This window comes from Kitasatospora griseola, assembly GCF_044999035.1.
Taxonomy (GTDB): domain Bacteria; phylum Actinomycetota; class Actinomycetes; order Streptomycetales; family Streptomycetaceae; genus Kitasatospora; species Kitasatospora griseola.
Map to the genome: position 1 here is coordinate 1341830 of NZ_CP173360.1, position 54847 is coordinate 1396676.

Consider the following 54847-nt stretch of genomic DNA (forward strand, 5'->3'; position numbering starts at 1 on the left):
GCGGGCTCCATGCTCGCCGCCCTCCTCCTGCCCCGCCTCCTGGCCCGGGTCAGCGACCGCGCCGTCATGCTGCCCGCCGCCCTCGCCCTGCCCGCGATCCTCGCCGCCACCGCCGCGATCACCGCCGCCGCACCCGGCACCGCGACCTGGGTCGCCCTCCTGGCCGCCTGGGCCCTGATCGGCGCCGCCGGTGCCGCCGTCCTCACCCCCGGCGGCCGCGTCGTCCGCCGCTCCGCCACCGACGCCGACCTCCCCGCCGCGTTCGCCGCCCAGTTCTCCCTCTCCCACTCCTGCTGGCTGCTCACCTACCCCCTCGCCGGCTGGCTCGCCGCCGGCGCCGGACTCCCCGCCACCGCCCTCACCCTCGGCGCGATCTCCCTCACCGCCGCCCTCGCAGCCGGCGCCCTGTGGCCCCGCCACGACCCCGACACCCTCCCCCACACCCACATCGACCTCCCCGCCGACCACCCCCACCTCACCGACGCCCACCCCCTCGACGGCGACACCGGAGCCTGGGGCCACGACCACCACTACGTCATCGACCACAACCACCACCGCTGGCCCCAACACGCCTGACACACTGGGCGCCGGGCCGGACCGGCCTTGATTCCCCGATTGCGGACGGCCGATCGGTCTGAGTGAACGTCAGACTCAGGGTGCTGCGCCGTCCCACCTGTCAGCGGGTGGTGGCGGTGGCGGTGCAGGTGGACGCGCGGGTGGCGGACGGCAGTTCGGACCTTGCGGTGTGCTGGGAGCCGGATTCGGATCTGGAGCGGCTGGGCCTGGTGGGCCGCAGGATCGGTGCGGACCGGTAGTTCGCGCCGTCCGCAGGGGCGGCTTCGGGAGCGGTGCAGGCCCAGCAGGGCGGCGCATCGCGAACGCCGAAGGCGCGGGGTCAGCGTCCGCGCAGGGCCGGGTGGTCGGCGACGACGGTGCAGCTGCCGGGGGCGATCTCGGTGAAGCCGGCGTCGCGGACCACCGGCAGGCGGCCGTCGGTCAGGGCGGGCCAGTCGGTGGCGGAGGCGGTTCTGACGGCCAGTGGGAAACCGCTTTCCGCCCACTCCTTGCGCTGCGCGTCGTCCAGCTCCCACCAGGCGAGCTGGGCGGCGTGGCCGGTCTGCGCCATGGTCTTGCCGGCGCTCATCTCCAGTTCGGGGTTGAGCCACAGCACGGGGACGCCTTCAGGTGCGGGGCCGGGCTCGGCGGGGTCGTCGAGTTCGGTGCCGGAGACCTGGAGCTTGGCGAGCTCCTTGGGCCAGCCGTCCAGCGGGATCGGCGGGAAGACCCGCACCTCGGCGCTCCCGCCGGTGACGGTGATGCCGGGCAGCTCGCCCGCCTTGCGCCACTCGCCGCCGCGGGCCCGCCGCACCACCTTGCGGATCCGGGCGTCCTCCCAGGCCTTGACCCGCTCCGCCCACTCGCCGTCGCCGGCGGTGACCCGCGGGTCGGACAGCAGGGTGAGCACGGCCCGCGCCGAGGTCTCCAGCGCGTCCGTCCGGCCCGGCGGTTCGGCCTTCTCCAGCCGGACCACCAGCGGCAGCACGTACTGCTCGTGGGAGTCCCGATCCTCGGCGTGCCCGCCGACCGCGGGCAGTGCGGCGGAAGCGGGCGAGGGGAGTTCGGGCACGTCGTTGGGTGAGCTCACCCCTCCAGCATGCCAGTTCAGCGCCGGTAGCCCCGTCCGGGGTCGCGTTCCTCGGCGTCCTGGTAGCCGAGGAACCAGCCCTCGGGGTGGGTGGCGGCGAGGAGTTGGTCGATCCGCTGCCCGGCGTCCAGGTCCTCCTCGGTCTCCTCGGGGCCGTAGACGCCGAAGAGTTCGTCGGTGCAGCCGTCCCAGTCGTAGTCGTACAGGTCGGCGGGCAGGTCGCCCATCATGTCGGCCACCGACTCCGGTTGGGAGCCGAGCAGGGAGCGGGCGTCGGCGAGCGCGAGGCGCAGCGCAACGTCCTCCGCGAGGCTGCGGGGCAGCGGCCATTCGCCGAGCGCGATGTCGTCGGCGAGGTCGTCGAAGGCCCGGGCGAAGGCGCGTCGCCAGCCGCGGTGCAGGTTCCAGGTGCGCTGCTGGAGGCGGCCGAAGACGGTCCAGTCGGCTTCGTCGGCGACGGTGACGGGGTCGTTGCCGTGTTCGTCGAGGTCTTCGTAGGCGGCGTCGGAGAGGCTGATCAGCTGGGTGTGCAGCAGGCACGCGGTGCGCGGGGTGAGGGTCCAGTCGCCGGTGTCGCTGTCGTCGTCGAGCGGGAACAGTTCGGCGAAGTCGGGGGCGAAGTCGTCGGTGACGCTGATCTCCAGGGTGCCGCCGAGGGCTTCGATGCCGGGGATGGCGGCGACCAGCCGGTCGGGGTGGAGCAGCGCGCCGAGGGCCGCGTTTGGGTCTTCGGAGACTTCCCGCAGCAGTTGGCCGCGCTGGCCCTCGGGGTCGATCCCGGCGAAGTCGAGGTCTTCGACGGCCGCCTGTGCCGCGGCCCGCAGGGCCGGCCAGTCGGTGATCCGGATGCCCAGCACCACGGTGGCCTCGATCTCCTGCGCGCCGGAGTCCTCCGCCGCGCCAGGCCCGTGTGGATGATCGCTTCGCTCGCCCATGCCCCAAGGTTGACAAACCTGGGGGTCCGGTGTCCATCGGCTCTCCCGATCCGGTGCCGGAGCGGCCGGTCGAGGTGGCTCGGAAAGCGCTTTCCCGGTGTGCCATGCTGGCGTCGGCACCGGAGCGTAGCGGAAGGTGGAGTCATGAGTGAACTGAACGATTTCGGCGGCGGGCAGGACCCGTCCGGCGGCGTGCTGGTGGTCACGACGAACGACGTGCCCGGGTACCGGGTGGAGCGGGTGATCGGCGAGGTGTTCGGCCTCACGGTGCGCTCCCGTCACCTCGGCTCGCAGATCGGCGCGGGTCTGAAGTCGCTGATGGGCGGCGAGTTGAAGGGTCTCACCAAGACGCTCGTGGAGACCCGGAACCAGGCGATGGAGCGGCTGGTCGAGCAGACCAAGGCGCGCGGCGGCAACGCCGTTCTGATGATGCGCTTCGATGTCACGGAGGCTGCCGACGTCGGCACCGAGGTGTGCGCGTACGGCACCGCGGCGGTCATCGTCCCGCTCGGCTGACGAACGGCGACGACCCGACGGCGACCGGCGGCGACCGACGGCGACCGACGACAGCCGACGACGACCGGCTTCGAACACAAAGCAGCCATATTGTCTGACAGTCAGTAATGCGGTTGACACTGCTCACGGGTGCGTAAGAGCCTCGCTGCCGGACCGTCCCGCGCACTGCTTGGAGCACCCGTGAGCACCTCTCCGCACCCCGTCCCGCCCACGCCCGGCCCGCGGGTCGCGTACGCCACCTGCCGGGGCATCGAGGACGTCGAGATGCTCCCCGTGCTGGCCGCGTTCGCCCGCGCCGGGGTGCGCGCGGAGGCGGTGCTCTGGGACGACCCGGCCGTCGACTGGAGCGGCTTCGACCTGGTGCTGATCCGCAGCGTCTGGGACTACATCGTGCAGCGCGACGCCTTCCTCGCCTGGGCCCGCCGGACGGCCGCGCTGACCCGGGTGGCCAACCCGGTGCCGGTGCTGGAGCAGAACACCGACAAGACCTACCTGCGCGACCTGGCCGAGGCCGGAGTCCCGATCGTCCCCACCGCCTGGGTGGCCCCGGGCGAGGAACTCACCGGCGCCGACTGGCCGGAGCTGGTGGTGAAGCCCACCGTCTCCTCCGGCGCCCGGGACACGGTGCGCACCACCGACCGCGCCGAGGCGCTCGCACAGGTCGCCGCACTCACCGCGGCCGGCCGGACCGCGATGGTGCAGCCCTACCTGCCGATGGTCGAGGACGAGGGCGAGACCTCCCTGCTGTACCTGGGCGGCGGGTTCAGCCACGCGGTGCGCCGCGGCCCGATGCTCGGCGGCGGCTTCGCCGACGTCGCCCGCGAGCCCGCCGACGACCAACTCGCCCTCGCCGAGCAGGTGCTGGCGGCCGTCCCGGAGCGCGCGGAGCTGCTCTACGCCCGGGTCGACCTGGTGCGCCTGCCGGACGGCTCGCCGGTGCTGATCGAGCTGGAGCTCACCGAGCCCCGGCTGTTCCTGGACCTGCGCCCGGACGGCCCGGAGGCGCTGGCCGCCGCCGCGCTCCGCCTGCTGCCCGGCGGCGGGAACGGGAACACCCGCCCGCGGGGCGATGTTTCACGGTCGTGACTGTTCAAGGTGCAACGATCGAGCCCGCCGCCGTCGAACCCCGCGAGGTGGACGCGCTGGTGATCGGCGCGGGCCAGGCCGGCCTGTCCGCCGCCTACCACCTGTACCGTCGCGGCTTCGCCCCGCACACCGGCTTCGTGGTGCTGGACGCGGACGACGCGCCGGGCGGGGCCTGGGCGCACCGCTCCCCGTCGCTGACCATGGCCACCGTGCACGGCTTCCACGACCTGCCGGACTTCGAGCTGCCCGCCACCGATCCGGCCACCCCGGCCCGGGTCGCCGTGCCGGGGTACTTCGCCGCGTACGAGGCCCAGCACGCCCTGCCGGTGGTGCGCCCGGTCAAGGTCCTGGCGGTGCGCGACCGGCCGGACGGGCGGCTGCTGGTGGAGACCGACTCCGGCAGTTGGGTCACCCGGGCGCTGCTGAACGCCACCGGCACCTGGACGCGGCCGTTCCTGCCGCGCTACCCGGGGCACTTCGCGGGCCGCCAGCTGCACTACGCGGACTACCGCGGCCCGGCGGAGTTCGCCGGCCGGCGCGTGCTGGTGGTCGGCGGCGGGGCCTCGGCGATCCAGGTGCTGTCCGAGGTGGGCGCCGTCGCGGAGACCGGGTGGGTGACGCGCACCCCGCCGATGGTCCACCAGGGGCCGTTCACCCCGGAGTTCGGCCGCGAGGTGGTCGCCAAGGTGGAGGAGCGGGTGCGGGCCGGCCTGCCGGTGCGCAGCGTGGTCTCGGTCACCGGCCTCGGCCCGAGCGTCGCCTATCGCCGGGCCGAGGAGCTGGGCGTGCTGAACCGCCGCCCGATGTTCGACCGCCTCACCGAGCACGGAGTCGCCTGGGGCGACCAGGAGTTGCCGGTCGACGCGATCATCTGGGCGACGGGCTTCCGCGCCGAGCTGACCCACCTGGCGCCGCTCGCGCTGCGCGGCTCCGGCGGCGGCATCCGGATGACCGGCACGCGCGTCACCGACGACCCGCGCATCCACCTGCTCGGCTACGGGCCTTCGGCGTCCACGGTGGGCGCCAACCGGGCCGGCCGCGCAGCGGTGAACGAGGTCGTCCGCCTGCTGCACGACCGGAGGGCCGCCGAACCCGCTGCCGTCTGACGGACAGTTACCGGTCGTAGTCCACGGTGACCTGGTCGGAGACCGGGCGGGCCTGGCAGGTGAGCACGTAGCCGGCGGCCAGTTCGGACTCCTCCAGCGCGAAGTTGCGGCGCATCTCGACCTTGCCCTCGCAGAGCAGCGCCCGGCAGGTGCCGCAGACGCCGCCCTTGCAGGCGAACGGCAGGTCCGGGCGGGCGCGTTGGGCGCCGTCCAGGATGGAGCGGTCGCGCGGCAGGGCGAGGGTGCTGGAGCGGCCGTCGAGGACGAGGGTGACCTCGCTGGCGGCGGCGTCGGGGACGGGTTCCAGGTGCCGCTCCTCGGCCCGCTCGTCCTCGGCGTGGAACAGCTCCTGGTGCACCCGCCCGGCGGGGACGCCGAGTTCGGCCAACAGGTCCTTGGCGTCCGCCACCAGGCCGAACGGCCCGCACAGCCACCAGTGGTCGACCGCGGGGACGTCCACCAGCGCCTCCAGCAGCGCCTTGACCCGGTCGGCGTCGAGGCGGCCGCTGAGCAGTTCGGCGTCCCGGCTCTCCCGGGACAGCACGTGCACCAGCTGGAAGCGGTCCAGGTGACAGTCCTTCAGGTCGGCCAGCTCGTCGGCGAACATCACCGTGTCGCTGCGCCGGTTGCCGTAGAGCAGGGTGACCCGTGAGTCGGGGTGGCCGGCCAGCACGGAGCCCGCGATGGACAGCATCGGGGTGATGCCGGAGCCCGCCGCGATCAGCACGTGCTCGCCGGGATCGGCCGGGTCGGCGGTGAACGCCCCACTGGGGGGCAGCACTTCGACCGTCTCGCCGACCGCGGCCTCGTCGACCAGCCAGTGCGAGAACAGCCCGCCGGGCACCTCGCGGACGGCGATCCGCAGCGGCCCGCCGACCGGCGAGCACAGCGAGTACGAGCGGCGCTCGTCCACGCCGTCGACGATCCGGCGCAGCGTCAGCACCTGCCCGGGCTTGAAGGTGAACTCCTCGGCCAGCGCGGGCGGTACGTCGAAGGTCACCGCGACGGCGTCCTCGCAGAGCCGTTCCAGGTTGCCGATCGGCAGCGGGTGGAACTGCGGGCGGCGGGCGGCCATCAGATCTCCTTGATCCGGTCGAAGGGTTCGCGGCAACTGCGGCACCGCCACAGCGACTTGCAGGCGGTGGAGCCGAACCGGGACAGTTCCTCGGTGTCGGTGGAGCCGCACTGCGGGCAGGTCACGGCCAGCCGGGTCGGGCCGAGCGTCAGCAGGCCCGCCGCGGGCCGGGCCCCGAGGACCGGCGGGGCGATGCCCGCCTCGGCCAGCTTCCGGCGGCCCTCCGCGCTGATCCGGTCGCTGGACCACGGCGGGTCGATCCGCAGCCGGACCTCGACCTGGTCGAAGCCGGCCGCGCGCAGCCGCCGGGCCACGTCGCCGGCCATCTCGGCGACCGCGGGGCAGCCGGAGTAGGTGGGCGTGATCCAGGCGGTGACGGCGCCGTCGTGCTCCTCGACGTCGGCGAGGATGCCGAGGTCGGCCAGCGTGAGCATGGGCAGTTCGGGGTCGGGCACCGCGGCCGCGACCTCCCGGGCCCGTTCGACGGTGGTCACCATGTCGCCCCCGGGTGCGCCCTGGCCACCACCTGGAGCTCCGCCAGCAGCGGGCCGAGCGCCTCGGTGTGCACGCCGTGCCGCCCGGCCCGGCCGTTCACGTAGGCCCGCGGCGCGGCCTCCGGCAGGCTCAGCGTGGCCTCTTCCAACACCTTCGCCAGGCTTGCCAGTACGGGTTCGCGCAGGTCCAACGGGTCGACGCCGAGCCGCAGTTCGACCTCGTGCGGGGTGAACAGCTCGTCCAGCCAGGGCCACAGCGCGTCCAGCGCGGCCTGCATCCGCTCCCGCGAGTGGGCGGTGCCGTCGCCGAGCCGCAGCGTCCAGGACTGCGCGTACTCCCGGTGGTACGCCAACTCCTTGACGCCGAGCGCCGCGACGGCGGCCAGCACCGGGTCGGCGTGGTCGGCCAGGCGGCGGTACAGCTCCTCGCGGGCGGTGGCGAACAGCAGCAGCCGGGCCACGCACTGCGCGAAGTCGCCGTTCTCCAGCTCCACCAGGCGCACGTTGCGGTACTCGAAGTCCTCGCGCCAGTAGGCGAGTTCGTCCTCGTTGCGGCCGGTGCCGTCGAGCTGGCCGGCCCGGGTGAGCAGCCGACGGGCCTGCCCGAGCAGGTCGAGGCCGAGGTTGGCGAGCGCCACCTCCTCCTCCAACTCCGGTGCCCGGGTGACCCATTGGATCAGCCGCTGGGACAGCACCAGTGCGTCGTCGCCCAGCATCAGGCAGTACGCCGCGAGGTCCGCCGGGTCGATGCCCGGCGGCGGCGCGGCGTCCACGCCCAGCAGCGGATCGGCGAACCCCGTGCCGTAGGCCCAGCGCGCCTCGCCGTCCGGCTCACCCGCGGCGTCGGCCAGTGAGAGGTACACGTGGTCGTCGGTCATGTCGCCTTCCCTGCTCAATGATTGACGGAACGTCAGATGTGCGGGACGTCCTCGGGGATCGGATAGAACGTGGGGTGCCGGTACACCTTGTCCCCACTCGGCGCGAAGAACGGGTCCTGCTCGTCCGGGCTGGACGCGGTGATCGCGTCCGAGCGGACCACCCACAGGCTCACCCCCTCGTTGCGCCGGGTGTACAGGTCCCGCGCCGCGAGCAGCGCCATCCGGTCGTCGGCCGCGTGCAGCGACCCCACGTGCACGTGGTTCAGACCGCGCCGGGGCCGCACGAACACCTCGTACAGCGGCCAGGACGCCCGTTCCCCGCTCATTCCGCACTCCCCTTTCCTCGGCCGTGCTTGGCCGCGTACGCCGACGCCGCCTCGCGCACCCAGGCGCCGTCCTCGTGGGCGGCGCGCCGCCGGTCGACCCGCTGCGCGTTGCACGGGCCCTGGCCCTTGATCACCTGCATCAGCTCCGACCAGTCCGGCTCGCCGAAGTCCCAGCTGCCGCGCTCCTCGTTCCACGCGAGCGCCGGGTCCGGCAGCGTGACCCCGAGGTGCTCGGCCTGCGGGACGGTCATGTCCACAAAACGCTGGCGGAGTTCGTCGTTGCTGTGCCGCTTGATCCGCCACGCCATCGACCGCTCGCTGTTCGGCGAGGCCCCGTCCGGCGGACCGAACATCATCAGCGACGGCCACCACCAGCGGTCCACCGCGTCCTGCACCATCCGGCGCTGCGCGTCCGTGCCGGCCATCAGCGTCATCAGCAGTTCGTAGCCCTGCCGCTGGTGGAACGACTCCTCCTTGCAGATCCGCACCATCGCCCGCGCGTACGGCCCGTAGCTGCACCGGCACAGCGGCACCTGGTTGCAGATCGCGGCGCCGTCCACCAGCCACCCGATCACGCCGACGTCGGCGAACGTCAGCGTCGGATAGTTGAAGATCGACGAGTACTTCTGCCGCCCGTCGATCAGCTTCTCGGTCAGCTCGGCCCGGTCCACCCCGAGGGTCTCCGCCGCCGCATACAGATACAGCCCGTGACCGGCCTCGTCCTGCGCCTTGGCCAGCAGGATCGCCTTCCGCCGCAACGACGGCGCCCGGGTCAGCCAGTTGCCCTCCGGCTGCATCCCGATGATCTCCGAGTGGGCATGCTGCGCGATCTGCCGCACCAGCGTCGCCCGGTACGCCTCGGGCATCCAGTCCCGGGGCTCCACCCGCTGCTCGTTGGCGATCACCGCCTCGAACCGCGACTGCGCTTCCGCGCTCGCCTCCACCACCCACCTCCCGACTGACCGTTCGGTCGGTTCCATTCTGTACACACGGGGGACCCTCTGACAAGCATGGAGGACGGGCGCGAAACCTGGGAGAGCACAACCAAGGACGCGTGGGGGCTAGCCCGACTGCTGGCGCAGATCTCCCCCCGCCCCTGCTCCCGCTCCCTCCAGCGGCAGCCGGACCGTGAACACCGCCCCCGCCCCCGGCGTGCTCGCCGCCTCGACGCCCCCGTCGTGGAGCTCGGCGAGCTTGCGGACGATGGCGAGGCCGAGGCCGCTGCCACCACTGCGCCGACTGCGCGACCTCTCGGCCCGCCAGAAGCGTTCGAACACCAGCGGCAGGTCCGCCGCCGCGATGCCGCTGCCCGTGTCGGCGACGTCGATGAGCACGGAGTGGTTCTCGGCCCGGGCCCGCAGGGTGACGGTGCCGCCGGACGGGGTGTGGCGGACGGCGTTGGAGACCAGGTTCCCGAGGGCCTGCCGGAGCCGCACCGGGTCTGCGAAGACCTCCGGGGCGGTGGCCGGCCCGACGGCCAGCGTCACCCCGGAGGCCTGCGCCTGTGCCCCGTGCGATTTGGCGACCTGCGTCAGCAGCTCGTCGATGTCGACGGGTTCGCGGTACAGCGACAGTTCACCGGCGTCGGCGGCGGCGAGGTCCCGCAGGTCGTCGACGAGGTGCTGGAGCAGCATGGCCTCTTCGAGCAGGGAGCCGGTCAGGGCCCGGTCGGCGGTGGCGACCCCGTCCTCGACGGCCTCCAGCCAGCCGCGGATGTTGCTCAGCGGGGTGCGCAGTTCGTGCGCGATGTCGCCGACCATGGCCTTGCGCAGCTCCTCCAGTTCCCCGCGTCGCTCCGCCATGGCGTTGAAGGCGACGGCCAGCCCGGAGATCTCGTTGCGGCCGGTCACCCGTACCCGCGCCGAGAGGTCCCCGTCGGCCATCCGCCGGGCCGCGTGGGTGAGCGCGTGCAGCGGCCTGGAGAGGCGCAGTCCGACCGCCACCGTGACGGCCACGGTCACCAGCAGCACCGCGGCGGACACTTCGGTGATCCGTCCGGGGTGAGCGGCGGTCAGCACGGGTGTCGGGCCGACGGTGTCGGTGTCGGCCGGGGCGCCGACGAACAGCAGCATCGGCGGCGCCACGTACTGGACGAGCTGCTGCCTGCGGGCGTTGGTGAGGCAGGCGGAGGTCGGCGGGTCCTGGCGGGCGTCGCCGACCGGGACCCCGTCCGGCCCGAGCGACAGGGTGACGGGCCCGCGTTCCTGGCGGGCCAGGCAGGCGTTGACCAGGGCGGTGAGGTCGGCCAGGGCCGCCGTGTCGGTGCGGGTGGGGGCGCTCGCCACCATGGGCGTCGCGCAGCGCCGGCCGAGGACGGCGCCGTCGGCGGTGTGCAGCTGCGGCCGTCCGGCGGGGTCGTCGGTGACGGTCGCCTCGATGCCGAGCACCGAGCGCAGGCAGTCGGCCTGCGCCTCCATTCCGTTCCGCAGGGCCTCGTGCTCCTCCGGGGTGAGCCGGAACGGGCCGACCGCGCGGGCGTCGATCCGGTCGCCGGGGGCGTCGGGCAGCATGGCGAGGTCGACGGACAGCGGGTCGACGGTGGTGGTGGGCGTGCGGGGCAGCGCCGCGCGTTCGGCCCCGGGGCTCCGGGGCGGTGCCGTACCGGGTCCGGCGGGGCCGGGCGCCGGGGCCGCGGAGTCGATGACCGGTTCGAAGCGCGGGGTGGCGAGGACGATGCGCTGCCCGGTGGCGGCCGCGAGCCGCCGCACGGTGTCCTCGGCGTCGTTCCAGTCGGGGTGGGTCGCGGCGTAGCCGAGCAGTTGCCGGTAGATCCGGGCCTGGTCCGCGATGGCCTGGGTCTGCTCCTGTTTGATCGCGCCGGTGGTGGTGCGGGCGGCCAGCCAGGCCGTCGCCGCGATGGAGCAGAGCGACACCAGCGCGGAGAGCGCGAGCAGTCGGGCCGTCAGGCTGCGGCGCAGCGGGGTGTCACGGGGCAACGCGCGGCACCTCCGCGAGCTTGTAGCCGATGCCGTAGACCGTCAGGAGGACGGCGGGGCGGCGCGGGTGGGGTTCGATCTTGCGGCGCAGGTTCATCACGTGGGTGTCGACGGTGCGGGCGGTGGTGTACCGGTCGATGCCGTGCAGGTGTTCCAGCAGTTGGGCCCGGGTGAAGACCCGGCCCGGCTGGGCGGCCAGCACCTCCAGCAGCCGGAACTCGCCGGGCGTGCAGTTGACGGGCTGTCCGTGGGTGGTGACTTCGTGGCGCAGCGAGTCGACGGTCAGCGGCCCGACGCTCAGGGCGCCCGGCGGCGTCGCGGCGTCCCGGGGCGGGGCCGCGGGCGCGCCGCGGCGCAGCAGGGCACGGACCCGGGCGACGAGCTCCCTGGGGCTGTAGGGCTTGGTGAGGTAGTCGTCGGCGCCGAGGTCGAGGCCGAGCAGCAGGTCGTCCTCCGCGCTGCGGGCGGTCAGCATCAGCACCGGCAGGGCGGACTCGGCGCGCAGGGCCCGGCAGACGTCGAGGCCGTCCAGGACGGGCATCATCACGTCCAGGACGAGGAGTCGGGCCCGGCCGAGGCGGGCCTCGCGCAGTGCGGCCCGGCCGTCGTGGACGACGACGACCTGGTGCCCCTCGCGTTCCAGGTACAGGCGGACGAGGTCGGCCTGTTTGGGATCGTCCTCGGCGACGACGACATGTGCACACATGCCGATGATCGTAAAACGCGCCGAAAGCCCCGGCCCCTGACGACCTGTCAATCCCGGTCTCGACCCGGGGTGGTTCGCCACCACATCCCAACCGGTTCCTGACAACTTCCTGACACCGACCGGCCAGTGTGGCGGAGTCCGCCGGGACGCGTCCCAGTACCACTCCGAAAGGCCTCCGCGTGAAGTCCTCCCTCCCCCCGTCGCCCCTCTCCGTCCGGCTGCTCGGCGTGGCCGTGGCCCTGTCCGCGGTCGCCGCGGCCGCACCCGCCGAGGCGGTGCGCGCCACGGCCGCCCCGACCGTCTCGGAGCAGGACGTGATGCCGCACCTGAGCGCCCTGCAGCGGATCGCCGACCGCAACGGCGGCAACCGCGCGCACGGCACCCGGGGGTACACGGATTCGGTGGCGTACGTGCGGAACGCGCTGGACCGGGCCGGCTTCCGCACCCAGCTCCACCGCTTCGAGCACGACGGCCGGGCCGGCTACAACCTGATCGCCGACTGGCCGGGCGGCGACCCGAACCACGTGCTGCTCACCGGCGCCCACCTGGACAGCGTCGAACAGGGCCCGGGCATCAACGACAACGGCTCCGGCTCGGCCGCCGTCCTGACCACCGCGCTCCAGGTCGCCAACGCCCGGCTCAAGCCCGCGCGGCACCTGCGGTTCGCCTGGTGGGGGGCGGAGGAGGCCGGGCTGTTCGGCTCCGCCGGCTACGTCAAGGACCTGTCCGCCGGCGACCGCAAGGCGATCGACCTCTACCTCAACTTCGACCAGGCGGGCAGCAGGAACACCCAGCAGTGGCTGGTGGTCGAGGACGGACCGGGGGCCGACGCGGCCGCCGGGCGCGCCTTCGACTCGTGGTTCGCCGCCCGCGGGCTCGCCACCTTCGACATCGGCGTCGGCGGGTCGGACAACGAGTCGTTCGGCAACGCCGGCATCCCGTCCTCCGGCTTCAGCACCGGTATCTCGGACTGCATCCACGAGGCGTGCGACGACCTCGCCAACGTCGATCCGGCCACGGAGACCACCAGCACCAACGCCCTGATCGGGGTGCTGTGGCAGCTCTCCGCCACCCGCCCCTGACCGACCCGACACCCGAGGAGACCCAGATGCGCACCCGACCGACGACCCGCCGCCGCACCGCCACCACCCTCGCGACCGCCACCGCCATCGGCGTCGCCCTGACCGCGCTGCCCGCCTCGGCGGCGACCGGCGGCATCGACCCGCACTTCCCCGACGACGGCAACTCCGGCTACGACGTGGCACATTACGACGTCCGGATCGCCTACGACCCGGCCCGCACGGACCACCTGGACGGCGACACCACCGTCACCGCCCGGGCCACCCGCCCGCTGGACCGCCTCAGCCTCGACCTGAAGGGCTTCACGGTCGCCTCGGTCACCGTGAACGGCGCACCGGCGCGGTCGTTCTCGCGCTCCGGCGAGCACAAGCTGGACATCGTCCCGGCCCGACGGCTCGCCGGGGGCGCCACCTTCACCGTCCGGGTGAAGTACGCGGGGAAGCCCGACGCCGAGGGCTGGCACACGCTGGCCGACGGCGGCGCGAACGTCGCGGGCGAACCGCACTCCGCGACTTCCTGGTACCCGTCCAACGACCACCCGTCCGACAAGGCCACCTTCGCACTCACCGCGACGGTCCCCGACGGCTGGACCGCGATCGGCAACGGCCGGCCCGGGCCGACCACCACCGCCCGCGGCACCACGACCTTCCGGTGGAACGAGGACCGCCCGATGGCGACGTACCTCAGCACCGTCGCCATCGACCGCTTCACCGTCCACCGCGCCCAACTGCCCGACGGCACACCGGTCATCACGGCCTACAGTCCGGACGCCACGATCGACCCGGCCGCCGAGGCCGAACAGCAGGACATCCTGGCCTTCCTGGCCTCGAAGTTCGGCCCCTACCCGTTCTCCTCCGCGGGCGCGATCGTGGTCGGCATGCCCAAGGACCCCGGCCACGGCCCGGTCGCCCTGGAGACGCAGAGCCGGCCCACCTACAGCGGAGCCATCTTCGACATGTCGGTCGTCCACGAGAACGCCCACCAGTGGTTCGGCGACAGCGTCTCGTTCACCGACTGGCGCGACGGCTGCCTCGCCGAGTGCTTCGCCCAGTACGCCAACCAGCTGTGGGAGGAGCACAAGGGCAGCGACCTCGACACCGGCTTCTACGCCTTCGAACTCGCCGCCAACAAGGACAGCCCCGCCTACTGGTCCACCAAGCTCTACGACCCCGGCGCGGGCAAGGAGCTCGACTCCGCCCTCTACTTCAAGGGCTCCCTGATGCTCCACGCCCTGCGCCGCACCGTCGGCGACGACGCCTTCTTCACCACCCTGCGCCGCTGGACCGCCGACCACGCCTACGGCAACGCCTCCTTCCCGCAGTTCGAGGCCCTGGCCGCACAGGTGTCCGGCCAGAACCTCACGGGCTTCTTCGACGCCTGGGCCCACGGAACGACGATCCCCGCGAACCAGTACCTCTACCCGGGCACCTTGGCCCCGCTGGCCAAGTAAGCACCACCAGGGCGGGGCAGGTGGCGAACCAGGGGCGCGTGGGGCAGGCCGGGAGGTGCCCCACGCGCCCCTGTCTGTGTGCTCGCTCAGCGAAGTCGCGGAAGCGGCACCGCCAGCAACGCCGCCAACAACGCCATCCGCGGCCCCAGTTGGTCGATCCGCAGGTGCTCGTGGCGGGCGTGCGGCCCCGCGCCCACCGCGCCGAGGCCGTCCAGGGTCGGCAGACCCCTCGCGCCGGCCAGGTTCGTGTCCCCCGCTCCGCCGGCGGGTGCGCCGTCGAGGTGGTGGCCGAGGGCGGCGGCGAGTGAGCGGACGTGGCGCAGCAGGGGGTTGGCGGAGCGTTCGGGCCAGGCGGGGCGGGATGAGAGGACTTCGGTGCGGACGTTCGCGCCGGGCCGGTTCGCGGTCAGGTGGGCGAGCGTGTCGAGGGTGCGGCGCTGGGCCTCGGTGGTGACGAAGCGCAGTCCGATCTCGGCTTCGGCGCGGCCGGCGACGACGTTGGCGCGGGTGCCGCCGCCGATGCGTCCGGTGTTGAGTTCGGTGCCGGGCTGCCGGGTGAGGCCACGGACGGCGACGAGTTGGTCGACGAGCTCGTCGATCGCGGAGATGCCGTCGGCGGCGTCGTTGCCGGAGTGCGCCTCGCGTCCGGTGACGGTGAGCCGGACTCTCGCGGTGCCGCGGCGGGCGGTCTTGAGTCGGCCGTCGGGGTGGGCGGGTTCGAGCCCGAGGACGGCGGCCGCGCCGCGCAGGTGCTGCTCGAACAGGCGGCGGCCGTCGGGGCTGCCGACCTCCTCGTCGGAGACCACGATCATCCGCACCGGTCGGTGCGGGCGTTGGCCGAGGTCGGCGAGGAGCGCGAACGCGCCTTCCAACAGGGCGAGTCCGCCCTTCATGTCGAGGATGCCGGGGCCGGTGAGGCGCCCGTCCTGTTCCTCGACGGGCCAGTCGGCGAGGGTCCCGACGGGCCAGACGGTGTCGTGGTGGCCGACCACCAGCAGGTGCGGCAGCTCTTCGTGCCGGCCGGGCCAGTTGAGGACCAGGTGGTCGCCGTGGGCGCAGCTGTCGCGGGTGGCGGTGGCGCCGGTGGCGGTGTAGCCGGCGGCGAGTTCTTCGGCGAGGGTGTTCAGCCGGGGCGCGTCGCCGGACGGGGTTTCGATCCGGGCGAGATCCGCGCAGCGCTTGCGGACGGCGGCGGTGAGGGTGCGGGCCCTGCTGGTCAGGGTGCGGGGCAGGCCCGGCAGTGCGGCGGTGGCCAACGCCGGTGCGGTGGTGGGCGGTTCGTCGGCCGTGGCGGGTGCGGCGGGTGTCGCGGGTGTGGCGGGATGTGGCTCGGGGGCCACGGTATGGCGGCTCACTGTTCACCCCCGGTGGGGCGCGGGGCACTGGGAGGTATGGCCGGGACGGGTGTCGGCGGGATCTGTTGCGGCTTGGGGCTCGGTCGTGGTGTCCGGTGCGATGTGGGGCTGGGCAGCACTGTGTCCTCCTCGCTCGGTCCGTGACCCCGGCTCGGCCCGGGGTCCGGGAAGGTCGGTCTCTGTTCCGCGGTGCGGACGAGCAGCCGTGGCAGGGACCGGGAAGCGAGCCTAGAAGATTCGATCAGTTCCCTGCGAGGTGTCCGCCGTCCGCGTTCTCGCCGCTCGACCCGTCGTCGAGGCCGGGGAGCGGCCACGGACCCTGGCCGGGTGCGGCGAGCGGGGCGCGATCTTTCGAGTGCGCCCGTCTCCCACCTTGAACCCGCGAGGGCGAATCAGCAGCACGAATCGCTCACGATCGAGCGAATCCCGTCCGATGGATGAGACCGGATCACCCTTCGGCACCAGTGGGAAATCGGCTCGACGGGAGGCGGGGCGGGCGGCCAGAATCGGCGGGCCCGCCGTTCCGAGGAGTCGTCATGTTTCCCGTCCCGCCGCCCGCCCTCGACAGCCTGCACGGTCTGGCGCTGGGCGATGCCTTCGGCGACCGGTGGTTCCATCCGCCGGTGGACGAGGCGTCGGCGGAGGTCGCGGGGCGGCTGGTGCGGCCGGGGCCGTGGTACTGGACGGACGACACCGCGATGGCGCTCGTCCTGGCGCGTCACCTGCGGTGCCGGGGCGAGGTCGAACCGGCCGCGCTGGCCCGGGAGTTCGCGGCCGAGTACCTGGCGGTGCCGCACCGCAAGTACGGGCCGTCGATGCATCAGGTGCTGCGCGCGGTGCACGCGGGCGAGGACCATCTCGCCGTCACCGGCGCGCTGTTCGGCGGGCAGGGCTCGCACGGCAACGGCGCGGCGATGCGGGTGGCGCCGCTGGGCGCGTGGTTCGCGGACGACCTCGGGGTGGTCGCCGAGCAGGCCGAGCGCTCGGCCCGGGCCACCCATGCGCACCCGGAGGCGGTGGCAGGGGCGCAGGCGGTCGCGTTGGCGGCGGCGCTGGCGGTCCGCTCGCGCGGCGGTGCGGCGGCGTCCCGGGCGGAGTTCCTGCGGGAGGTGGCGGCGCTGCTGCCGGAGTCCGAGGTGCGGTCCGGCCTGCGGATCGCCGCGCGGCTGCCGGCCGGGGCCAGTGTCCGGCACGCCGCGGTGGTGCTCGGCTCCGGCCACCTGGTCTCGGCGCAGGACACCGTGCCGTTCGCGCTGTGGTCCGCCGCCGGCCACCTAGACGACCTGGTCGAGGCGCTCTGGCACACCGTCTCCGGCTGGGGCGACATGGACACCACCTGCGCCGTCGCCGCGGGGGTGGTCGCCGCCCGTACCGGGGTCGTGGGCGTTCCGGCCGCCTGGCTGGCCGCGCAGGAGCCGCTGCCTGCGCTGTGAGGCGCACAACGCAGGGCGCCCCGGCCGAATTCCTCGGCCGGGGCGCCCTGATGGCGGTCCGTCAGGCGGTCGGTCAGTCGCGGGACTTGCCGAAGAGCAGCCGGTAGACGATGAGCAGGACGAGCGCTCCGGCGATCGCGGAGATCCAGGTCGGCAGGTCGAAGAAGTGCACGTTGACCGACTTGTGCAGGATCTTCGAGGACAGCCAGCCGCCGATGAACGAGCCGGCGATGCCGATCAGCGTGGTGATGATGATGCCGCCCGGGTCCTTGCCGGGAAGCAGCAGCTTGGCGACGGCTCCGGCGAGGAGCCCGAGGATGATCCAACTGACGATGCCCATGCCGTTCTCCTGCCCTGCGCCACGAGGGCCAATCCCGTCGTGCCTGTCCCTGACAAGGACGAACGGCACAATCGTTCGGTTCCGGCCGCGGCGGGCGCCGGCTGCGGTAGCGTCCGGGGGACGAGAGGGGTGGCGGGGTGCGGTGGAAGGTGTACGGGGAGCGTCCGGTGTACCAGGATCCGTGGCTGAACGTGTGGGTCGCGGACGTCGAACTGCCGGACGGGCAGCGCTTCGAGCACCACGTGGTCAAGCTGCGCCACCTCGCGGTGGCGGCGGTGGTGAACGACCGCCGCGAGGTGCTGATGCTGTGGCGGCACCGGTTCATCACCGACACCTGGGCGTGGGAGCTGCCGATGGGCCTGGTCGAGGCGGGTGAGGACCCGGCGGCCGCGGCGGCCCGCGAGGCGCTGGAGGAGACCGGCTGGCGGGTGTCGGACGTCCGCCCGCTGATCTACGCGCAGCCCGCCGCGGGCATCACCGACTCCGAGCACTTCGTGTTCCGCGCCGACCCGGTGGAGTTCACCGGGCCGCCGACCGAGCAGAACGAGTCCGACCGAGTCGTCTGGGTGCCGCTGGCGGAGCTGCGCGACCTGGTGGCCCGCCGCGAGATCGTCAGCAGCGCCACGCTGGTGGGCGTCCTGGCGCTGCTTCTCGACGAGTCCGCCTGACGCTCCGTCAGGTTCCGGCCTGCCTGCCGTCGGCGCCCGCCGTCCAGTGGATCAGGGCGTGCACGTGGCGCACCAACCCCTGGGCGTGGCGGCGGACCCGGGTGGGCCAGTGGGAGCCGCGGGCGATGCCGTCGGCGAGGAATTCCAGCGTGGTCAGTTCGGCGGCGCACAGGTCGGCGACCTTCGCGGCCGCGAGGTGCGGCGGCAGTCCGCGGTGGACCTCCAGGGCGCGCAGCAGGCTCCGACCGGTGGCCGGGCCGGCGGGGCCGAGGTCGCCGATCCAGCGGACCAGGTGCTGAAAGCGCGTCAGCAGGTCGGTGAGCTGCGGGTGACGGTGGAGGTCGTCGGGCAGGTCGAGGCCGTGGGCGAGTTCCACCCAGCCGGCCGCGCAGCGGCCCGCGCCGTCGCGGCCGCCGTGGGTGAGGTACTGCGGGACGGTCGGAGCGGTGTCGGCGGCCTCCAGCCGGTCGAGCGAACTGTCCAGGTGGGAGCGGAAGTCGGCGGCGCAGCGGGCCTGCCAGTCGGACCCGGCGAGCGTCGCGCTGTCCCGCCGGAGCTCCTCGAAGGCCCGGACCAGCGGCGGCTCCGCACCGTCCGGCGCGGTCCGCGCGCCCGGGACGTGGCCGGTGGCGGTCAGCGCCTGCAGGGCGCCGACCGTCCGCCGGGCCGTGTCGTCGTGGCCGTCGAGGTGCTCGTCGAGGATCCGGGTGAGCACCAGCCACTTGGTTGCGGCCCGCAGTCCGGGTCCGGCGGGGACGTCGCCCCAGCTGCGGGCGGCGAGGTCCAGATGGCCCCGGTCGAGGAAGGCAGTGGCGGTGGCCGCATCCAGGACGCCGGTGGCGGTGAGCCAGTGGGCGAGTTCGGAGCGCAGCGCCTCGGTGTGCGGGTGCGGCGCCGGGGCGGGTGTCCGGGCGAGCAGTTCGGCCAGTGGCCCGGTCGAGGCGCGGTGCGCGGTGGCTGGGCTCATGACGGCTGGCTCCTCCGCCGTTCGGGGGCGATCGACGTGACGAAGTCTGGTCGACCGTCCCCGACGGAGGGCGCAGAACCGGCGGCCGTTCCCCCGCCCGGCCGACTCGTGCGACGATCGGCCCGGCGGCCCTCATGTGCGGCCGCTCACACCCGCGTGAGCGTGCACTGCCCGTCCCGGCACTGCCGTTGCAGCCTCCCCCGGGAGAGCGCCTGGGCCAGGCCGATCGCCCAGCACATCGGGCAGCCGCGCAGCGCGACCAGCCCGAGGGGGGCCAGCAGCAGGGCGGCGGGTCCGGCCAGGGGCAGCAGGGCGAACGCGGCGGCGATCGCGCCGAAGCCGAGTCCGCCGCGCAGCAGATGACGCGTCAGGGTCGGGGCGGCGAAGTCGGGTTGTCCGGGTCGTCCGCTCATCGTGGGCCCCCGAGTTCGGCCCGGACGGCCGCTCGGGCCCGGTGCAGCCGGGACTTCATCGCGGCGGTGCTCAGTCCGAGCGCCTCCGCGACCGCCCGGCCGCCGTGGCCCTGCAGGTCGCGCATGATCAGCACCCGCCGCTGGTCGTCGGGCAGCGCGGCGATCGCCACGGCGACCCGTTCGCCGTCCAGCCGCCGCAGCGCCTCCTGCTCGGCGGAGTCCGCCGGTTCGGCCGGCGCCCCGGGTGCGGCGGGCAGCACGCGGATCCGCCGCAGGCACTCGTTGCGGACGATCCGGAACAGCCAGGAGGCGAGGGCGCCGCTGGCCCGCAGCATGCCGATCCGCCGGTACAGGATGATCAGCGCCTCCTGCGCGGCGTCCTCCGCGTCCTCGGGACTGGCGCACAGCGAGTGGGCGAACCGCCGCACCTTCGGGTGGGTGCCCGCCACCAGCGCGTCGATCGAGGCCGGGTCGCCGCAGCGGGCCGCGGCGATCACCTCCTCGGCGGGCCAGGCCGTCTCAACCACGCTTGCCCCGCTTCGACTTGAGCACGAACGCGCAGGTGCAGACCAGCACTGCGCCGGCGCCGATGACCAGGGCCACCATCATGGGATTCCTCCGAGCTGTCGCCGCCGGCGGCCGTCCGCCGGTGGGTGTGCCCGTAAGAGGGGGCGACCGCCGAAAAGGATTCGGCCCGGATCGGCGGGGCGCCCCGGCCCGCCGCCGTCGCGTCAGACCTCGCGCTCCGCCTTGCTGCGCTCCACGCAGAACTCGTTGCCCTCGATGTCGGCCAGCACGGCCCAGCCGGTGCCGTCGGCGTTGCGCCGGTCGTCGACCAGCTTCGCACCCAGGCCGAGCAGCCGGGCGACCTCCTCGTCCCGGGTGCGGTCCTGCGGCTGGAGGTCGAAGTGCAGCCGGTTCTTGCCGGCCTTCGGCTCCGGGACGGCCACGAACAGCAGGCCCGCGCCCTCGATCAGGGCCTGCGGGTCGCCGGGGAAGTCCTCGGCGTGCAGCGGCTGGCCGAGCACCTCCGCCCAGAAGGACCCGAGGGTGTAGGCGTCGAGGCAGTCAATGGTCACGTGGCGAATCACAGAGCTCATGCAGCGGATTCTCGCCCCGCCCCGACGGCCCTGCAATCGTATTTACCTTTCACTGACATGCCCTCGTTCGGCCCTTATGTCCTGTACTTGCCGGTTCGTCAGCCCACGAGGCGGGCACCGACTGCGCCACCGACGGCATCGCCAACACCACGACGGTCCTCGGCAACGAGCCCGACCCGGACCTGACCAACAACGCCGCGACCTCCACCGCCTGCCCGACGGGCACGCTCCCGCCGTCGTTCACCATCGCCAAGAGCGCTTCGGTCGAGTCCCCTCAGTTCGTCGGCCCCGGCGACCGGGTGACCTACACCGTCACCGTCCACAACACGGGTCTGATCGACTGCACGGACGCCAACCCGGCGTCGTTCACCGACAACCTGACCGACGTGCTGGACGACGCGACCCTCGATCCGGCGTCCATCACCGGCGGCGCCGTCGCCCAGAACGGCAGCATCACCTGGTCCGGCCCGCCGGCCGCCGGTGCCTCCGTCACCGTCACCCACAGCGTCACCGTGCACGAGGACGCCGCCGACGGCGCCAGGCTGCAGAACCTCGCCCGTCACTTCGACGGGCCCGTCCGCTGTTCTCCACCCGCGGACGGGCAGTGCAATGTTACTGTTCCGATCATGTCGCTTCCGCTTCCGCTTCCCGAGGTCAAGGCCGAACTCGACCGCCTGACCGCCGAGTTCTTCGACGCCTTCGACAACCGCGACGGCCGCCCCGCCGACGTCGCCCGCCTGCGCCGCCTGATGCTCCCCGGCTCCGTCATCACGGTCGCCGAGCCGAAGTACCTCACCTACAGCCTCGAAGAGTTCATCGGCCCGCGCGAACAGCTGCTCTCCGACGGCCGGTTGACCGAGTTCCACGAGTGGGAGACCAGCGAGCACACCGACGTCGCCGGCAGCGTCGCCTGCCGCATCGGCGGGTACCGCAAGTCCGGCCTGCTGAACGGCGAACCCTACGAAGGCGGCGGCACCAAGACCTTCCAGTTCGTCCGCACCCCCGACGGCTGGCGGATATCCGCGTTCTCCTGGCACGACGAGTCGTAACCCCCGACCGCCTGCTCCTCGTCCGGCTGTGCGAAAGTCGGTGCCCTTGCAGGGTGCGGCTGGAGCGGAGGTGGCCGGGTGGGCGGGCGGGTCTTGGTGGTCGACGACGATGCGGCGATCCGGCGGAGTCTGGAGCGGGGACTGCGGCTGAGCGGGTTCGCCGTGTCCCTCGCCGAGGACGGGACCGCCGCGCTCGCCCGGCTCGCGGACGGGCCGCCGGACGTCGTGGTCCTCGATGTCGGGCTGCCCGGGCTGTCCGGCACGGAGGTGTGCCGGACGCTGCGGGCCCGGGGGGACGACACCCCGGTGCTGATGCTGTCCGCGCTGGACGAACTCGCCGACCGGGTCGCCGGGTTGCAGGCCGGCGCGGACGACTACCTGGTCAAGCCGTTCGCGTTGGAGGAGCTGGTGCTCCGCCTGCACGCGCTGCTGCGCCGCCGCCCGCCCCAGCCGTCCGACCTGCTCCGAGCAGGCCCGCTGCGGATCGACCCCGGGACCCGCGAGGCGTTCTGGGAGGACGAGGAACTCCGGCTCACCCGGCGCGAGTTCGAGCTGCTCACCCAGTTCGCTCGCAACCCGGGCATCGTGCTCTCCCGCGAACTGCTGCTGGACCGGGTCTGGGGCTACGACTTCGAGGTGCGCAGCGACGCCGTGGACACCTTCGTCTCATACCTGCGCCGCAAGTTGGAGGCGTCCGGCCGCCGGCCCCGGCTGATCCACACCGTGCGCGGGGTGGGCTTCGTCCTGCGCGCGCCCGAGCCCGGCGAGGGCGGCGGCCGGTGAAGCTCTCCACCCGGATCGCCCTGGGCGCCGCCCTGCTGGTGCCGCTGCTGGTGGCGGCCGCCGCGGCCCTGCTGCTGCCGCTGGTCAACGCGGATCTGCACCGCCGTCAGGACACCCAACTGAACGACCGGGCGGCCGCGTTGCTCCCGAACGCGCGGGCCCTGCTGACGGCCGACACCAAGGGCCGCCCGAAGGCCGAGCAGAACCAGCAGCGCAAGGTGCTGGACGCCGCCCTGGACGCGGGCGTCCGGGTCGCCGCCGCCGACGGCACCGTCCTGCTCTCGGCCGGATCGCAGCCCGCCGACCCGCAGCTCCTGCCCTCCGGCGGCACCGTGACGGTCCGCCAGGGCGGCGCGTCCTGGCGCGTCCTGACCGTGAAGGTGAACAGCGGGGCCACCGCCGGCACGCTCTGGGTGCTCGCCCCGGCCGGTGCGCCGGCGGAGGAACTGCGAGCGGTGCGGCGGCGGGTGCTGCTGGTGGCGCTGCTGGCCGCGCCGCTCTCGGGGCTGATCGCCTTCGGGCTGGCCGAGCGGGCGACGCTGCCGCTGCGCCGCCTGGGCCGCCGGGCGGCCGTGCTGGACCCGCGGACCGGCCACGCGGTGTTCGCGCACACCCGCACGGGCACCGCCGAGGTGGACGAACTCTCGGGCGCGATCGCCCTGTTGCTGTCCCGCTACGACGAGCAGGCGGCCCGCACCGCGCACGCCCTGGACACCGCGCGGTCGTTCTCCTCCGCCGCCTCGCACGAGCTGCGCACCCCGTTGATGAGCCTGCGCACCAACCTGGACGTGCTGTCCGCGCACCCGGACCTGCCGGAGGCCGAACGCGCCGAGATCCTGGCCGAGTTGCAGCAGGACCACGCCCGCACCGTGGACCTGCTGAGCGCACTGTCGACGCTGGCCCGGGGCGACCTGGTGGAGGTTTCGGCGTTCGGCCCGGTGGATCTCGCCGAGCTGGTGGACGCCGCCGTCGCGGAGGCCGGACGCCGCCACCCGCAGACCGTCTTCCGCACCGAACTCCCTCCGGAGGCCCGGGTGTTCGGCTGGGACGCGGGCCTGCGCATCCTGCTCGACAACCTGCTCGGCAACGCGGCCGTGCACGGGCGCAGCGGCGACGCTCCCGCCGAGGTGGACGTCCGGCTGCGGATCGAGGGCGCCGCCGCGCGGCTCACCGTCGACGACCGGGGCCCGGGCATCCCGCCCGCCGACCGCGCCGCCGTCTTCCGGCGCTTCCACCGCCGCCCGGACAGCCCGGGCTCCGGCCTCGGCCTGACCCTGGTCGCCCAGCAGGCCGCCCTGCACCGCGGTTCCGCCACCGCCACCACCCGCCCCGACTCTCCCGGCTGCCGCTTCGAAGTCCGCCTCCCGCTGCTCCGCGACCACGCTCCGACCCCGGAACTCCCGGCTCCGCGCGCCTGGTTGGGCGCGCCGGAGCAGCCGGCCGGGTAGTCCGGCCGAGGTTCCACAGGGTTTCCACAAGAAGCGCCCGTACGGTCGCCTGCACGGCCGGGCGGTCCGGCCGTGAGGTAGTGGGAAGGGGAGTGCCATGCGGATCAACCGGACGGTCGCGGCGGCCGGGGTGCTCGCGCTGGCGGGCGCACTGCTGGCGGCGGGGCCCGCGCAGGCGGCGAGCGGGACGGCGCCGAAGGGCGACGGGGCGAAGGCGATCTGCAAGCGGCTGCCGAAGACCGAGGAGCGGATCGACAAGGCGCTCACCCGCCTGCACGGGGACGCGACCGTGAACGGGTCGGTCGCCCGATTGGAGCAGCGGGTCGACAGCGCCAAGAAGGCCGGCCACCCCGAGATCGAGAAGTACCTGAACGACCGCCTGACGGTCCGCCGCAGCCTGGTGTCGACCCTGGACACCCGCAAGGCGGACCTGAAGTCGGTCGCGGACTGGTGCGCGAAGAACGCCCCGGCGGCGGCCAAGTGACCCGCCGCCCCGCCGCCACGGCCGCCCTGGCGGCGCTCACGCTGGCCGCGGCGGCCCTGCTGACGGCCTGCGGCCCGACCGCCGCACCCGCCGACGGCCCGGACAGCGCGCAGGTCCAGCAGATGCAGCAGAAGGTGGACGCGGCGGACAGCGCCGCCGCCCAGGCCGACGACAACGCCGGTCAGGACAACTGAGCCACGTCGAGAACCCCGACGGCCCGCACTCTCCCCGGAGCGCGGGCCGTCGGCCCGTCCGCCCGCACGCCCGTCCGCCCGCATGCCCGGACGCTCGAATGCCCGGCTGGCGAGACGGAATCGTCCACCGTTCGATCGCCTGCGTGGCGGAACTTGACGCGCCGCCACCGGGTCGTGAAGCATCGGCGGCATGAACTCCGGCACCTTCCTGGTCTGCCGCCTGCACGTCGATCTGCGACGCCAGGCGAGCGACATGTGTGCCTGTTGACCTTCCCCGCCTGACCTCCGCGCGCATCCCCGTGAGTTGAACCGGGCCCTGCCGCAAACCCCCGCAGCACCCGCATCCGCCCGTTCGGCGGTGCGCCCTGCCGTCCCGTTCCCGCCGCCCGCCGCCCGCCGTTCCCCGGTGACGGCCGTCGCGGCACATCCGGAGGAGAGCCATGCCCACCGATCTCGCCGCCCCCGCACCCCCGGAGGCCGGATCCGCCCGCCCACCGCTGTCGCCGAACGCGCTGCGCCGCCTCGTCCGCGACCTGGCCGAACGCCCGGAACGCTGGCTGCACCGGGTGCGGCTGTCCGGCGAGGACCGCTGGTACGAGCGGCTGGAGCTGGCCCAGGACTACGAGGTGTGGCTGATCAGCTGGCTGCCGGGCCAGTCGACGGGGTTCCACGACCACGGCGGCTCGCGCGGGGCGTTCACGGTCGCGCTGGGCGAGCTGGAGGAGCTGGCGCTGGCCGGCCCGGAGCACGGCCTGACGGTGCGCCGACTGACCGCGGGCACCGAGCGGGCGTTCGGGCCGCAGTACCTGCACGATGTGCGCAACACCTCGCCGGGGCCCGCGGTGACGCTGCACGCGTACTCGCCGCCGCTGGCGCGGATGTCCCGGTACGAGCTGCGGGCCGGCGGCCTGGTGCGCACGGCGACGGAAGGACCGGAGCAGTGGTGACGACGGTGGACCAGTTGGTGGCGCGGGCCCGCGAGGGGATGGAGCGGCCCGGGCCGGAGCAGGCGTGGGCGGCGGTGACGGCCGGGGCCCGGCTGGTGGACATCCGTCCGGCGGCACAGCGCGCCCGGGAGGGTGAGATTCCGGGGGCGCTGATCATCGAACGCAACGTGCTGGAGTGGCGGCTCGACCCTACGGGCAGTCACCGAATTCCCGAGGCGACCGGACACGACGTGCCGTGGATTGTAGTCTGCTCGGAGGGCTACGCCTCCTCTCTCGCGGCCGCCTCACTAAGGGAGTTGGGGCTGTTCCGGGCGACGGACCTGGCCGGCGGGTTCGTGGCCTGGGCCGCGGCCGGCCTGCCCACCCGTTCGGTGGATCAAGGTTTGCGGTGATCGCGACCCGGGAAGCCGGACAGACGTATTCAGATCAGTGTTCGATAATCCGCTCGGCCATCGCTAGGACCCTTCCGTGATCAGATTCGAGGGCGCCGCCAAGCGCCACCCCGACGGCACGGTTGCCGTCCGAGGCCTGGACCTCGACGTACCGGCGGGCCGCACCACGGTCCTGGTCGGCCCGTCCGGCTGCGGCAAGACCACCATCCTGCGGATGGTCAACCGGATGGTGGTGCCGACCGGCGGCCGGGTCCTGCTGGACGGCACCGACGTCGCCACCCTGCCGGCGGCGCAGCTGCGGCGCGGCATCGGATACGTCATCCAGCAGGCCGGGCTGTTCCCGCACCGCCGGGTGATCGACAACGTGGCGACGGTGCCCCGGCTGCTCGGCTGGGACCGCAAGCGGGCCCGGGCCCGGGCCGCCGAACTGCTGGAGCTGGTCGGCCTGCCGCCGGAGACCGCCCGCCGCTACCCGGCGCAGCTCTCCGGCGGCCAGCAGCAACGGGTGGGCGTGGCACGGGCGTTGGCGGCGGACCCGCCGGTGCTGCTGATGGACGAGCCGTTCAGCGCGGTCGATCCGCTGGTGCGCGCCGGGCTGCAGGAGGAACTGCTGCGGCTGCAGGCCGAGTTGGGCAAGACGGTGCTGTTCGTGACGCACGACATCGAGGAGGCGGTCCGGCTCGGCGACCGGGTGGTGGTGCTTCGCGAGCACGGCGAGATCGCCCAACTCGCGGATCCGCACACCCTGTTGACCGCTCCGGCGGACGCCGGGGTGGCCGCCTTCCTGGGCCGCGACCGGGGCCTGCGCGGCCTGGGCCTGCGTCCGGCCGCCGACGTCCCGCTCGCGAAGCTCGAACCGGTCCACGACGGCTGGCAGTTGACGCTCGATCAGGACGGCCGCCCGGAGCACTGGCTGCACGACGGGCAGCGCCACCCGGTGCCGGTGTTCGCCCCGGCGCGGGACACCCTGCGCTCGGCGCTGGACGCGGCGGTGCTGTCCCCGTCCGGCCACGCCGTGGCGGTGGACGCCGACGGCCGGGCGATCGGCACCGCGAGCCGGGCCGCCGTGGTGGCCGCACTCGCCGCGCCGGGGACGCAGGAGCCCGACGCGCACGACTCGGGACCGCCCGCATCCGACGCGCACGAATCCGGGGCGCACGGCTCGGGGGCGCAGGTGAACCATGCTGGACGGTGAGCCGCTGGTCCGCTGGCACTGGCTCGGCGACCACCTGGGCTACTTGGCCGGCCTGACGGGCGACCACGCGGTGATCGCGCTCGTCCCGGTGCTGATCGGCCTGCTGCTGGCGGTGCCGCTGGGCCTGGCCTGCACCCGCTGGCCGCGGCTGTACCAGCCGCTCGCGGCGGTGTTCAACGTGGTGTACGCGCTGCCCTCGCTGGCGGTGTTCGTGGTGCTGATCCCGTACACCGGGCTGGCCACCCGGGAGACGGTGATGGTGCCGCTGACGTTCTACGCGCTGGCGGTGCTGCTGCCGACCACGGTGGACGGGCTGCGCGCGGTGCCGGAGCCGGTGCGGCAGGCCGCCACGGCGATGGGCTACGGGCCGTGGCACCGGCTGGCCGCCGTCGAACTCCCGGCCGCCGTGCCGTACTTGATAGCGGGTCTGCGGGTCGCGGCGGTCTCCTCGATCTCGCTGGCGGCGGTCGGCGCACTGATCGGCCGGGGCGGCCTCGGCTACCTGTTCGTGGACGGCTTCCAGCGGACCTTCCCGACCCCGATCCTGGCCGGGATCGTACTGGTGGCGCTGCTGGCGCTGGTCTGCGACCTGCTGCTGGTCGCGGCCCGCCGCCTGCTCGCGCCGTGGGCGACGGGGGTGGCGCGGTGAACTGGTTCGGCTGGCTGCACGACTTCTTCGCCGACCCCGCGCACCGGAGCGGGCCGGACTCGATCCTCGACCGCGTCCTGGAGCACCTGGCGTTCTCCGCCGAGGCGCTCCTCCTGGCCACCCTGCTCGCGGTGCCGCTGGGCCTGCTGATCGGCTACACCGGGCGCGGCCTGTTCCTGGTCACGGCGCTGACCGGCATCGCCCGCGCGCTGCCCACCCTGGGCCTGGTCACGCTGGCGGTGCTGCTCGCGGGCGTCGGCGACACCGCGGTGCTGCTCCCGCTGACGGCGCTGGCCGCGCCGCCGCTGCTGGTGGCCACCGCCGAGGGCATCCGCGGCTCCGATCCGGACGTCCGCGACGCGGCCCGCGGCATCGGCCTGACGCACCCGCAGACGCTCTTCCAGGTGTGCCTGCCCGCCGCGCTGCCCACCCTGCTGGCCGGCGCCCGCACCGCGGCCGTCCAGGTGATCGCCACCGCCACCGTCGCCGCCTACGTCGGCCTCGGCGGCCTGGGCCGCTACGTCATCGACGGCCTCGCCACCCGCGACTTCCCCACCACCGTCGGCGGCGCCCTGCTGGTGGTGCTGCTGGCCGTCGCCGTCCAACTGCTGTTCGCCCTGCTCATCCGGTACGCGACGCCACGCGGCGCGCGCACCGCCCATGTTGACGAACCCGCGGGCTCCCCCGCACTTTCGAAGGAATCCATATGACGACCCGTCCGGTCCGAACCGCCGTCGCCGTCGCCGTGCTGATGCTCGGCGCGGCGGCCTGCTCCTCCTCCGGCGGGGGCGACCCACTGGCCGCGAAGTCCCCCGCCGCGCAGGGGGGTTCAGGGAAGACCGTGGTGGTCGGCTCGGCGAACTTCCCGGAGAACGTGCTGCTGGCGTCGATCTACTCGCAGGCGCTGCAGGCCAAGGGCGTGAAGGTCGAGGAGAAGTTCAACATCGGCAGCCGCGAGGTGCTGTACGGGCAGCTGCAGTCCGGCGCGCTGACGGTGCTGCCGGAGTACAACGGGGCCCTGCTGGGCTACCTGGACGCCAAGTCGACGGCGACCGGCAAGGACGCCGTGAACACCGAGCTGGCGGCGAAGCTGCCGGCCGGGCTGGGGATCCTGGACTCCGCGGCGGCCGAGGACAAGGACTCGCTGACGGTCACCCAGGAGACCGCCGACCGGCTGGGCGTGAAGTCGATCGCCGACCTCGCGGGCAAGGCGCAGGACCTGGTGATCGGCGGCCCGCCGGAGTTCAAGTCGCGCCGCGAGCAGCAGTTCAAGGACGCGTACGGGCTGACCTTCAAGGAGTGGAAGCCCACCGCCGACACCACCGCCAACGCGCTCAAGGACGGCACCGTCCAGGTCGGCAACGTGTTCACCACCGACCCGAAGATCGTCCAGCTGAAGCTGGTGTCGCTGAACGACCCGAAGAACCTGTTCAGCTCGCAGAACGTCACCCCGCTGGTGAACAAGGCGGGCCTGGACGCCACCGGGACGGCCGCGCTGAACGCGGTCTCGGCGAGGCTCGACACCGCCGGGCTGACGGCGCTGATGAAGCGCGTCGCGGTGGACAAGGAGGACCCGTCGGCGGTCGCCAAGGACTGGCTGAAGACCAACGGCCTGAACTGACCCCGCACTGCCCGTCGGCCCCGCACCCCGCTGTCCCGGGTGCGGGGCCGACGGCGTGTCAGGACACCTGGTGGGACGGACAGTTAGGAGTCTTGACAGATGAGTGGTCCAGACCAACCATGGGAGCGTTGTTTTTCCCGACCGGAACGCATCGTGGGGGTGTGACCACCGGCCGGGGCTTCGTACGCCCCGCACCACCCCGGCACTCCCTGCACCAGGCCGAACACCCTTGCCCCGTGCCCGAACTGCGGCACGAGGCCATCCTCCCATGCCTGATGGAGCCTCGATGCGCCTTCACCGACCACTCCAAGCGCTGCTCGCGACGGGCGCGATGGCGGCCGCCTCGCTGGGGCTGATCTCCGCCCCCGCGCAGGCCGCCACCCCGTTGCCGCAGCGGGTCTTCGCCCCGTACTTCGAGTCCTGGACGGGCGAGAGCCCGGCCGCGCTGGCCTCCCAGTCCGGTGTCAAGCACCTCACCATGGCCTTCCTGCAGACCGCCGCCAAGGGCAGCTGCACCGCGCTGTGGAACGGCGACACCTCGATGCCGGTGTCCAACTCGACCTTCGGCGCCGACATCGCCACCATCCGCGCGGGCGGCGGCGACGTGATCCCGTCCTTCGGCGGCTACACCGCCGACAACACGGGCACCGAGATCGCCGACTCGTGCACCGACGTCAACCAGATCGCCGCCCAGTTCCAGAACGTCATCACCACCTACGACGTCTCCCGGATCGACCTGGACATCGAGGACAACTCGCTGACCAACACCGCGGGCATCGACCGCCGCAACAAGGCGATCAAGATCGTCGAGGACTGGGCCGCCGCCAACGGCCGCTCCATCCAGTTCAGTTACACCCTGCCGACCACCACCAGCGGCCTGGCCTCCAGCGGCCTCGCGGTGCTGAAGAACGCGGTCACCAACAACGCGCGCATCGACGTCGTCAACATGATGACGTTCGACTACTACGACAACCAGCCGCACGACATGGCCGCGGACACCCAGACCTCCGCGCAGGGCCTGTACAACCAGCTGGCGAAGCTCTACCCGAGCAAGACCTCCGCCCAGATCTGGGGCATGATCGGCATTACCGAGATGCCCGGCATCGACGACTTCGGCGCCGCCGAGACCTTCACCGTCGCCAACGCCACCACGGTCTACAACTGGGCCGTCTCCAAGGGCATCAACACGCTGTCCTTCTGGGCGCTGCAGCGCGACAACGGCGGCTGCGCCGGCACCGGCGGCCGTGACGACTGCTCGGGCATCGCGCAGAACAAGTGGGACTTCAGCCACATCTTCTCGCAGTTCACCAGCTCGACCACCCCGGCGAACGACTTCTCGGTCGCGCTGAGCCCGGCCACCGGCTCGGTCACGGCGGGCGCGTCCACCTCGGCGACCATCAACACGGCCGTCACCTCCGGCTCCGCGCAGGCCGTCAACCTGTCGGTGTCCACCGTCCCGGTGGCCGGCATCAGCGCCTCGCTGAGCGCCTCCACCGTCACCGCCGGCAACTCCGCCACGCTGAACGTCTCCACCACCGCGGCCGTCCCGAACGGCAGCTACCCGCTGACCGTGACCGGCACCGGGGCCGGCGGCACCCACTCGGCGACGTACACCCTGACCGTCACCGGCGGCACCACCGCCTCCGACTTCTCCCTCGCGCTCTCCCCCGCCGCGGGCAGCGTGCAGGCCGGCGCCTCCGCCACCAGCACCGTCAACACGGCCGTCACCGCCGGCACCGCCCAGACCGTGAGCCTGACGGTCTCCGGCGCTCCGGCCGGCGTCACCGCCACCGTCAGCCCGGCGAGCGTCACCGCCGGCGGCTCCGCCACGCTGAACATCGCCACCACCGCCTCCGCCGCCCCGGGCACCTACACCCTGACCGTCACCGGCACCGGCGCGGGCCGGACCCACACCGCGACCTACGCGCTGACCGTCACCGGCGTCACCCCGCCCACCGGCCTGGTCAACGGTGACTTCGAGACCGGCAACCTCGCCCCGTGGACCTGCCAGAGCGGCGCGGCCGTCGTCGGCAGCCCCGTCCACGGCGGCTCCAAGGCGCTCCAGGTCACCCCGACCGCCGGCGCCACCGGCGAGTGCGACCAGACCGTCACCCTCGCCCCGAACCACGCGTACACCCTGACCGCCTGGGTCCAGGGCCCGTACTCCTACGTCGGCGTCAGCGGCGGTGCCACCGCCTCCACCTGGGCCAACGGCACCGGCTGGACCAAGGTGAGCGTCCCGTTCACCACCGGCGCCTCCGGCACCGTCACGGTCTACCTGCACGGCTGGTACGGCCAGGGCGCGGTCTACGGCGACGACTTCTCCATCGCCTGACGCTTCGCCCGGCAGCTCACCTGACGCCTTCCCGGTGAAACGCCCGCGCCCGGCCGGTGGCTCCTCCTCGCCACCGGCCGGGCGCGGCCGCGTCTGCGGTCAGCTCCTGGTCCGGTACAGCGGCAGGAAGGACACCAGCGCCAGCAGCGAGCAGCCCAGCACGATCACGCCGAGGGCGGTCGCGGACGGGTGGCCGCCGACGCTGCTGAGCGGGGCGACCAGCGAGCCGCACAGGAAGCTGCCGGTGCCGAGCAGCGCGGACGCCGAACCGGCGGCGTGCGGGGCCATGGTGAGGGCCTGTCCGTTGGCGTTCGGCATGATCACGCCCATCGAGCCCATCAGCACCGCGAACGCGGGCCACACCCCGGCCAGGCCGGTGTCCCACACCGTGGTGCACAGCACCACGGCCACCCCGGCCGCCACCGCCACGGAGAGCGCGGAGACCAGCAGCACCGGGCCGGGGAAGCGCTGCACCAGCACCCGGCCGTTCAGCTGGGTGACGGCCAGCAGCGCGATCGAGTTGACGGCGAACACCAGGCTGTAGGTCTGCGGGGAGATCCGGTAGACGTCCTGCAGCACCACCGACGAGCCGCCGACGTACGCGAACAGCGCGCCGAACGCGAAGGTGCTGGTGAGCAGGTAGCCGAGGAACGGGCGGTCGCGCAGCAGTCCGCCGATGGCGCGGACGGTGGTGCCGAGGCCGTCGCCGTGGCGGAGCTCGGCCGGCAGGGTCTCGCGGATGCCGAGCGCGGAGCCGACGGTGAGCAGCGCGCCGAGCACGGCCAGGACGAGGAACGTGCCGCGCCAGTCGGTGACGTGGAGCAGCTGGGCGCCGGCGACGGGGGCCAGGATCGGGGCGAGGCCGGATATCAGGCCCATGGTGGAGAGGAAACGTATCATCGGGACGCCTTCGAGCCGGTCGCGGACGATCGCCCGGGCGATCACCAGCCCCGCGGAGCCCGCCACGCCCTGCAGGGCCCGGCCTGCGACCAGCATCGGCATCGAGCCGGCGAGGGCGCACATCAGGCTGGCCGCGGTGTAGAGGGCGAGACCCGCCAGCAGCGGGCGGCGCCGGCCGATCCGGTCGCTGAGCGGGCCGAACAGCAGTTGGCCGAGGGCCATGCCGAGCAGCGAGCCGGTCAGGGTCAACTGGGCGGCGGGCGCGGTGGAGTGCAGGTCCGCGGTGAGCTCGGGCAGGGCCGGCAGGTAGAGGTCGGTGGTGAGCGGCCCGAGCGCGGCGAGGCTGCCCAGGACGCCCACGGTGGCCGCCGCGAACGGGGCCTTGCCGTTCGCGGTGTCGGATCGGCCGGGGGCTGCGGGGACGGTCTGGTCGCCGTCGGCTTCGACGGTCGGGCCTGGCATGGTGCTCCTAGGGGTGGCGGGTATGCGCACCGTCCTATCGCATCCGCCCGGCCGCCCGGTAGGGCGGGTCCCGTCGTTCAGCGGACCGGCACGCCGCCGGGCCGGGCGCTGGCCACCACGGCCGCGTCCTGCCAGCCGTACAGCTGGTCCCCGACCAGCGCGACGTCGTACAGGCCGCAGTGCGCGGTGGCGCGCTGCGGGGTGTCGGTGGGGAACCAGTGCGCCCGCAGGTGGACCGTCCCGACCGGCCGGCCCTCCGTGCACCCGGCCGGCAGCGCCCGGTCCGGCAGCGTGGCCCGGATCAGCCGGTCGCCGTCACGGGTGTCCGTCAGGAACGCGATCCGCAGCGCCGTGTCCGGCAGCCAGGTCGGCACCCCGCTGTCCTCCGCCTTGGCCGCGGCGCCCGTCGGGTACCGCAGCGTCTGGTCCATCCGGTCCTGGGCCTGCTGGATCGCGGCCGGCGCGAGCATCACCATCAGCGCCGCAACAGCCGCTCCCCCCACCACCACCGCCGTCGCCTGCCGCGCGCCGCCCATCTCCGCCTGCCCTCCCGCCCGTGTCCCGTCCTTTCCATCCTCTCCGGGCCGCGCCCCACCGACCATGCGCACCAGGTACCGACCCTCCTCGTCCCCGAGGCTGACCCCCCGCCTCCGGCCCCCGACTTCCGACGGACCCCGGCCCACCCACAAGGGGGACCCCGCTCCCCGCCGCAGCGGCGCCGCCGGCCGAGGACCACCGGGCCGTGGGCGTTCGGCGCGGCGGGATCCGCCCCGGGCGGAGGGGGCTCAGCGGAACTCGTGGACCACCTGGATCGTGCCCACCAGGTGCTGGTTGAACTCGTCCAACTCCTCGGCGGGGACCCACAGTTCGAGGATGGTCCGGCCGCCGGCCTGCTGGACGGGGTAGCGCTGCAGGAACTCGGTCTCGACCTCGAAGCGGGTGACGTAGCCGACGCCGGACGCCGGGACGTTCCAGTCCCGGGCGATCCGGATCGCGTAGTCCTCGTTCATGACGGGGTAGAAGATCGGCTGCTCGGGCAGCCGCGGCGGCCAGGCGCGCCAGCCGGACGCGGCGACCAGGGCCAGCTCCTCGGGGCCGGTGGGGCGCCAGAGGGTGGTGGTCGGCTGCTGTTGCGTCGTCATGGCGCCACCGTAGGGGCGGCGCAGGGGCCGTGACCAGCGAATATCAGCGGTAGGCGGACTCGCCGGTGATGGCCTCGCCGAGGACCAGGGTGTGGATCTCGGAGGTGCCCTCGTAGGTGAGGACGGACTCGAGGTTGTTGGCGTGCCGCAGGACGGGGTAGGCGGTGGTGATGCCGTTGGCGCCGAGGATGGTGCGGGCGGTGCGGGCGATCTCCAGCGCGGTGCGGACGTTGTTGAGCTTGCCGAAGGAGATGTGCGCGGGCTGGGCCCGGCCCTCGTCCTTGAGGCGGCCGATCCGGACGGCGACCAGGTAGGCCTTCTCCAGTTCCAGGGCCATGTCGACGAGCTTCTGCTGGGTGAGCTGGAAGCCGCCGAGGGGGCGGCCGAACTGTTCGCGGTCGCGGGCGTAGTCGACGGCGGCCCGGTAGCAGTCGCGGGCGGCGCCGACGGTGCCCCACAGGATGCCGTAGCGGGCCTCGCCGAGCGAGGACAGCGGGGCGCGCAGGCCGCGGGCGTCGGGCAGCATCGCGTCGGCGGGCAGCCGGACGCCGTCGAAGGCGAGTTCACTGGTGACGGAGGCGCGCAGGGAGAGCTTGCCGGGGATGTCGCGGGCGGTGAACCCGGGGGCGCCCTGCGGGACGAGGAAGCCGCGCACGCCGTCCTCGGTGGCGGCCCAGACCACGGCGACGTCGGAGACCGAGCCGTTGGTGATCCACATCTTGGCGCCGTCGAGGATCCAGTCGGCGCCGTCGCGCCGGGCCCGGGTGCGCATCGCGGCCGGGTCGGAGCCGACCTCGGGCTCGGTCAGGCCGAAGCAGCCGACGGCCCGTCCGGCGGCCAGCTCGGGCAGCCAGCGCAGCTTCTGCTCCTCGGAGCCGAAGGCGTGGATGGAGCGCATGGCGAGCGAGCCCTGCACCGAGACGAAGCTGCGCAGCCCGGAGTCGGCGGCTTCCAGTTCCATGCAGGCCACGCCGTACTCGGTGGCGGTGGAGCCGGTGCAGCCGTAGCCGTCCAGGTGCATGCCGAGGACGCCGAGCTTGCCGAGTTCGGGGGCGATCTCGCGAACCGGGAAGGTGCCGCGCTCGAACCAGTCGGCGAGGTGCGGCCGGATCTGCCGGTCGGTGAAGGCGCGCACCGTGTCGCGGATCAGCCGCTCGTCGTCGGTGAGCAGTTCGTCGACGCCGAGCAGGTCGAGCGGGTCGGGGCGACGGGAGGCGGATTCGGGCGTGCTGGCCATCGGGCGGGCTCCTCGGAGGGTTGCGGGGAACGGGGCTACCGAGGAGTATGCCGCCCGCCCGGCCCGGAGTCTTGACGCGGACAGAGCGAACTGATTCCCTGTCAGATCAGGAAACTTTCCTAACAGTTGAGCGGCCGGGCGGCCCCTCGCCCGGCCGCGTCCGCGACTCCCGGAACGGTGACCCATGGCCAAGCCCGCCCTCGCCCGCCCGCTCCTCGCCCTCGCCACCACCGCCGCCCTGGCGGCCGGCGCCCTCGCCCTGGCCCCCGCCGGCCAGGCCGCCTCGCCCGACCCGGTCGGCCTGAACGCCCCGTACGAGTACCTGGGTTGGGGCAGCCCGCAGAACCCCGTGCAGGTGATGCAGGCCACCGGCGCCACCCAGTTCACGCTGGCCTTCATGCTCTCCGACGGCGGCTGCAACCCGAAGTGGGACGGCTCCCGCGCGCTCACCGGCGGCAGCGACCAGCGTTCCATCGACGCGATCCGCGCCGCCGGCGGCGACGTGCTGGTCTCGTTCGGCGGCTGGAGCGGCAACAAGCTGGGCGAGAAGTGCAGTTCGGCCTCCGCGCTGGCCGGCGCCTACCAGAAGGTGATCGACGCCTACCGGCTGAAGGCCATCGACATCGACATCGAGAACACCGAGGCTTCCGACGCGACGGTCCGCCAGCGGGTGATCGGCGCGCTGAAGACGGTCAAGGCCAACAACCCGGGCCTGAAGGTGTACGTCACCTTCGGCACCACGCCCACCGGCCCGGACTCCACCGGCACCGACCTGATCAGGAAGGGCGCGGCGGCCGGTCTCGCGGTGGACGGCTGGACGATCATGCCGTTCGACTTCGGCGGCCACAGCGGCACCATGGGCAGCGTCTCCACCAAGGCCGCCGACGGCCTGAAGAACGCGGTGGCGAGCGCCTACGGCTACGACTCGGCGACGGCGTACCGGCACATCGGGATCTCCTCGATGAACGGGAGGACCGACGAGTCCGACGAGACGGTCTCCACCGCCGACTTCACCACCATCCTGAACTACGCCAAGAGCCACCACCTGGCCCGCTTCACCTTCTGGGCGGTCAACCGCGACCGCCCGTGCCCGTCCGGCACCTCCGCGGGCGACACCTGCAGCGGCATCGGCCAGTCCGCGTACGCCTTCACCAAGGTCGTCGCCTCGTACCACGGCTGAGCCCGTGTCGGCCCGTGCCGCCGTGGGGGGTGGCCCGGGCCGACACGCTGGTGCGGCGCGGCGGGAATGCCCGGCGTCCGTGGAAGGCTGACGGGACCAGGAGGTGTCCCACCATGGACAGCAGGAACGAGCAGGGCTGGCGGATCGAGCACGACTCGATGGGCGAGGTACGGGTGCCGGCGGCCGCCAAGTGGCAGGCGCAGACGCAGCGCGCCGTCGAGAACTTCCCGGTGTCGGGGCAGCGCCTGGAGCGCGCCCACATCGCGGCGCTGGCCCGGATCAAGGCAGCGGCCGCCGTCGTGAACGCGCGCCTCGGGGTGCTGGACGAGCCGGTCGCGGAGGCGATCCGGTCCGCGGCCGAGGAGGTCGCGGCGGGCGGCTGGGACGCCGAGTTCCCGGTGGACGTGTTCCAGACCGGCTCCGGCACCTCGTCGAACATGAACGCCAACGAGGTGATCGCCACCCTGGCGGGCGAGCGCCTGGGCCGCCCCGTGCACCCGAACGACCAGGTCAACGCCTCGCAGTCGTCGAACGACGTGTTCCCGTCCTCGATCCACATCGCGGCCACCGGCGCCGTGGTGCACGAGCTGATCCCGGCGCTGGAGCACCTGGCGGGGGCGCTGGAGGCGAAGGCCGGGGAGTTCGCCGAGGTGGTGAAGTCCGGCCGCACCCACCTGATGGACGCCACGCCCGTCACGCTCGGCCAGGAGTTCGGCGGCTACGCGGCGCAGGTCCGCTACGGCGTGGAGCGGCTGACGGCCACGCTGCCCCGGGTCGCCGAACTGCCGCTCGGCGGAACGGCGGTGGGCACCGGCATCAACACCCCGGCCGGGTTCTCCGCCGCGGTGATCGCCGAGGTCGCCCGGGCCACCGGGCTGCCGCTGACCGAGGCCCGCAACCACTTCGAGGCGCAGGGCGCGCGCGACGGCCTGGTCGAACTGAGCGGCCAGCTGCGGACGATCGCCACCGGCTTCACCAAGATCGCCAACGATCTGCGCTGGATGGGCTCCGGCCCGCGCACCGGCCTGGCCGAGATCAACCTGCCGGACCTGCAACCGGGTTCCTCGATCATGCCGGGCAAGGTCAACCCGGTGCTGCCCGAGGTGGTCCTGATGGTCGCCGCGCAGGTGATCGGCAACGACACCACCGTCACGGTGGCCGGCGCGAGCGGCAACTTCGAGCTGAACGTGATGCTCCCGGTGATCGCCCGCAACGTGCTGGAGTCGGTCCGCCTGCTGGCGGGCGTGGCCCGCCTGCTGGCCGACCGCACCGTCACCGGCATCACCGCGAACGCCGAGCGCACCCGCGAGTACGCCGAGTCCTCGCCGTCCGTGGTGACGCCGCTCAACCGGTACATCGGCTACGAGGAGGCCGCGAAGGTCGCCAAGCAGTCCCTGGCCGAGCGCAAGACCATCCGCCAGGTCGTCGTCGAACGCGGCTACCTGGACCGCGGACTGCTCACCGAGGCCCAGCTCGACGAGGCCCTCGACGTCCTGCGGATGACCCGCCCGGCCGGGCAGGGCTGACCTCAGCGCCGCAGCCCCGCCTCCGCGGCGGCCGCGACGTCCGCCGTCGCCGGGTCGCCGTGGCGGCGCAGGTACCAGGCCAACCAGTGCAGGGAGTCGGCGAGTTGGGCGCGCTGGTGGCCGCGGGGCAGGTGGATCAGCTTGACCGCTTCGCGGACCAGCGCCGGTACGGGCTCGGTGTTGCGCAGCCGGGCCTCGCGGAGGGCGAGGTTGGTGAGCGCGTGCACCAGGCCGGTCAGGTGCGCGGGGCCGGCGAAGGGCAGCGACCGGTAGCGGGCGACGGAGCGGCGGGAGGCGTCCCGGGCCGCGCGGTGCCGCCTGCGGTCCGCGTACCGGATGCTCAAGTTGTTGAGCATCCGGGCGAGTTCGCGGTTCTCGCGCTCCCCGCCGGTCCGGTCCGCGACCGGTTCCTGGAGCTGCACCGCCTCCCGGGTGGCGGCCAGCGCCGCCCGGTGGCGGCCGAGCGCGGCGAGCCTGCTCCCGAGCGTGTCGAGGCTCTCGGCGAGCAGCGGCGCCACCGGCGCGCCGCGCTCGGCGAGTTCGGCCCGGTGCAGCCGGACGGACTCCTCCAGGACGCCGATCGCCTCCGCCGGGCGGCCGTCCCAGCCGAGCGCCAGGCCGAGGTCGTGCAGGACGGCGGCCAGCGTCGGCCGCGTCCGGGCGTCGGCGGCCGGCAGCTGCCGGGCGAGCGCCAGCGCCTGCCGGAACGCCGTCACCGCGCCCGCCGGGTCGCCGTGCTCCGCCCGGGCGTGCCCGTACTGCGTCAACTCGGCGATTCTCAGCGGCTTTTCGCGCGAGGCGTCGGGCGCTGCCCGGTGCTGTCCCCGGGCTGCTCCGGGTTGCGGCACGTCCGACACCCCGTGCGCTGCTCCGGGTTGCGACCGGTCCGACGCGCCGCGCGCCTCCCGTCGCGGTCGGCCGTCGGGGCTGACGCGGTAGCCCCGGGCGCGCAGCGCGGCGTCCAGGTGGGCGACCAGTTCGGGGTTCTGCCGGGCGGCCTGGCGGCGGGTGTCGGCGAGTTCCGCCAGGATCCGGTCCTGTTCGTGGTGGCGGCCGGTGTGCTCCAGTTCCTCGACCAGGCTGAGCAGTGCCGCCCAGTACGCGACCCGGTCCGGGCCGCGTCCGCCGCCCGCTGCCCGGTATCCCGCGACGGCCTCGTGGGCGACGTCCACGGCTTCCTGGTGGCGGCCGGCCTCGCCGAGGGCGATGCCCAGGTCGGCGAGGGCGGAGGCGAGTTCGAGGTCCCGCTCCGGGCCGGGGTGGCGGGCGGCGAGCCGGCGGCGCAGCGCGACGGCCTCGCGGGCGACCTCGACGGCCTCGGGGCGGGCGCCGGTCCCGGCCAGCTGGTTGGCCAGGTTCTCCAGTGCGGCGGCCGCCGGCGGCCCGAACGTCCGGAGGTCGTCGTCGGCCAACTCGCGGTAGTGGGCGAGTGCTTCGCGGGCGGGCGGCAGGGCGCGGGCGCGTTCGCCGCGGTGGCCGAGGGTCAGTGACTGCCGGTACAGCGCGGCGGCCAGCGCGGGCAGGTACTCCGGGCGGTCGCGCACCAACTGCCTTGCGGCGGACACGCATTCGGCCAGTGCGGCGTCCAGTTCGGCGGCCCGCGCCGGGTCGCCGAGCAGCGGGGCGCACCACCGGTGCAGCGCCTCCACCAGGGCGGGCAGCGCCGCGTCCCCGTCCCGCCGGACCTGGTGCCGGGCCGTCTCCACGGCCGCCCGCAGCTGCCGTTCCCGTTCGGTCATCCGGTCCTCCCCCGTGGCTCCACAGCGTGGCTGCCCGCCGGGCGCCCGCGCCATGCCGCCCTGCCCCGAGCTGTGACCGTTCCCCTACTCGCCGTTCACTTTCCGTCCACTGCGCCGGACACGGGTCCGCCCCGGCGGTCGGGCCGGGGCGGACGGGCAGGTCGCGCGACGATCAGTGGCGTCGTCGCGCCGTGCCGGAGGCTCCGGCGAACACCATGCCGACCGCGGCCAGCGCCAGCAGCGTCATGACGCCGCCGGTGATCGTGTTGGTCAGGATGGTCCGGCGGATGTGCGCTCCGCCGTTGACGGCCCAGGGCGCGACGATCGTCCACACGCCGATGACCGCGCAGGCCCAGGCACGTGCGTGCGTGCGGCCCCATGCCGGGCCGTAGCCCGCCATCAGGACGGTGTAGGCGATACCGAGCACCAGGTTGCTGATGGCCAGGCCGGTGAAGCCGCTGAAGCCGACCACCCACGGCGAGATGGCGAGGAACAGACCGGCGCAGATCGCCAGCGCCTCCGTCCCCTGCCCTGCGGTCGTGGATGTCGCCCGTTCGGCGTGTTCACGCATCTCCAGGATGTCCGGGTGATGCTCCATGCCCGACGGCAGCTGGGTAGACACCTGGATCACCTCCTCGTTGTCAGGCCAATGCGAAACCACTTGGTCGCTACCCGGTCTGCGCGGAAACTAACGCTATCCGCCGGTTAATCCTTATTTTTTACTTATCACCCGATTTGCGGTACTTCTGCCCGCCTCTCCACCGCCTCCGGGCGCGCGTACGGTGGAGAACGGAGAGGTTCCCCATGTACTTCACCGACCGGACCGAAGCGGGCCGCGCACTCGCCGCCGCGCTGACCGACACCCCCGCGCTGGGCGCCGACCCGCAGGGCCCCGTCGTGGTGGCGCTGCCGCGGGGCGGCGTGCCGGTGGCGGTGGAGGTGGCGGCGGCCCTGGGGGCGCCGCTGGACGTGTGCGTGATCCGCAAGGTCGGCACCCCGGGGCAGTCCGAGCTGGCGATGGGCGCGGTCGGCGAGGACGGCGCCCGGGTGGTGAACCAGACGGTGGTGGACGCGGTGGGCGTCACGCCCGAGGAGTTCGCGGCGGTGGAGGCCCGGGAGCGGGCCGAGCTGGCCCGCCGGGCGGCCGCGTACCGGGAGGGCCGGCCGCCCGTGTCGCTCACCGGGCGCACCGTGCTGGTGGTGGACGACGGGGTGGCGACGGGTTCGACGGCGCTGGCGGCCTGCCGGCTGGTGCGGGCCCGCGGCGCGTCCCGGGTGGTGCTGGCGGTGCCGGTCGCCCCGCACGACTGGACGTCCCGGCTGTCCGGCGCGGCGGACGCGTTCGTCGCGGTGCACACCCCGTCCCGGTTCATGGCCGTCGGCGAGTTCTACCGGGACTTCCGGCAGGTCGAGGACGGCGAGGTGCTGGCCGCGCTGGCGCGGGCGGGCCGGCCGCGGCACCCGGAGGTGGACACCCACGAGCTGGCCTTCCCGACCGGCCCGGCCGCCATCGCGGTGCCCGAGCACGCCGTCGGCGTCGTGCTGTTCGCGCACGGCAGCGGCTCCGGCCGGGGCAGTCCGCGCAACCGGCGGGTCGCCGAGCGGCTGCACCGGGAGGGCCTGGCCACCGTGCTGTTCGACCTGCTGACGCCGCACGAGGCGGAGGACCGCTGGAAGGTGTTCGACCCGGGCCTGCTGGGCGGCCGGCTCGCCGAGGCGACCCGCACCGTGCGCCACCACCCCCCGCTCACCGGCCTGCCGTTCGGCTACTTCGGGGCCAGCACCGGCGCGGCCGCAGCGCTGTGGGCGGCCGCCGAACCGGACACCGCGCCGGGCGCGATCGTCTCCCGGGGCGGCCGCCCGGACCTGGCGCAGGCCCGGCTGCCGCTGGTGACCTCCCCGACGCTGCTGATCGTGGGCGGCGCGGACGGCGAGGTGGTGGAGTTGAACCGGCAGGCCCGCTCCGAGCTGCGCTGCGAGAGCGCCCTGCAGATCGTCCCCGGTGCGAGCCACCTGTTCGAGGAGCCGGGGGCGCTGGAGACGGTCGCCGACCTGGCCGCGCGGTGGTTCGCCGAGCACCTCGCGGTGCGTCGACCGGGCGACGATCGGGCGGGTCGTTGAGCAATCCGCCCAGTCGGACCCGCCCCGAGCTGCTCACCTTGTACACATTGAGCAGCCGGAATCGGACCTGTTGCCCACCTCACCGAGCAGGAGGAAGCTCCTCGCAACCGACTCGACGTGGAGGAATGCACCGATGACCGCCGACGCCGCTGTTGAACTGACGCCCGAGGAGCTGCAGGCCGGACTGACGGCCGAGCAGCTGCGCACTCTGGTGGGCCTGGTCGAGTACGACGCCTCGACCGACCCGTTCCCGGTGACCGCTCAGGACGCCGTCGTCTTCGTGGTCGGCAACGCGACCCAGACGGCGCAGTTCTACCAGGCCGTGTTCGGCATGGAGCTGGTCGCCTACTCCGGTCCGGAGACCGGCCGCCGCGACCGCAAGGCCTTCGTGCTGCGCTCCGGTTCCTGCCGCTTCGTGATCAAGGGCGGTGTGCTGCCGGACAGCCCGCTGCTGGACCACCACCGCCGCCACGGCGACGGCGTCGTCGACCTGGCGATGGAGGTCCCGGACGTGGACAAGTGCATCGAGCACGCCCGCGCCCAGGGCGCCACCATCCTGGAGGAGCCGAACGACGTCTCCGACGAGCACGGCACCGTCCGCCGCGCCGCGATCGCCGCGTACGGCGAGACCCGGCACACCCTGATCGACCGCTCCCGCTACACCGGCCCGTACCTGCCGGGCTACATCGCCAAGGAGTCCACGGTGGTCCGCCCCGAGGGCGCGCCGAAGCGGCTGTTCCAGGCGCTGGACCACGCGGTGGGCAACGTCGAGCTCGGCAAGATGGACGAGTGGGTGTCGTTCTACAACCGGGTGATGGGCTTCGTGAACATGGCGGAGTTCGTCGGCGACGACATCGCCACCGACTACTCGGCGCTGATGTCGAAGGTGGTCGCCAGCGGCAACCACCGGGTGAAGTTCCCGCTGAACGAGCCGGCGATCGCGAAGAAGAAGTCGCAGATCGACGAGTACCTGGAGTTCTACACCGGCCCGGGCTGCCAGCACATGGCGCTGGCCACCAACGACATCCTCACCACCGTCGACGTGCTGCGTTCGCGCGGCGTCGAGTTCCTGAACACCCCGGACTCGTACTACGACGACCCGGAGCTGCGCGAGCGGATCGGCAAGGTCCGGGTCCCGATCGAGGAGCTGAAGTCGCGCGGCATCCTGGTGGACCGCGACGAGGACGGCTACCTGCTGCAGATCTTCACCAAGCCGATCGGCGACCGGCCGACCGTGTTCTACGAGTTCATCGAGCGGCATGGTTCGCTGGGCTTCGGCAAGGGCAACTTCAAGGCGCTCTTCGAGGCGATCGAGCGCGAGCAGGACCGGCGCGGCAACCTCTGACGGGCGGCAGGAACCAGGGCGACGAGGGAGAAGCGGGACGATGGCGTACTACCGGCAGCTGGGCTCGGTGCCGCCCAAGCGGCACACCCAGCACCGCACCCCCGAAGGGGGCCTCTACTACGAGGAGTTGATGGGCGAGGAGGGGTTCTTCTCGGACTCCTCGCTGCTGTACCACCGGCACATCCCGTCGGCGGTGACGGCCGCCTCGGTGTGGGAGCTGCCGGACCAGTCCACCACCGCCAACCTCCCGCTGCTCCCCCGTCACCTGAAGCTGCACGAGCTGTTCCCCGGCCAGGAGTGGAAGTCGGCGGACGTCGTCGGCGGCCGCCGGCTGGTGCTCGGCAACGCGGACGTGCGGATCTCCTACGTCGCGGCCGGCGCGCCCAGCGAGCTGTACCGCAACGGGCTGGGCGACGAGTGCGTGTACGTGGAGTCGGGCGCCGCCGTGCTGGAGACGGTCTTCGGCTCCCTGACGGTCGGCCGGGGCGACTACGTGATCATCCCCCGGGCCACCACGCACCGCTGGGTGCCGACCGGTGACGAGCCGCTGCGCGCCTACTGCATCGAGGCGAACAGCCACATCACCCCGGCCCGCCGCTACCTCTCCAAGTACGGGCAGCTGCTGGAGCACGCCCCGTACTGCGAGCGCGACCTGCGCGGCCCCGAGGGCCCGCTGCTGGTCGAGGGCGGCGAGGTGGACGTGCTGGTCAAGCACCGCGGCCCGGGCGGCGTGGTCGGCACCCGCTACACCGTGCCGAACCACCCGTTCGACGTGGTGGGCTGGGACGGGTGCCTGTACCCGTACGCCTTCAACATCGCGGACTTCGAACCGATCACCGGCCGGGTGCACCAGCCGCCGCCGGCCCACCAGGTGTTCGAGGGCAACAACTTCGTGATCTGCAACTTCGTGCCGCGCAAGGTGGACTACCACCCGCTGTCGATCCCCGTCCCGTACTACCACGCGAACGTGGACAGCGACGAGGTGATGTTCTACTGCGGCGGCAACTACGAGGCCCGCAAGGGCTCCGGCATCGGACAGGGGTCGATCTCGCTGCACCCCGGCGGCCACACCCACGGCCCGCAGCCGGGCGCGTACGAGCGCTCGATCGGCGTGGAGCTCTTCGACGAGCTGGCGGTCATGGTGGACACCTTCCGCCCGCTGGAGCTCGGCGAGGCCGCCACCGCCAGCGAGGACCCGAACTACGCATGGACCTGGGCGAAGCGATGAACGTACCCGAGCTGTACCGGGGGCTGTTCGACGACGCGGCGGTCTTCCCGCCCGGCGACCTGCCGCTGGCCGAGGCCGTCCCCGCGCACCTGGCGCACCGCGCCGCACCGTACGCGGCGGCGGTCGGCCCGCTGCTCGCGCCGGTCGACAAGCTGGCCGAACTCGCCCTGCTGGCACCGGAGTTCCCGATCGTGGTGACGGTGCCGACCGGCCGACTGGCGGACGCCCTGAAGGCCGCGGCCGGGCTGCCGCTGGCGGGCGTCGAGTACGTGGCCGGCGAGGACGTCCGGGCGGCCGTGGCGGAGCTGGACGCGCTGCTGCCGGACGGCGTCGGTGCGGCCGTCGAGGTGCCCCGCGCGGTCCCGCCGGACGCCCTCGACGCCCTGGCCGGCACCCGTTACCGCGCCAAGTACCGCACCGGCGGCCTGAGTTTCGCGGCGTTCCCGAGCGTCGCCGAGCTCGCCGGGTTCCAGGTGGCCTGCGCCGAGCGCGAGCTGCCGTACAAGTGCACGGCGGGCCTGCACAACGCCGTCCGGCACACCGACCTGGGCACCGGCTACGAGCACCACGGCTTCCTCAACGTGCTGCTGGCCGCCGGAAGTTCGGACCGGGAGCAGGCCACCGAGCTGCTCGCCGAACGCGACGGGGCCCGGCTGGCGACGGCCGTGCAGTCGCTGACGGAACACCAGATCGCGCGGATCCGTTCCGCGTTCACCGCCTTCGGCACCTGTAGCATCGCCGAGCCGTTGGAAGACCTCGCCCGACTCGGCCTCCTGGAGAACTCGTGACCGCCACCACCTGGCTCGATCTGCCCGCGGACTCGCCGTTCGGCGTGCACAACCTCCCCTACGGCGTGTTCACCGCCGACGACCGGCCCGGCCGGCGGCGGATCGGCGTCCGGATCGGCGACCGGGTGCTGGACGCCGGCGCGGCCGCCCGGGCGGTCGGCAGCCCGTCCGAGCTGCTCGACGCCGAGACGCTCAACCCGCTGATGGCCGCGGGCCGTTCGACCTGGCGCGAGGTGCGCGCGGCGCTCACCGAGTGGCTCACCGACGCCGCCCACCGCCCGGCCGTCGAGCCCTGCCTGCTGGACCTGGCGGACGTCGAGCTGCACCTGCCGTTCGAGGTCGCCGACTACGTCGACTTCTACGCCTCCGAGCACCACGCCACCAACCTGGGCAAGATCTTCCGCCCGGGTTCGGAGCCGCTCACCCCGAACTGGAAGCACCTGCCGATCGGCTACCACGGCCGCTCCGGCACCATCGTGGTCTCCGGCACCCCGGTGACCCGCCCGCACGGCCAGCGCAAGGCCCCCGCGGACCCGGCTCCCTCGTTCGGACCGAGCCGCCGCCTCGACATCGAGGCCGAGGTCGCGTTCGTCGTCGGCACGCCCAGCGCCATGGGCACGCCGGTGGCGCTCGCCGACTTCGCCGAGCACGTCTTCGGCGTCTGCCTGCTCAACGACTGGTCGGCGCGCGACATCCAGGCCTGGGAGTACGTGCCGCTCGGCCCGTTCCTCGGCAAGTCCTTCGCCACCTCCCTCGCCCCCTGGGTGGTGCCGCTGGAGGCCCTCCAGCACGCCCGGGTCGCCCCGCCGGCCCGCGACGTGGAGCCGCTGCCGTACCTCGACGACCGGGACGCCGAGCCCTGGGGCCTGGACCTGGCGATCGAGGTCGCGCTCAACGGCCGCACCGTCTCCCGCCCGCCGTTCGCCACCATGTACTGGACCGCCGCCCAGCAGCTGGCCCACCTCACCGCGAACGGCGCCAGCCTGCGCACCGGCGACCTGTACGCCTCCGGCACGGTCTCCGGCCCCGAGCCGGACACCCGCGGTGCGCTCATCGAACTGACCTGGAACGGCGAGCACCCGCTGAAGTTCCCCGACGGCACCGAGCGCACCTTCCTGGAGGACGGCGACGAGGTGTCCATCAGCGCCACCGCCCCCGGCCCGGGGGGGCTGCGGGTCGGCTTCGGCGAGGTCACCGGGCGGATCATCGGCTGATCTGTCCCTCCGTGGGCTGCGGGTGCGTCAATGACGCGCCCGCAGCTCGCCGCTGTTCGGGTGAGATTGCGGGACGCCGAACCCGTCCGCCGCTAGAAGTTGACGCGACATCACGCGGCCCGACTCCCGAGCCGGCCGCGACCGTTCGCGGACGACTCGCTGCCGGAGGACCCGATGATGAAGCTGCGCACCCTGGTCTGCGGAGCCGCGCTCGCAGCCGCCAACCTGCTGATGCCCGCCGCCCCGCAGGCCCAGGCGTTCCCGTCCGCCCCGCACCCCGTGAAGCTCTGCGGCTTCGCCTCGCAGCCGGTCGCCACCACCGGGCCGGTGCTGCTCACCACCCCGCTGCACCCCTGCTGACCCTGCGCCCCCGGCCGCCCCACCGGCCCGGTACCGTGCACGGGAAGATCGTCGTACTTTCCGGACGGGAGCGGAGACAGTCATGGTGATGGACACCCCGCAGGACGTGCTGATCGACCGGGTCGGCCGCACCGGCCGGATCACCCTCAACCGCCCACGTGCCCTCAACTCCCTGACCCACGGCATGCTGGAGACCGTCCGCACCGCCCTGGACGCCTGGGCCTCGGACGACCGGATCTCCGCCGTCCTGCTCACCGGCGCGGGCGAGCGCGGACTGTGCGCCGGGGCCGACATCCGCGCCATCCACGACGACGCCAAACTCGGCGGCGCCGGCGGCCGGGCGTTCTTCCGCGTCGAGTACCCCCTCAACGAGCTGATCTCCCGCTACCCCAAGCCGTACCTCGCGCTGATGGACGGCATCACCATGGGCGGCGGCGTCGGCCTCTCCGCGCACGCCGCGACCCGGATCGTCACCGAACGCTCCACCGTCGCCATGCCCGAGACCCGGATCGGCCTGGTCCCCGACGTCGGCGGCAGCCGCCTGCTCGCCCTCGCCCCCGGCGAGCTCGGCACCCACCTCGCCCTCACCGCCGCCACCATGACCGCCGGCGACGCCCTGCACTGCGGCTTCGCCGACCACTTCGTCCCGTCGGCCGCGCTGCCCGCACTGCTCTCCTCGGACGACCCCGTCGCCGCTCTCGCCCCGCTCACCGAGACCGCCCCCGCCTCCGAACTCGCCCAGCAGCGCGAGTGGATCGACCACTGCTACGCCGCCGACAGCGTCGAGGAGATCCTGGAGCGCCTCCGGGCCACCGGCCTGCCCGAGGCCAAGGAAGCCGTCGAGCAGCTCCTCGGCAAGTCCCCCACCATGCTCAAGGTCACCCTGGCCGCGCTGCGCCGGGCCCGCACGCTGCCCTCGCTGGCCGCCACCCTGGAACAGGAGTACCGGATCTCCTGCGCCGCCCTCGCCCACCACGACCTGGTCGAAGGCATCCGCGCCCAGGTCGTCGACAAGGACCGCGACCCGCACTGGAGCCCCGCGTCGCTTTCCGAGGTCACCGCCGCTGACGTCGCACGTTTCTTCACCGTCCCCGAAGGCGGCGACCTGCGACTGCCGAGGTGACCATCGTCTCGCCTGTCGAGACTGGCATCCGGGGCGGCGTTCCGAGATCGTATCCACCGTCAGTGTTCCGCTCAGCGTGGAGAGGATTTGCGGCGATGACCGAGTACGAGACGATCCTGGTGGACCGCAAGGGCCGGGTCGGCATCATCACCCTCAACCGCCCCAAGGCGCTCAACGCGCTCAACAACCAGTTGATGACCGAGGTGGTCGCGGCAGCCAAGGCCTTCGACCGCGACCCGGAGATCGGCGCCATGGTGATCACCGGCTCCGAGAAGGCCTTCGCCGCGGGCGCCGACATCAAGGAGATGCAGGACAACCGCTTCCCCGACGTCTACCTCGACGACTGGCTGGGTCCCTGGGACGAGCTCGGCCGCCTCCGCAAGCCCGTCGTCGCCGCCGTCGCCGGCTACGCCCTCGGCGGCGGCTGCGAGCTCGCCATGCTCTGCGACATCCTGATCGCCGCCGACACCGCGAAGTTCGGCCAGCCCGAGATCAAGCTCGGCGTCATCCCCGGCATCGGCGGCTCCCAGCGCCTCACCCGCGCCGTCGGCAAGGCCAAGGCCATGGACCTCTGCCTCACCGGCCGCATGATGGACGCCGAGGAAGCCGAGCGCGCCGGCCTGGTCTCCCGCATCGTCCCCGCCGACCAGCTCCTGACGGAGGCCCACGCCGTCGCCGAGACCGTCGCCGCGATGTCGCTGCCCGCCGCGGTGATGATGAAGGAGTCCGTCAACCGCGCCTTCGAGACCACCCTCGCCGAGGGCGTCCGCTTCGAACGCCGCCTGTTCCACGCCGCGTTCGCCACCGCGGACCAGAAGGAAGGCATGACCGCCTTCGCCGAGAAGCGCCCGGCCGCTTTCACCAACAAGTAGCCGCAGCGTCCGCTGCCGGCACGTCGAAGCCCCGCCGGGCGGGGGCGACTTCGAGGAGTCGCCTGCCCGACGGGGCTTCGCTGCGCACCGCTCCGGCTCCGGCGGACCTGTCAAACCGCCGTGGCCCGTACGCTCACAGGATCACCTCGGGGATGCCGGTGTCCTGCCGGGGGCCGCTCAGAAGTGGATCATCCACTGGAAGGCGTTGTCCGCGCTGCTCACGTGCATGCCCTTGCGGGTGCCGTAGCCCTCCGGGTTGTTCCAGTTGTACTCCTCCACGTCGAAGGAGCCGTCGGAGTAGACGGCGTTGACGTAGGCGACGTGGCCGTAGATGATGCCGTTGCTCGCCCGGTGGACGTCGTTGACGGCGATGGCGCCGACGGACGGGGTGGTGTTGACGGTGATGCCGAGGCGGCGGGCCGCGTCGTCCCACTGCGCGGCGTTGCCCCAGGTGGTGCCGCCGTAGGAGTTGCCGAAGTTCGAGATGCCGAGACGGCTCTGGACGCGGGAGGACGCGAAGGCGGTGCACTGGAGGGCGATGAAGCCGTGCGCGCCGCCGTCGTAGTCGTTGGTGGCGTTCTCGTTGCTGCCGCTGCCGCCGCCGCCGAGGAACTGGTGCGAGGCGTTGTTGTTCTTCAGCGTGGAGTTGAGGTTGCCCTTGGCGCCGGGGGCGAAGTCCTGGTAGGAGCCCGCGTAGCCGCTGTTGAAGTAGACGCGGACGGTCTGGCCGGAGCGGTTCCACACCGACGCGGCGTTGTTCTTGATGCAGACGCCCTGGCCGTTGCCCGCGCTCTTGAAGTCGTAGCAGGACGGCTGGGTGTCGCCGTAGTTGCTGAGCGAGCCGGTGAAGTCGGAGATCGAGCCCGCGTTGTCGCTGTTGAAGTAGTAGCAGAACTCGCCGGAGTCGCAGGATCCGTCGCGGGACGCGGCGAAGGCGGGGGTGGCCCCGATCAGGGGAACGGCCAGGGCCAGCGTGGTGCCGGCGACGGTCAGGATGTTGCGTATCTTCTTCACTGCTGACTCTTCTCGTGGTGTGTCGTGGAACGCTGCGTGGTCGACCGGTGCGCGGTCGTGCTCGGGTGGAGCCGCGCGCGGTCAGTGGGTGCGCTGGTACTGCTCCCAGGTCTGGATGGTGATCCGCTGGCCGTCGTCGGGGCCGTGGTTGGCCAGACCGTTGAAGCCGAGGTAGTAGTCACCGACCTGGTTCTGGGCCTGGGTGGCCAGGTCGGTGTCGGTGATCGCCACGGCGTGGATGTGCCACGGCCAGTTGCCCTGGGTGGGGTTGCGGACCCAGGCGGCGAACCCGACCTGACGCAGCACCAGGGCCACGTTGTTGCGGGTGGCGGCGGTCATGCCGTCCACGTTGATGTCCACGACGCCGCCGCCGTCGTGGGTGCCCGCGGAGGTCGGGTCGCCACCCGGGTTGTACGAGCCCTGGTCCAGGGTCAGGTGGAAGCCCAGGAGGCGCTCGGCCTCGGTGAGCATGTTCTGGGTGCGGGTGTTGACGGTGTATCCGTCGCGCTGGAGCTTCGCGCCGGGACCGATCTGGTGGGTCAGGGTGTACCGGCCCTGCCCGAGCGAGGTGAGCGAGGTGACGCCGGGCAGCCCGTTGGCGTCCAGGCCGCTGAAGCCGAGGGAGCGCTGGTAGGCGGCGTAGGCGGTGGTGGTGCTGGTGCCGAAGTACCCGTCCACCCACTGGGCGGCGAGGAAGCCGCGGGCCTGCAGGGCCTGCTCGACGGCCAGGACCGAGTCGTGGGCGCCGGGGGTCTGCGTGCTGTCGGCGCGGCGGGGGTCGATCAGGGCGGCCAGCACGGTGGCTTCCATGTCCACCACGGGCAGCACGGTGGCGGCGCTCTGCGGCGGCGGGGTGGTGGCGTGGGCCGGTGCGGCGCTCAGCACCAGGCCGCTCAGGACGGCGACGGCCGCGAGCAGCCGGGTGGCGGTGTTCCGGGTCTTGGTGACGGTTGCCATGCGGTGGTTCCTTCTTGTTCGGTGGAGGATCGGTCCCTGTCCCGCCCGGTGCAGGCACCGGGCGGGACAGGGGTCCGACGGCCCGCGGCGCACCGCTGCCCGATCGACCCGGCCGGCGTCGGAGAATGCGCCGGGCGGTCGTCGACAGCCGCCCCGGGGCCCGGTGTTGCAGGGCTCGCCGGTGGGCGGAGCGGTCAGCAGCGGGTGTCGGTCTTCGCGACGACGTCACCGGCGCCCGGCCACGGGCCGTAGCCGTTCCAGCCCATGGCCTGGGTGCACTCCGCCAGAGTGTCGGCGCCGGAGGACCAGATCTCCACCATGTTGCTGTCGCACTGGACGTCACGGATGGTGGTGCCGGTGAGGATGGTCGTGCACGCGTTCCAGCTGCTGTGGGTGTCGCGGTAGCCCTGCCACACGTACAGGTAGGAGTAGTTCTTCCCGCAGCCCTTGTACTGCTTGACGGACGCCATGGTCTGCCCGCCGACGTTGATGTAGGCGGTGGTGCCGATCTGGGTGACGCTGGAGCAGCTGGCCGCGAGGGAGGCGCTGGGGGCGGTGGGCACGGTGGTGGCGTTGGCGACGCCGGGCACAGCCGCGAACATCGGCACGGCGAGGGCCGTGGCGGCAGCGATCTTGGTGAGCATGCGCATGGTGAGCAATGTCCTTTCGGAAAAGGGGGGTTGGGAGGGGGTGCCCGCCGACCGCGCCCAGGGACTCCAGGGCGCGCGAACACCGGCGGACGGGTCGGGGAACCCCGTGACGACCGCCGCATCGGCCGTCGGGGCTGTCGCTCTCGGGCGCGTTGCTTCCCGAGTGGACGTCAGGTGCCCTGGCGCTCCGCGGAGTTCGGTCGGAGGCGGGCAGTCGGTGGTCGATCTCCGGGCGCGGCCGCACGCGGGCGGCCGGCCGGGCCCCCGGGCCCGGCTCGCGGAGGTGTCAGGTGAGGGAGAGGGACCAGCCGCGCAGGGCCGGCACTTGCTGCAGGGCGCGTTCGCAGACGCTGCGCAGGTTCGCGGCCGCCGCATCCGGAGTATCCGCGATGATCGCGGCGGCGATGCGGCACCGGTCGAGGTCGACGCGGGTGCGGATGTGTTCCACGCGGTCCGCGCGTCGGCAGTGGAGCCAGATCAGATCGGTGACCGCCCCAGCGGCCAGCCTCGGTGGCACCGGGTCAGAGCAGGTGAGAGTCACCGCGACCAGGTGCACGGGGTCCGGTCAGCTCTGCGCGGGCGGCGCGGCAGGAGCGATGTCCCAGTCGAAGCCCGTGCTGGCGGCGGTGCGTTGGCCCCCCGAGCGGTCGGCGGAGGCGCCGGCCGATGCGCCGGAACCCAGGCCGACGGTGAATGCGAAGACCAGGCCGGTGCAAACGATCCGTATGGAGCGGGCCACGACTGTTCCCTCCTGTTTCGTAACCATGGTGCGCGCGTGAGCGGTTCGCGGAACTCGTCCCGGTCAATGCGGTGCTTTCCGCGCCGTTGGGGAAGATCTTGCCTTCCTGGGCAACGCGATGTCACGACTTCAGAGGTGGCACCAAGTCACTCGGCAACTACGTGCCAGATCATTTCGTCTGCGGAAAGCATTGCATCGCCGACCGCACCGAGGCGATGATGATGATCATCGACCCGGGGGAGGGCCGCGTGTTACAAGCACTCGGATTGAACGCACTGACAGAGACCGTCTACCGGACCCTGCTGGCCGAGCCGGACAGAGGGGTCGAGCAGATCGCCGCCAAACTGCACCTGTCGGAAGCGGAGGTACGGGAAGCACTCGACGAACTGCTGGAACTGACGCTGCTGCGCCCCGCGAGCGACTCCCGCACCCTGCGGGCCGTCAGCCCGGAAGTCGGACTGATCCGACTGCTCGCCCACAACCAGAACCAACTGCTCCACCGCCAGCAGCAATTGGAGACCGCCCGGACCGCGATCGCGGCCCTCTCCGCCGAGTACACCGACCGGCGGCTCGACGACGAGATGGTCGTGCGGCTGGACTCCCTCGAAGCCGTCCGTGACCGCCTGGAGGAACTCGCGGCGACCGCGGCCGAGGAGTGCCTGTCGCTGATGCGCGGAGGCGCCGTCCGCCCCGACTCCATCCAGGCCGGCAAGCACCCCAACCAGGTGGCGCTGGAGCGCGGAGTGGCCATCCGCAGCATCTTCCAGGAGAGCTTCCGCAACGACCCCGACACCCTGCGCTATGCCCGCTGGTTGGCCGATCTGGGCGGCTCGACCCGGACCGTGCCCATACTCCCGATGCGGCTGGTGATCGTCGACCGCAGCATCGCACTGATCCCGAGCGACCCCAGCGACGGCCGCCGCGGCGCACTGGAACTGCACGGCGCCGCCCTCGTCCAGCCGTTGTGCGCACTGTTCGAGGAACTGTGGCGCAACGGCGCCGACTTCGGTCAGCAGCCCGCACCCCGCGACGACCAGGACCTCACCGGGTCCGAGCGCGCCCTGCTGCAACTGCTGGGCCAGGGGCACACCGACGAGTCCGCCAGCCGGAAGCTGGGCCTGTCCTTACGGACGGTGCGTCGAATGATGAAAGACCTGATGAATCGCCTGGGCGCCGAAAGCCGCTTCCAGGCCGGGGCCCAAGCCGTCCGGAAGGATTGGCTGTGAACCCGGGAAGCCGTCCGCAATCCGCCGGCGGAATATAGATTTTCGCGGTTCGGGAAACGGAGCGGACCGGTCCGACTTCGACCGCGCCTTCCTTATTGGGCGAATTGTGATCCGTTCCGCGAAAGCGGTATCCGAAGGCCGCGGTCCCGGCGCGGGGTGAGCGGCGCGGGGATCAGTCCTGCTGGAAATCGACCACCCGGTTGGTGCGGTCGACGTCCACATGGACCGGGCCCCCGGGTGCGGGGTAGGTGAAGCGCCGCCGGCCGCCCACGCCGCCGTGCGGGTCGAACTTCGGTTCGCCGGGGGCGACGCGGCCGGCGGCCCACTGGGCGAGGAAGCGGTCGGCGGCCTCGCGGGCCTGCTGGTCGGTGGCGGGGCCGCTCTCCGTCTCGGCGGGGAGGAAGCCGCCGTCGACCGCGCGCAGCAGGCCGGACGGCCAGTCGAGGACGAAGCCCTGGCGTTCGAGGGTGACGACCAGTCGGTTCATCCCGGGGCCGAGCAGCTCGTGCTGCACGGCGACCACCCTCGCCCCGGGGCCGAACAGCAACTCGGCTTCACCGTAGGCGAGTTCGCGTTGCGGTCCGGTGGCCCCGGACATGCCGGTGGCGACGGTCGGCTCCAGCACCATGAACTGCAGGGTCAGCACCGGCGCTCCGAGGGCGACGGCCATCGCGGAGCCGAACGCCAACTCCCGCCCGCCGAGCCGCATCCGCCGCCGCTGGACGAGCCGCACCGCGCAGCCGAGCACGACTCCCGACAGCCCGCCGAGCGCGTTCGCGGCGAGGTCGCCGCCGTCGCAGGCCCGGCCGAGGAACGGCAGCAGGCCCTGGACGGTCTCGGTGACGCCGGTCAGGGCCAGGACGCCGACGGCGACCACCGCGGGGCGGCCGAAGGCGAGGACGGCGAGCAGCCCGATGGGGGCGTACATCAGCACGTTCAGCCGGCCCGGTTCCCCGTTCAGGGTGAAGTCGAGGGCGGCGCCCCAGGCGCAGGACGAGTCCTGGGTGCCGCCGAGGCCGGTGGGGTACAGGGTGGCGGTCAACTCGCCGGCCAGGGCGACGGCGAGCAGCGCGATGGACCATCGCGGCAGGCCGCGCCGCGCGGCGAGCGCCCGGGCCCAGGCCCCGAGCGGCAGGGCCAGGACCAGGAAGGCCGGGATCAGGCCTGCGTTGCCGTTCAGGATCGCGCTGGTCATCGACGCCTCGTCAGTTTCCCTCGCAGCGCCCAGGGTTGGGGTCGCCGCTCACTGGATGATACGAGCCAGTCCGGCCCGGGTGGCGGCAACCACGATGTGGTCGCCGGGGACGAGGCGGCGGGAGCGGTCGGCGAAGTTCCACTGGTAGGCGTCGGCGCGGCGGTGCAGGCGGACGGCGACGACGCGGACGCCGCCGGAGGCCTCCAGGTCGCCGGTGTTCCGG

The 54847-nt window shown here is 73.2% G+C and carries 60 protein-coding genes (2 of these 60 cut by a window edge); 32 read left to right on the forward strand and 28 right to left on the reverse strand.

The genetic code is table 11. The annotated features are described in order from the left end of the window. Both ACI1MP_RS06400 and ACI1MP_RS06405 read left to right on the forward strand, forming a co-directional pair. Positions 1-576 carry the 3' portion of an MFS transporter gene (locus tag ACI1MP_RS06400; RefSeq protein WP_404867980.1) on the forward strand. The gene continues 780 nt to the left of window position 1, outside the view, so 576 of the gene's 1356 nt are visible here — the last part of the coding sequence; its start codon lies beyond the left edge, outside the window; the stop codon is at positions 574-576. Positions 577-638: 62 nt separating this feature from the next. Then, positions 639-815, forward strand: coding sequence for a hypothetical protein (locus ACI1MP_RS06405; RefSeq protein WP_404867981.1), 177 nt, complete (start codon positions 639-641; stop codon positions 813-815). Between the two features lie 80 nt (positions 816-895). On the opposite strand, the gene ACI1MP_RS06410 is transcribed toward ACI1MP_RS06405, so the two are convergent. Both ACI1MP_RS06410 and ACI1MP_RS06415 read right to left on the reverse strand, forming a co-directional pair. Continuing rightward, positions 896-1645: an aminoacyl-tRNA hydrolase gene (locus ACI1MP_RS06410; protein ID WP_404867982.1), complete on the reverse strand. Its 750-nt coding sequence runs from the start codon at positions 1643-1645 to the stop codon at positions 896-898. Positions 1646-1662: 17 nt separating this feature from the next. After that, positions 1663-2580, reverse strand: a complete 918-nt coding sequence (locus ACI1MP_RS06415) for a hypothetical protein (RefSeq protein ID WP_052509309.1) — start codon at positions 2578-2580, stop codon at positions 1663-1665. Positions 2581-2724: 144 nt separating this feature from the next. On the opposite strand from ACI1MP_RS06415, the gene ACI1MP_RS06420 reads away from it, so the two are divergent. The 3 genes from ACI1MP_RS06420 (at position 2725) to ACI1MP_RS06430 (ending at position 5288) form a co-directional block, all read left to right on the forward strand. Continuing rightward, positions 2725-3096, forward strand: coding sequence for a YbjQ family protein (locus ACI1MP_RS06420; protein ID WP_043911043.1), 372 nt, complete (start codon positions 2725-2727; stop codon positions 3094-3096). A 180-nt stretch (positions 3097-3276) separates the two neighbouring features. After that, the gene (locus ACI1MP_RS06425; RefSeq protein ID WP_100587815.1) at positions 3277-4182 is read left to right on the forward strand and encodes a RimK family alpha-L-glutamate ligase; all 906 of its coding nucleotides are present in this window, start codon (positions 3277-3279) and stop codon (positions 4180-4182) included. Beyond that, positions 4179-5288, forward strand: a complete 1110-nt coding sequence (locus tag ACI1MP_RS06430) for an NAD(P)-binding domain-containing protein (protein ID WP_404867983.1) — start codon at positions 4179-4181, stop codon at positions 5286-5288. Before ACI1MP_RS06425 ends, ACI1MP_RS06430 begins: the two co-directional genes overlap by 4 nt. Before the next feature lie 7 nt (positions 5289-5295). Here ACI1MP_RS06430 and paaE read toward each other — a convergent pair whose 3' ends face one another. From paaE to ACI1MP_RS06465, 7 genes are all read right to left on the reverse strand, one after another. Further along, the gene (gene paaE / locus ACI1MP_RS06435; protein ID WP_387999409.1) at positions 5296-6363 is read right to left on the reverse strand and encodes a 1,2-phenylacetyl-CoA epoxidase subunit PaaE; all 1068 of its coding nucleotides are present in this window, start codon (positions 6361-6363) and stop codon (positions 5296-5298) included. Next, the gene (paaD, locus tag ACI1MP_RS06440) at positions 6363-6860 is read right to left on the reverse strand and encodes a 1,2-phenylacetyl-CoA epoxidase subunit PaaD (RefSeq protein ID WP_380332972.1); all 498 of its coding nucleotides are present in this window, start codon (positions 6858-6860) and stop codon (positions 6363-6365) included. The genes paaE and paaD overlap by 1 nt, the downstream gene beginning before the upstream one ends. Continuing rightward, entirely contained in the window at positions 6854-7735 is an 882-nt protein-coding gene (gene paaC, locus ACI1MP_RS06445) for a 1,2-phenylacetyl-CoA epoxidase subunit PaaC (protein WP_380332973.1), read from the reverse strand. Before paaC ends, paaD begins: the two co-directional genes overlap by 7 nt. Positions 7736-7767: 32 nt before the next feature. Further along, positions 7768-8061, reverse strand: coding sequence for a 1,2-phenylacetyl-CoA epoxidase subunit PaaB (gene paaB, locus ACI1MP_RS06450; RefSeq protein WP_033257582.1), 294 nt, complete (start codon positions 8059-8061; stop codon positions 7768-7770). Then, the gene (gene paaA / locus ACI1MP_RS06455; protein WP_043911038.1) at positions 8058-9041 is read right to left on the reverse strand and encodes a 1,2-phenylacetyl-CoA epoxidase subunit PaaA; all 984 of its coding nucleotides are present in this window, start codon (positions 9039-9041) and stop codon (positions 8058-8060) included. The genes paaB and paaA overlap by 4 nt, the downstream gene beginning before the upstream one ends. An 81-nt stretch (positions 9042-9122) precedes the next feature. Then, positions 9123-10997, reverse strand: a complete 1875-nt coding sequence (locus ACI1MP_RS06460) for a sensor histidine kinase (protein ID WP_404867984.1) — start codon at positions 10995-10997, stop codon at positions 9123-9125. Next, complete coding sequence (locus ACI1MP_RS06465) at positions 10987-11703, reverse strand: response regulator transcription factor (RefSeq protein WP_404867985.1); 717 nt, start codon at positions 11701-11703, stop codon at positions 10987-10989. The genes ACI1MP_RS06460 and ACI1MP_RS06465 overlap by 11 nt, the downstream gene beginning before the upstream one ends. 179 nt (positions 11704-11882) lie before the next feature. Here ACI1MP_RS06465 and ACI1MP_RS06470 point away from each other — a divergent pair, with 179 nt between their 5' ends. Together ACI1MP_RS06470 and ACI1MP_RS06475 are read left to right on the forward strand one after the other, a co-directional pair. Continuing rightward, on the forward strand, positions 11883-12785 hold the full coding sequence (locus ACI1MP_RS06470; protein WP_404867986.1) for a M28 family peptidase: 903 nt from the start codon (positions 11883-11885) through the stop codon (positions 12783-12785). Between the two features lie 26 nt (positions 12786-12811). Beyond that, positions 12812-14233: a M1 family metallopeptidase gene (locus tag ACI1MP_RS06475; protein WP_404867987.1), complete on the forward strand. Its 1422-nt coding sequence runs from the start codon at positions 12812-12814 to the stop codon at positions 14231-14233. An 86-nt stretch (positions 14234-14319) separates the two neighbouring features. On the opposite strand, the gene ACI1MP_RS06480 is transcribed toward ACI1MP_RS06475, so the two are convergent. Continuing rightward, positions 14320-15489: a M20 family metallopeptidase gene (locus ACI1MP_RS06480; RefSeq protein WP_229847832.1), complete on the reverse strand. Its 1170-nt coding sequence runs from the start codon at positions 15487-15489 to the stop codon at positions 14320-14322. Between the two features lie 635 nt (positions 15490-16124). Here ACI1MP_RS06480 and ACI1MP_RS06485 point away from each other — a divergent pair. Then, the gene (locus tag ACI1MP_RS06485) at positions 16125-17021 is read left to right on the forward strand and encodes an ADP-ribosylglycohydrolase family protein (RefSeq protein WP_404867988.1); all 897 of its coding nucleotides are present in this window, start codon (positions 16125-16127) and stop codon (positions 17019-17021) included. Between the two features lie 73 nt (positions 17022-17094). Here the strand turns inward: ACI1MP_RS06485 and ACI1MP_RS06490 are convergent, their stop codons facing one another. After that, positions 17095-17361 carry a GlsB/YeaQ/YmgE family stress response membrane protein gene (locus tag ACI1MP_RS06490; RefSeq protein WP_100587805.1) on the reverse strand — a complete coding sequence of 89 codons (267 nt, stop codon included), beginning with the start codon at positions 17359-17361 and terminating at the stop codon, positions 17095-17097. 137 nt (positions 17362-17498) lie between these two features. Between ACI1MP_RS06490 and ACI1MP_RS06495 the strand changes: the two genes are divergently transcribed. Next, positions 17499-18029 carry an NUDIX hydrolase gene (locus ACI1MP_RS06495; RefSeq protein ID WP_404867989.1) on the forward strand — a complete coding sequence of 177 codons (531 nt, stop codon included), beginning with the start codon at positions 17499-17501 and terminating at the stop codon, positions 18027-18029. A gap of 7 nt (positions 18030-18036) precedes the next feature. Here the strand turns inward: ACI1MP_RS06495 and ACI1MP_RS06500 are convergent, their stop codons facing one another. From ACI1MP_RS06500 to ACI1MP_RS06515, 4 genes are all read right to left on the reverse strand, one after another. Then, complete coding sequence (locus ACI1MP_RS06500) at positions 18037-18996, reverse strand: terpene synthase family protein (RefSeq protein ID WP_404867990.1); 960 nt, start codon at positions 18994-18996, stop codon at positions 18037-18039. Between the two features lie 146 nt (positions 18997-19142). Continuing rightward, on the reverse strand, positions 19143-19409 hold the full coding sequence (locus ACI1MP_RS06505) for a hypothetical protein (RefSeq protein ID WP_380332980.1): 267 nt from the start codon (positions 19407-19409) through the stop codon (positions 19143-19145). After that, positions 19406-19936 carry an RNA polymerase sigma factor gene (locus tag ACI1MP_RS06510; protein WP_404867991.1) on the reverse strand — a complete coding sequence of 177 codons (531 nt, stop codon included), beginning with the start codon at positions 19934-19936 and terminating at the stop codon, positions 19406-19408. Before ACI1MP_RS06510 ends, ACI1MP_RS06505 begins: the two co-directional genes overlap by 4 nt. Before the next feature lie 204 nt (positions 19937-20140). Beyond that, on the reverse strand, positions 20141-20509 hold the full coding sequence (locus ACI1MP_RS06515) for a VOC family protein (RefSeq protein WP_043911031.1): 369 nt from the start codon (positions 20507-20509) through the stop codon (positions 20141-20143). Between the two features lie 245 nt (positions 20510-20754). Between ACI1MP_RS06515 and ACI1MP_RS06520 the strand changes: the two genes are divergently transcribed. From ACI1MP_RS06520 to ACI1MP_RS06575, 12 genes are all read left to right on the forward strand, one after another. After that, positions 20755-21558, forward strand: coding sequence for a hypothetical protein (locus ACI1MP_RS06520; protein ID WP_404870769.1), 804 nt, complete (start codon positions 20755-20757; stop codon positions 21556-21558). Between the two features lie 78 nt (positions 21559-21636). Further along, entirely contained in the window at positions 21637-22341 is a 705-nt protein-coding gene (locus tag ACI1MP_RS06525) for a response regulator transcription factor (RefSeq protein WP_380332983.1), read from the forward strand. Next, positions 22338-23789, forward strand: coding sequence for a sensor histidine kinase (locus tag ACI1MP_RS06530; protein WP_404867992.1), 1452 nt, complete (start codon positions 22338-22340; stop codon positions 23787-23789). The genes ACI1MP_RS06525 and ACI1MP_RS06530 overlap by 4 nt, the downstream gene beginning before the upstream one ends. 97 nt (positions 23790-23886) lie before the next feature. Next, on the forward strand, positions 23887-24273 hold the full coding sequence (locus ACI1MP_RS06535; RefSeq protein WP_404867993.1) for a hypothetical protein: 387 nt from the start codon (positions 23887-23889) through the stop codon (positions 24271-24273). Continuing rightward, positions 24270-24467, forward strand: coding sequence for a hypothetical protein (locus ACI1MP_RS06540; RefSeq protein WP_100587794.1), 198 nt, complete (start codon positions 24270-24272; stop codon positions 24465-24467). Before ACI1MP_RS06535 ends, ACI1MP_RS06540 begins: the two co-directional genes overlap by 4 nt. A 440-nt stretch (positions 24468-24907) precedes the next feature. After that, entirely contained in the window at positions 24908-25414 is a 507-nt protein-coding gene (locus tag ACI1MP_RS06545; protein ID WP_100587793.1) for a cysteine dioxygenase family protein, read from the forward strand. Continuing rightward, positions 25408-25806, forward strand: a complete 399-nt coding sequence (locus ACI1MP_RS06550) for a rhodanese-like domain-containing protein (RefSeq protein ID WP_369880233.1) — start codon at positions 25408-25410, stop codon at positions 25804-25806. The genes ACI1MP_RS06545 and ACI1MP_RS06550 overlap by 7 nt, the downstream gene beginning before the upstream one ends. A gap of 76 nt (positions 25807-25882) precedes the next feature. After that, positions 25883-27001, forward strand: a complete 1119-nt coding sequence (locus ACI1MP_RS06555) for an ABC transporter ATP-binding protein (RefSeq protein WP_404867994.1) — start codon at positions 25883-25885, stop codon at positions 26999-27001. Then, complete coding sequence (locus ACI1MP_RS06560; protein ID WP_100587791.1) at positions 26988-27650, forward strand: ABC transporter permease; 663 nt, start codon at positions 26988-26990, stop codon at positions 27648-27650. Before ACI1MP_RS06555 ends, ACI1MP_RS06560 begins: the two co-directional genes overlap by 14 nt. After that, on the forward strand, positions 27626-28360 hold the full coding sequence (locus tag ACI1MP_RS06565) for an ABC transporter permease (RefSeq protein WP_404867995.1): 735 nt from the start codon (positions 27626-27628) through the stop codon (positions 28358-28360). Before ACI1MP_RS06560 ends, ACI1MP_RS06565 begins: the two co-directional genes overlap by 25 nt. Continuing rightward, a complete protein-coding gene (locus ACI1MP_RS06570) occupies positions 28357-29271 on the forward strand; it encodes an ABC transporter substrate-binding protein (protein WP_404867996.1) in 915 nt (304 codons plus the stop codon). Before ACI1MP_RS06565 ends, ACI1MP_RS06570 begins: the two co-directional genes overlap by 4 nt. Before the next feature lie 286 nt (positions 29272-29557). Continuing rightward, on the forward strand, positions 29558-31606 hold the full coding sequence (locus ACI1MP_RS06575) for a carbohydrate binding domain-containing protein (protein ID WP_404867997.1): 2049 nt from the start codon (positions 29558-29560) through the stop codon (positions 31604-31606). Positions 31607-31705: 99 nt separating this feature from the next. Here the strand turns inward: ACI1MP_RS06575 and ACI1MP_RS06580 are convergent, their stop codons facing one another. The 4 genes from ACI1MP_RS06580 to ACI1MP_RS06595 form a co-directional block, all read right to left on the reverse strand. Then, complete coding sequence (locus ACI1MP_RS06580) at positions 31706-32968, reverse strand: multidrug effflux MFS transporter (RefSeq protein WP_404867998.1); 1263 nt, start codon at positions 32966-32968, stop codon at positions 31706-31708. 77 nt (positions 32969-33045) lie between these two features. Beyond that, the gene (locus tag ACI1MP_RS06585; protein ID WP_380332993.1) at positions 33046-33504 is read right to left on the reverse strand and encodes a hypothetical protein; all 459 of its coding nucleotides are present in this window, start codon (positions 33502-33504) and stop codon (positions 33046-33048) included. Positions 33505-33753: 249 nt separating this feature from the next. Then, positions 33754-34110 (reverse strand): hypothetical protein, encoded by a 357-nt coding sequence (locus ACI1MP_RS06590; RefSeq protein WP_380332994.1) that lies wholly within the window; start codon positions 34108-34110, stop codon positions 33754-33756. A gap of 43 nt (positions 34111-34153) precedes the next feature. Continuing rightward, complete coding sequence (locus ACI1MP_RS06595) at positions 34154-35347, reverse strand: acyl-CoA dehydrogenase family protein (RefSeq protein WP_404867999.1); 1194 nt, start codon at positions 35345-35347, stop codon at positions 34154-34156. A 184-nt stretch (positions 35348-35531) separates the two neighbouring features. On the opposite strand from ACI1MP_RS06595, the gene ACI1MP_RS06600 reads away from it, so the two are divergent. Next, positions 35532-36527: a chitinase gene (locus tag ACI1MP_RS06600; RefSeq protein WP_404868000.1), complete on the forward strand. Its 996-nt coding sequence runs from the start codon at positions 35532-35534 to the stop codon at positions 36525-36527. A 113-nt stretch (positions 36528-36640) separates the two neighbouring features. Beyond that, on the forward strand, positions 36641-38053 hold the full coding sequence (locus ACI1MP_RS06605; protein WP_404868001.1) for a class II fumarate hydratase: 1413 nt from the start codon (positions 36641-36643) through the stop codon (positions 38051-38053). Between the two features lie 2 nt (positions 38054-38055). On the opposite strand, the gene ACI1MP_RS06610 is transcribed toward ACI1MP_RS06605, so the two are convergent. Together ACI1MP_RS06610 and ACI1MP_RS06615 are read right to left on the reverse strand one after the other, a co-directional pair. Next, the gene (locus ACI1MP_RS06610) at positions 38056-39792 is read right to left on the reverse strand and encodes a tetratricopeptide repeat protein (protein WP_404868002.1); all 1737 of its coding nucleotides are present in this window, start codon (positions 39790-39792) and stop codon (positions 38056-38058) included. A gap of 172 nt (positions 39793-39964) precedes the next feature. Next, positions 39965-40414 carry an SPW repeat protein gene (locus tag ACI1MP_RS06615; RefSeq protein WP_404868003.1) on the reverse strand — a complete coding sequence of 150 codons (450 nt, stop codon included), beginning with the start codon at positions 40412-40414 and terminating at the stop codon, positions 39965-39967. A 182-nt stretch (positions 40415-40596) separates the two neighbouring features. Between ACI1MP_RS06615 and ACI1MP_RS06620 the strand changes: the two genes are divergently transcribed. The 8 genes from ACI1MP_RS06620 (at position 40597) to ACI1MP_RS06655 (ending at position 48843) form a co-directional block, all read left to right on the forward strand. Then, positions 40597-41913 (forward strand): phosphoribosyltransferase family protein, encoded by a 1317-nt coding sequence (locus tag ACI1MP_RS06620; RefSeq protein ID WP_404868004.1) that lies wholly within the window; start codon positions 40597-40599, stop codon positions 41911-41913. 133 nt (positions 41914-42046) lie between these two features. Further along, positions 42047-43258 (forward strand): 4-hydroxyphenylpyruvate dioxygenase, encoded by a 1212-nt coding sequence (gene hppD / locus ACI1MP_RS06625; RefSeq protein WP_100587780.1) that lies wholly within the window; start codon positions 42047-42049, stop codon positions 43256-43258. A 40-nt stretch (positions 43259-43298) separates the two neighbouring features. Then, a complete protein-coding gene (locus ACI1MP_RS06630; protein WP_404868005.1) occupies positions 43299-44486 on the forward strand; it encodes a homogentisate 1,2-dioxygenase in 1188 nt (395 codons plus the stop codon). After that, the gene (locus ACI1MP_RS06635) at positions 44465-45274 is read left to right on the forward strand and encodes a hypothetical protein (RefSeq protein ID WP_404868006.1); all 810 of its coding nucleotides are present in this window, start codon (positions 44465-44467) and stop codon (positions 45272-45274) included. Before ACI1MP_RS06630 ends, ACI1MP_RS06635 begins: the two co-directional genes overlap by 22 nt. Then, positions 45271-46488 carry a fumarylacetoacetase gene (gene fahA, locus ACI1MP_RS06640; protein WP_404868007.1) on the forward strand — a complete coding sequence of 406 codons (1218 nt, stop codon included), beginning with the start codon at positions 45271-45273 and terminating at the stop codon, positions 46486-46488. Before ACI1MP_RS06635 ends, fahA begins: the two co-directional genes overlap by 4 nt. 177 nt (positions 46489-46665) lie before the next feature. Continuing rightward, positions 46666-46848 (forward strand): hypothetical protein, encoded by a 183-nt coding sequence (locus tag ACI1MP_RS06645; protein WP_404868008.1) that lies wholly within the window; start codon positions 46666-46668, stop codon positions 46846-46848. Positions 46849-46936: 88 nt separating this feature from the next. Next, entirely contained in the window at positions 46937-47971 is a 1035-nt protein-coding gene (locus ACI1MP_RS06650; protein WP_404868009.1) for an enoyl-CoA hydratase/isomerase family protein, read from the forward strand. A 95-nt stretch (positions 47972-48066) separates the two neighbouring features. Then, positions 48067-48843 (forward strand): enoyl-CoA hydratase, encoded by a 777-nt coding sequence (locus ACI1MP_RS06655; protein ID WP_380333005.1) that lies wholly within the window; start codon positions 48067-48069, stop codon positions 48841-48843. Between the two features lie 177 nt (positions 48844-49020). On the opposite strand, the gene ACI1MP_RS06660 is transcribed toward ACI1MP_RS06655, so the two are convergent. The 5 genes from ACI1MP_RS06660 to ACI1MP_RS06680 all read right to left on the reverse strand — a co-directional run bounded on the left by ACI1MP_RS06660 (position 49021) and on the right by ACI1MP_RS06680 (position 52203). Next, positions 49021-49857, reverse strand: coding sequence for a CHAP domain-containing protein (locus ACI1MP_RS06660; RefSeq protein ID WP_404868010.1), 837 nt, complete (start codon positions 49855-49857; stop codon positions 49021-49023). 81 nt (positions 49858-49938) lie between these two features. Beyond that, positions 49939-50814 carry a peptidoglycan-binding protein gene (locus tag ACI1MP_RS06665; RefSeq protein ID WP_363470511.1) on the reverse strand — a complete coding sequence of 292 codons (876 nt, stop codon included), beginning with the start codon at positions 50812-50814 and terminating at the stop codon, positions 49939-49941. Positions 50815-51008: 194 nt separating this feature from the next. Then, positions 51009-51464: a hypothetical protein gene (locus ACI1MP_RS06670; RefSeq protein WP_380333007.1), complete on the reverse strand. Its 456-nt coding sequence runs from the start codon at positions 51462-51464 to the stop codon at positions 51009-51011. A gap of 286 nt (positions 51465-51750) precedes the next feature. Beyond that, on the reverse strand, positions 51751-51912 hold the full coding sequence (locus ACI1MP_RS06675) for a hypothetical protein (protein WP_404868011.1): 162 nt from the start codon (positions 51910-51912) through the stop codon (positions 51751-51753). A 117-nt stretch (positions 51913-52029) separates the two neighbouring features. Next, positions 52030-52203: a hypothetical protein gene (locus tag ACI1MP_RS06680; protein ID WP_157815681.1), complete on the reverse strand. Its 174-nt coding sequence runs from the start codon at positions 52201-52203 to the stop codon at positions 52030-52032. Positions 52204-52469: 266 nt separating this feature from the next. Between ACI1MP_RS06680 and ACI1MP_RS06685 the strand changes: the two genes are divergently transcribed. Further along, positions 52470-53429 (forward strand): LuxR C-terminal-related transcriptional regulator, encoded by a 960-nt coding sequence (locus ACI1MP_RS06685; protein ID WP_380333008.1) that lies wholly within the window; start codon positions 52470-52472, stop codon positions 53427-53429. A 172-nt stretch (positions 53430-53601) separates the two neighbouring features. Here ACI1MP_RS06685 and ACI1MP_RS06690 read toward each other — a convergent pair whose 3' ends face one another. Together ACI1MP_RS06690 and ACI1MP_RS06695 are read right to left on the reverse strand one after the other, a co-directional pair. Then, a complete protein-coding gene (locus tag ACI1MP_RS06690) occupies positions 53602-54624 on the reverse strand; it encodes a VanZ family protein (RefSeq protein WP_404868012.1) in 1023 nt (340 codons plus the stop codon). Between the two features lie 48 nt (positions 54625-54672). Further along, positions 54673-54847 carry the final stretch of an NAD-binding protein gene (locus tag ACI1MP_RS06695; protein WP_404868013.1) on the reverse strand. Its footprint extends 1706 nt past the window's final position, so 175 of the gene's 1881 nt are visible here — the last part of the coding sequence; its start codon lies beyond the right edge, outside the window; the stop codon is at positions 54673-54675.

Coding starts and splice junctions, on each gene's coding strand:
- ACI1MP_RS06415 (WP_052509309.1), bottom strand. CDS start 2,580: ATGGGCGAGCGAAGCGATCATCCACACGGGCCTGGCGCGGCGGAGGAC.
- ACI1MP_RS06420 (WP_043911043.1), top strand. CDS start 2,725: ATGAGTGAACTGAACGATTTCGGCGGCGGGCAGGACCCGTCCGGCGGC.
- paaE (WP_387999409.1), bottom strand. CDS start 6,363: ATGGCCGCCCGCCGCCCGCAGTTCCACCCGCTGCCGATCGGCAACCTG.
- paaD (WP_380332972.1), bottom strand. CDS start 6,860: ATGGTGACCACCGTCGAACGGGCCCGGGAGGTCGCGGCCGCGGTGCCC.
- paaC (WP_380332973.1), bottom strand. CDS start 7,735: ATGACCGACGACCACGTGTACCTCTCACTGGCCGACGCCGCGGGTGAG.
- paaB (WP_033257582.1), bottom strand. CDS start 8,061: ATGAGCGGGGAACGGGCGTCCTGGCCGCTGTACGAGGTGTTCGTGCGG.
- paaA (WP_043911038.1), bottom strand. CDS start 9,041: ATGGAACCGACCGAACGGTCAGTCGGGAGGTGGGTGGTGGAGGCGAGC.
- ACI1MP_RS06465 (WP_404867985.1), bottom strand. CDS start 11,703: ATGTGTGCACATGTCGTCGTCGCCGAGGACGATCCCAAACAGGCCGAC.
- ACI1MP_RS06475 (WP_404867987.1), top strand. CDS start 12,812: ATGCGCACCCGACCGACGACCCGCCGCCGCACCGCCACCACCCTCGCG.
- ACI1MP_RS06485 (WP_404867988.1), top strand. CDS start 16,125: ATGTTTCCCGTCCCGCCGCCCGCCCTCGACAGCCTGCACGGTCTGGCG.
- ACI1MP_RS06490 (WP_100587805.1), bottom strand. CDS start 17,361: ATGGGCATCGTCAGTTGGATCATCCTCGGGCTCCTCGCCGGAGCCGTC.
- ACI1MP_RS06500 (WP_404867990.1), bottom strand. CDS start 18,996: ATGAGCCCAGCCACCGCGCACCGCGCCTCGACCGGGCCACTGGCCGAA.
- ACI1MP_RS06505 (WP_380332980.1), bottom strand. CDS start 19,409: ATGAGCGGACGACCCGGACAACCCGACTTCGCCGCCCCGACCCTGACG.
- ACI1MP_RS06515 (WP_043911031.1), bottom strand. CDS start 20,509: ATGAGCTCTGTGATTCGCCACGTGACCATTGACTGCCTCGACGCCTAC.
- ACI1MP_RS06535 (WP_404867993.1), top strand. CDS start 23,887: ATGCGGATCAACCGGACGGTCGCGGCGGCCGGGGTGCTCGCGCTGGCG.
- ACI1MP_RS06545 (WP_100587793.1), top strand. CDS start 24,908: ATGCCCACCGATCTCGCCGCCCCCGCACCCCCGGAGGCCGGATCCGCC.
- ACI1MP_RS06560 (WP_100587791.1), top strand. CDS start 26,988: ATGCTGGACGGTGAGCCGCTGGTCCGCTGGCACTGGCTCGGCGACCAC.
- ACI1MP_RS06570 (WP_404867996.1), top strand. CDS start 28,357: ATGACGACCCGTCCGGTCCGAACCGCCGTCGCCGTCGCCGTGCTGATG.
- ACI1MP_RS06575 (WP_404867997.1), top strand. CDS start 29,558: ATGCGCCTTCACCGACCACTCCAAGCGCTGCTCGCGACGGGCGCGATG.
- ACI1MP_RS06580 (WP_404867998.1), bottom strand. CDS start 32,968: ATGCCAGGCCCGACCGTCGAAGCCGACGGCGACCAGACCGTCCCCGCA.
- ACI1MP_RS06585 (WP_380332993.1), bottom strand. CDS start 33,504: ATGGGCGGCGCGCGGCAGGCGACGGCGGTGGTGGTGGGGGGAGCGGCT.
- ACI1MP_RS06590 (WP_380332994.1), bottom strand. CDS start 34,110: ATGACGACGCAACAGCAGCCGACCACCACCCTCTGGCGCCCCACCGGC.
- ACI1MP_RS06595 (WP_404867999.1), bottom strand. CDS start 35,347: ATGGCCAGCACGCCCGAATCCGCCTCCCGTCGCCCCGACCCGCTCGAC.
- ACI1MP_RS06600 (WP_404868000.1), top strand. CDS start 35,532: ATGGCCAAGCCCGCCCTCGCCCGCCCGCTCCTCGCCCTCGCCACCACC.
- ACI1MP_RS06605 (WP_404868001.1), top strand. CDS start 36,641: ATGGACAGCAGGAACGAGCAGGGCTGGCGGATCGAGCACGACTCGATG.
- ACI1MP_RS06610 (WP_404868002.1), bottom strand. CDS start 39,792: ATGACCGAACGGGAACGGCAGCTGCGGGCGGCCGTGGAGACGGCCCGG.
- ACI1MP_RS06620 (WP_404868004.1), top strand. CDS start 40,597: ATGTACTTCACCGACCGGACCGAAGCGGGCCGCGCACTCGCCGCCGCG.
- hppD (WP_100587780.1), top strand. CDS start 42,047: ATGACCGCCGACGCCGCTGTTGAACTGACGCCCGAGGAGCTGCAGGCC.
- ACI1MP_RS06630 (WP_404868005.1), top strand. CDS start 43,299: ATGGCGTACTACCGGCAGCTGGGCTCGGTGCCGCCCAAGCGGCACACC.
- ACI1MP_RS06635 (WP_404868006.1), top strand. CDS start 44,465: ATGGACCTGGGCGAAGCGATGAACGTACCCGAGCTGTACCGGGGGCTG.
- ACI1MP_RS06645 (WP_404868008.1), top strand. CDS start 46,666: ATGAAGCTGCGCACCCTGGTCTGCGGAGCCGCGCTCGCAGCCGCCAAC.
- ACI1MP_RS06650 (WP_404868009.1), top strand. CDS start 46,937: ATGGACACCCCGCAGGACGTGCTGATCGACCGGGTCGGCCGCACCGGC.
- ACI1MP_RS06655 (WP_380333005.1), top strand. CDS start 48,067: ATGACCGAGTACGAGACGATCCTGGTGGACCGCAAGGGCCGGGTCGGC.
- ACI1MP_RS06665 (WP_363470511.1), bottom strand. CDS start 50,814: ATGGCAACCGTCACCAAGACCCGGAACACCGCCACCCGGCTGCTCGCG.
- ACI1MP_RS06670 (WP_380333007.1), bottom strand. CDS start 51,464: ATGCGCATGCTCACCAAGATCGCTGCCGCCACGGCCCTCGCCGTGCCG.
- ACI1MP_RS06690 (WP_404868012.1), bottom strand. CDS start 54,624: ATGACCAGCGCGATCCTGAACGGCAACGCAGGCCTGATCCCGGCCTTC.